The sequence below is a fragment of the Psychrobacter sp. TB20-MNA-CIBAN-0197 genome, from assembly GCF_040309765.1.
Taxonomy (GTDB): Bacteria; Pseudomonadota; Gammaproteobacteria; order Pseudomonadales; family Moraxellaceae; genus Psychrobacter; species Psychrobacter submarinus.
This window is the reverse complement of sequence record NZ_JBEOPC010000024.1, coordinates 1-52,335: the sequence shown is the minus strand read 5'-3', so window position 1 is coordinate 52,335 and position 52,335 is coordinate 1. Positions and strand designations below refer to the sequence as shown.

Sequence of the window (52,335 nt, the reverse complement as noted above, 5' to 3'; positions counted from 1 at the left end):
CTGCAATTTTCACTTAGACTAGAACTATTTTAGCTATCAGCAGTGCGCATTTGTGAATGTTCAACACGCCCTATTATCTACTCCTTCTTTAATCATTTATTAAGACAGTTAGCCGTTATGAAATTATATCGCCCGCATTTATTGAAGCACAGTCTGAACGTCGCCAACCGTATCCGTCAGACCGCAAGTGTCGCTGGATTATCGGCGCTGCGTGTGGCGAAAGGTGAAAAACCTGATGCGTATCTACTCAAAGAAACCTTCGAGCAATTGGGCACCACTTATATCAAAATTGGACAGTTTATCGCTAGTACGCCATCCTTGTTTCCGCGTGAATACGTCGAGGCTTTCCAAGGGTTTTTGGATCAGACCACGCCGTTGCCTTATAGTTATATTGCACAAGTATTACGCGAAGAGCTAGCGGTTGATGGCTTAACACTAGAGGAGCGTTTTGCCGATATTGAAGAGCAGCCATTAGCCTCCGCCTCCATTGCGCAAGTGCATGTCGCCCGCCTCCATAACGGTGATGAAGTGGTGCTCAAGGTACAAAAGCCTGGAGTTGAGACGATCATGCAGACCGATTTGGGCGTGCTACACGGCGTCACTAAGCTGCTTGAGCTGCTGATGCCCTCGATGAAGTTTGCTAGCATCGCGCCTATTATTGATGAGATCCGCTTGCGCATGCTCGCCGAAACGGACTTTATCGCGGAAGCCAAAAACATTCGTGATTTTCAGCAGTTTTTGAGCGTTTCAGGTAATACTCGGGTGGTTGCGCCAACCGTCTATGATGAGCTGACTACCAAGCGCGTATTAACGATGAGCCGATTACACGGCGTCTCTATGATTGATGAGCGCGCGATGCGCCAGTATTGTAATGACCCGGCGCAAGTGATGGCAGATACTTTGAATACTTGGTTTGCAAGCTTAATGCTCTGCAACAGCTTCCATGCTGATTTGCACGCGGGCAATCTGATGCTACTGACTGATGGTCGTATTGGCTTTTTAGACTTTGGTATCGTCGGTAAATTAAAAGCGCAGAGCTGGCGCGCTTGCATGGGTATGATGCAAGCGCTGCAGGATAATGACTATCGGGCGATGGCGCAGTATATGATCGATATGGAGATGACCAAAGGCGAGAATCATGTTGATGTCTCTTCGTTAGCAGCGGACTTACAGCGCATGATGCAGACGATTATGGCAGAAGATATTGCCTTTACCAGCGGTGTCCCTTTTAATACCAAAGAGCAAGCGGATGAGCTCAATAAGATGATGCTAGAGATCGTCGAAGTCGGTAAGCGCCACGGTATTCACTTTCCGCGTGATTTTGCATTGTTGACCAAGCAGCTATTATATTTTGATCGCTTTATGCGCACTTTAGCTCCAGATATGGATATGTTTAGCGATCATAGAGTTGCTATGTTAGGTCGACCTGATAGCATAAGCGAATAAAGGCAGATAGCGACGAGTTAAAGCGCCACAACATTTTTATATGGAATCTATTATATTTAGACCTCTGAAATGATATAAATATAGCAGGGTATGGACACCAAGGACGATGGGTTATGAGCAAAAACTGCAATAAACGAGCGCAGCGGTCATGGCAACGAGGATTGCTATGACGCGGGTTTGTTTCAAGTGTTTGGGTACAATGTTGGTCCGGCTATGTTAAAGGCCTCAACGCGCCGCCTGATTCCTTCGATTACCAACGAAACCGTTATCGCGTGGATAGGGCTTTATTGCCTAGCCGTGGTCATGGGTTATGGGCGTTTTTTATTTACCGCAACCTTGCCTGATATCATGAGCGAGCTTTCACTGAGCACAACGATCGCTGGATGGTTGGCATCGGTGAATTATATGGGCTATTTTATTGGTTCATTGATAGCGATGTTTGTGCCCCATCGCTTAACGTGGCGCGCCTTAATACTCGGTACTTTATTGAGTATCATCACCACTTTACTTTTGTTTTTGCCAAACTTGCCTTTAAGCCTTTGGTATGTCATCCGTTTATTCGCAGGAATTGCCAGCGGCATCGGCATGATACTAGGCTCCTCTTTTATTATCCAAAGCTTTAGTACTCATAAACGCTCCTTACTATCGACGGTGCATTATGCCGGTATCGGTGTTGGTATTAGCGCCTCAGCCATTCTGACTTGGTGGCTACTTAACCTTGATCTGCATTTTTATAGTATTTGGCTAGTGGCCGGACTGACAAGCTTACCTTTGCTGGTTTTGCTCTACGCTATTCGCCCGGATGGTGTTTCGCAAGGTAACGCGCTAAACAAAAAGCCCTCTATAAAACAGACGTATATCAATTTTAAGCGTTCGCTCTACGAGGCGATGGTGGGTCAAGCCAAAGCGGTTCTGCTATTGTCATTGAGCTATGTGTTGGCAGGGTTTGGTTATATCACCTCAGCGACTTTTCTGCCGGTAATGGCGGTAAAACAGCTACCGACGCAGACTCATGCCGGACTACTGATTTGGTTAGTGGTTGGGGTGTTTGCTATGCTCTCTAACCCGCTATGGGGCGCGCTAGCTAAGCGTATCGGCGAGACCAAAACCTTGATCGGTTTGACGCTCTTGCAGGCTTTAGGGATGTTCGTGCCGCTATGGTTTGCCGGTGCGTTTGGCTTATATATCAATGCGGCTATTTTGGGTGCGACCTTTGTCGGTATCGTCTCCATGACCTTAAATATTATAAAAAATATAAACCCCGCTTACTCTAATTTGTTAATAGGATTAGCAACTTTGGCGTATGCAGTAGGGCAGTTCTTAGGGCCGTTAGTGACTGTCGCTTTGGCTGGTGCAAAAGACAACTTCGATGCTGGATTACTAGTAGCGGGAGCCGGATTGCTGCTTGGACTGGTATTGATCTTAAGCTTTAGTCGGCAGATGAAGCAAGTACGCCAAGGCTCGTAAGCCAAAGCCGGAGCGTGCAAGTTATACAATACTGCGACAAAAGACCTCTCGCAGCTCAAAGCTAGTATGAACTTGCGCCACGCCTTCGATGCGATTCAGCCTATGTAATAAAAACTCTTCATAATGCGCCATGTCCCGTACGCGTACTTTAATCAAGTAGTCCTCAGTACGGCCGGTGACAATGCTGCAGCTCATCACCTCCTCAAAGCTTCGTATTTTACGCTCGAATTGCTCAAAGCGCTCAGCGGTATGGCGATCCATGCTAATCGCAATAAACACCGCCAGTGGATAGCCTAATTTGTATGCATCAGTTTGAGTATGGTAGCCGGTAATGATGCCGTTATCTTCTAGGCGTTTGACTCGGCGAGCACACGGGGTAGCCGAAAGGTTGACACGCTCAGCCAGTTCAGTGATGCTGATACGCGCGTCCGTCTGTAATAACTGCAATAGATGTCTATCAATCTCATCGAGAGGAAAGCTGAGTGGATGATTTTGCGTCATAGGATTATTATTCATATTAGACATTATTTACCTTAAAATTAGAGGTTTTAGCCAATTATAATTAAATGATTAAGGTTAATCACTAATATAGACAATTAATTTATCAAATTAAGCCGTATTTCACTTCGCAAACCTTGTTATTATAATGGCATCACTTTTGGTTTTGTTTTATGATAAAGCTAAGGTTAAAGCAACTAAACATTAAGGATAAGGGTAACTGCTCTTCATTGAGTCAACACTTTATCCAGATGATTTATCTATCGATCGAACTCTATTCATTTTAGGGACACCTTTTATACCGTTAAGGAACTGTTATGTCTGCAACCACCACTCGCACCGCTAAGATTACACCTAAGCATGCCGCTTTTGACTTTCGCAAGTATCGTCCCTTTGCCTTTGCGCCGCTATTATCGGATCGTACTTGGCCAAGTAAAACGATTGAAAAAGCGCCAATGTGGGCCAGTGTCGATCTGCGTGATGGTAACCAAGCCTTGATTGATCCGATGACGATTGAACAAAAAATGCGTTTTTTTAAGACCTTAGTCGAGGTTGGTTTTAAAGATATAGAGATCGGCTTTCCTTCTGCTGCGCAAGTTGAGTTTGATTTTGCTCGTCAGTTGATTGAAGAAAATCACGTACCAGAAGACGTCACGCTACAAGTATTGGTACAAGCGCGAGAGCACTTAATTGCACGTACCTTTGAGTCGTTAAAAGGTGCTAAGCGCGCTATCGTTCACGTTTATAACTCCACTAGCCGTATTCAGCGCGAAAAAGTCTATGGCAAATCGCGAGCTGAGATCAAAGAGATTGCCGTCGCAGGCGCGCAGTTACTAGTGGACTATGCTGCTAAGTATCCGGAGACAGAATGGGTGTTTCAGTACTCACCTGAGAGTTTCAGTCAAACCGAGACTGAGTTTGCAGTAGAAGTCTGTGACGCGGTTTGCGAAGTATGGCAGCCACAAAACGGGCAGGAGGTTATCTTTAACTTGCCGGCGACCGTTGAGGCGTCTATGCCTAATGTATTTGCCGATCAGGTAGAGTACTTCTGCCGCAATTTGGCCCAGCGCGAGCATGTGATTGTCAGCCTACATACGCATAATGATAGAGGCTGCGCGGTAGCCGCAGCTGAGCTTGGCGTACTAGCGGGCGCCGATCGTATCGAAGGCACATTACTTGGCAATGGTGAGCGCACCGGTAATATGGACGTCATGGTCATGGCGATGAATTTGTTTAGCCAAGGGATAGATCCTGAGCTTGATTTTAGTAACATGAGTGAGATTGTGCAGGTGGCGACCGAAAGTACGAACTTGCCAGTACATCCGCGGCATCCGTATGTGGGCGAGCTTGTCTTTACTGCCTTTAGTGGCTCGCATCAGGACGCGATTAAGAAGTCGCTCGATTATAACGAAAACCATGCTGATGAGACCGAAAACTTCTGGGATGTGGCTTATCTACCGATAGATCCTGCTCACATTGGCCGTAGCTATCAAGATGTGGTGCGTATCAATAGCCAGTCTGGTAAGGGCGGCGTGGCATACATTTTACAGCGCGATTATGGCTTTAACTTACCGCGCTGGATGCAAATTGATTTTAGTAAAGTCGTACAAAACCAAGCAGAACAGAAGGCTCGTGAATTGCAAAATGATGAGATCTTGCAGACCTTTGAGAGCACTTATCTGCAGCAAGGGGGTTTTGATCTACTCGACTATAATGTTAGCAACACAGGCGGTGAGGTCTTCTTCGATGGTCAAGTACAGATGAATGGCGAAACTGTAACTATCAAAGGCAATGGTAACGGGCCGCTGTCCTCTTTCATTGATGGCTTAGCTCATCATACCGGCAAGTCATTACACATTATCAACTATGCTGAGCATGCCATTAGTACCCAGCATGTTGATGATGGCAACGATAATAAAACCAATGCCAATGCGGCCGCTTATATCCAGCTCAATGTTGATGGTGAGGTCTATTCAGGAATTGGCACTTGTAGCAGCACCGTCTCTGCCATGCTAAAAGGCGCTTTGTCTGCTTTTGCTCAAGCGTCAGTAACGAGCGCAGCATAGGTTGTAAGCTAGAATAGACTGAGCTGCAAAGCGCTTAGCTCACAGCGTCACTACTTATTGCGTCACCCAGTAAGCGGTGGCGCTTTTTATGTTAAAGGACTTGATGCACTTGAGTGTTTAAATACTCGCTATTCGAGTACTAGTCGAGCACTAATCATCTGGTTACTGGGCATATCGATATCTATGCGTCATGAGATGTCGTTTGATGGGCTAGAAAAAGGTGAGACGCATAAAGTTACTTGTCTTTTTAACGCTAAAGATTTACGCTGAAGGTTAAAACACTCATTACCGTTTTAACCATAGGGCTAATCACCGTTTAACAACGGGGCTCATTACGACGTCAATTTAATTAAAACGCCAATGAAAATAAATAAGTAAAGGCTAATTATGGAACCCCTCTCATTTGCTTCATTTACTCTAGCAGGTATCTTGTCCACATTTCCGGCTCCTGGTCAGCAAGTTAGCCAGGCGGTGATTACCACTCATATTAGTCCAGCTATAGCAGGTCAATGGGAGATCGAGCTTGATAGCAGTAATGACGCGACTTTTGAGCGCACTATGTCCAATGCACAACAAAGCGAAAAGGCTAATATAACGTCTGATAGTAGGCTTGGCGGCATTGTAGCGCAAGATGAGCGGCGTATCGTAACGCCTAATCCTACAGTCGATAAACAAGGCGCTGATCTGGCTATGAATCTATCGGCGGCTAACGCCAAGCAGTGCCGTGAGATATATCATTTTGGGGAAGATAATGAGATGTGGGCGGTGAGTGGTGATGAATGGACGTACGGCCGTTATATCGTCACGCATATGGACACAGGACTTCCTATCATTGCGCTAAAGACGATTTATGATAATAATGAAGTAGACTGCTCAGGTAACCAAGTGGATCAAAGCAATGAAGCGTTTATCGCTTTTTTAAATCATGATGGCAATCAGATGCAGTGGTGCGCAGATCCTGAGGGTCAAGAGTGCTTTATGAACTTTAAAAAAATATTGCCCTAAGAGGTTAATGACAGTCGCTAATAAACCTTAGGGTTAGTCATTACCAAAAAAAGCCGCTATTGATAAAAATAGCGGCTTTTTTTCAATAGCTATAAGGTTGCAAAGAAGGTTAAGACTTCTCAGCTGACTGTAATAGCTCATTTTCTAGATAGTGAATGTTTTGTGCTTCTTCCACAAAGTTGTCATCTGCCAAAATAACGTCACGATGCAGTGGAATGTTAGTTTTGATCCCCTCGATGATCAGCTCATCTAGCGCGTGCAAGGTTTTTGCTATGGCTTGTTGACGGGTTTGACCATGGCAGATGAGTTTACCGATTAAGGAGTCATAATAGCTTGGAATCTCGTAACCGGGATATAGGTGCGAATCAAAGCGCACGCCAGCGCCGCTAGGGCTGTACAGCTGCGTTATGGTGCCAGGTGAGGGCGCAAAGGTTCTAGCATCTTCAGCATTGATGCGGCACTCAATCGCATTCCCTTGAATCTCAATCTCGCTTTGACGATAGGAGAGACCATAGCCTGCTGCAATCTTAAGCTGTTCGACCACCACGTCGATACCAGTAATCATCTCGGTCACCGGATGCTCAACTTGTACCCGCGTGTTCATCTCAATGAAGAAAAACTCATTATTCTCAAATAAAAACTCAAACGTACCGGCGCCGCGGTATTTTACAAGCTCACAAGCTTTTACGCAGGCTTGGAGGATAGGCGCACGGACATCATCTGGAATATCAGGAGCTGGCGCTTCTTCTAGTACTTTTTGATGACGGCGCTGTAGCGAGCAGTCGCGATCATAGAGATGAATAGCATTACCGTTACCATCGCCCAGTACTTGTACCTCTACGTGACGCGGGTTTTGTAAATAGCGCTCCATATAGACCGTGTCATCACCGAACCACAGCTCAGCCTCTTGCCTTGCAGCTTGGACTTGACCGACCAACTCGTCGAAGCGTTCAACGACGCGCATGCCGCGGCCACCGCCGCCAGCAGCCGCCTTAATCAATAACGGAAAGCCAATATTGCGCGCTTGCTCTTCGGCATTGTGCATCGTGACAGCGCCAACAGAGCCTGGCACGGTTGGCACACCGGCTTTTTTCATCGCATTAATCGCAGAGACTTTATTGCCCATTAAGCGAATATGATCGGCGTTAGGGCCCACAAAAGTAAGACCTGCTTCTTCTATTCGCTCAGCAAACTCAGCACTCTCGGCCAAAAATCCATAGCCTGGATGGATAGCATCAGCGCCTGAGATCTCTGCTGCTGTCAATATTGTATTGATATCAAGATAGCTCTGATTGGCGTTCGGTTTGCCGATACATATGGCCTCATCTACAAAGCGTAAATGCATTAAGTTAGCATCAGCGGTCGAGTAGACACCAACGGTCTCGATACCTAGAGCTTTACAGGCACGGACGATACGTAGGGCAATCTCGCCTCTATTGGCGATGAGCAGTTTTTTTATCATGAGGTCATCCTTGTCGAAGACGTTCTAGAGTAGGGTTAGTGCCGTTTTAAGCTTTGTAGCGGATAACGGGTTGACCGAACTGCACGACTTCAGAATTATCGACCAAAATCTCAGCGATAACGCCGCTTTGAGTGGCTTCTAAAGGGTTCATAATTTTCATAGCTTCGATAATACCTAAAGTATCACCGGCTTGAACCTGCTGACCCACTTTGACAAACGGTGGATCGTTGGGGCTAGGAGCAGCATAGAACACCCCAACCATAGGAGAGGTCTCAACGCTACCGGCTTTGGCTGCAGGTTTTTCACTAGCAGCTGCAGGGGCTACGCTAGCGGCTGGCGCAGCCATCATGGTTGGTGCTGGCGCATCATAGTGACGAGTTAAGCTGATATGTTCATCATCAGAACTGACCTCTAAGTTGACGAGCTCATTTTCTTCCATGAGGGCGATTAGCGTGCGTATTTTTTCAATATCCATTGTTATCAAGGCCTTATGCTTAAGTTCAAAGAATCGGGTTTGAAATTTTGTATTTATGGGGCTGACAGTCAACAAGTATAATGTTCAGTTGATCCAAACTTATCGAATGACAGTGTAACAAAGTATTTAATAAGAATGACTCATGATACCTATCTTCGCCGCAATGAGCAATCAATGTACAGTTGTTAACTGAAAATTTTTACATATTATTGACGTAATGAGTAGCGATAGCAATATAGCCTAAGTGTTATACCTCAATATCAGCCATAAAAGTCGCCACTCATCAAAAAACAGATAACTCATCACGCTTATGGCGACCAAGCTATAGTTAAGCGTCTTTGCTGATAGCGCAAACGAATCGTCAATAAGATAGAAGCCAAAAATAAACCCGTAATCAACGCCATCCAAAACCCTTGCGCGCCAGTATCAGTATAGCGCACTAAATAAATACCAAGCGGTAACGCTACTATCCAATAGCAAAACAGCGTCACCCACATCGGCACAGTCGTATCTTGCATACCGCGCAGGATACCCGCGACGTTGACCTGCCAGCCATCGAATAGCTGATAAGCTAAGGCAAATATTAATAAATGCATGGCTTGAGCGCGCACGGCTGGATTGTCAGTGAAGGCCGCGGCCAACTGAGGCCGGAATAGCCAAACGCCAAGCATAGACGTCAATGCAATCAGTACTGTCCAAATGAGACCCGTCACCTGTACATGGCGCAGGGCCAGCAAGTTCTTCTCGCCAAAGCGGTTAGAGATCATGATAGTCAGCGCCATAGCGACTGAAATAGGAATCATAAATAACTGAGAGGTAACGGCCAAAGCGACCTGATGCGAGGCGGTTGCCAACTCGCCAAGCGGACTAATAACTAGCGCCCCTAAGCTGAACAAACTGGCCTCAAAAAATATAGAAACCCCAATGGGTATACCCAGCTTCAAAAGTTTTGCGATCTGAGCACGGCTAGGCGCACTAAAGGCATAAAAAAAGCGAGTATTAGCGAATTGTGCTCGCTTAGTAAATGCGGTATACACTGCAAGCAACAACACATTGATCCAAAGGACCATAGCCGTCGCGACCCCGCAGCCTGCACCGCCCATCTGCGGCATACCATAGAGACCATGGATGAAGATGTAGTTAAGCGGAATATCAGCAAGCAGGCCGATGATACTAATAATAGTCACCGGTTCAGGCCGTCCTAAGGCTTCGCAATAGCTACGAAGTACGGCATAGACAGCGAGCGCCGGAAAGCCAAAAGAGACGCCAAATAGATATTGCGACGCTATCGGCTGAATATTCTCAGGAACGCCCATTATCGGCAGAATATTGGGCGCTAAATTAACGATAATAAACCCAATAATACCAATTGCTGCCGCTGTCCATAAAGACTGCTGCGTGATGTTTGGTACGTCGCTATGCTTATTTTGACCGACCGCTTCACCTATGAGTGGGGTTGTGGCAATCAAGATGCCAGTAGCGAGTAAGAACAGAGGCAGCCAAATGCCAGAGCCTACTGCTACGGCTGCCAAGTCAAGCGCAGACACTTGGCCTGCCATGATGGCATCGATTACTCCTAGCGACGCTTGGCAAAACTGAGTGATCAAAATAGGGAGTGCTAGTACGCCTAAACGTAGGCTATAGCTTTTGAAGTCTTTAAAGGATATTAGAGATGGCATAGTTCGCAACTGATTGGAATAAAATAACCCATCAATCCAAACGATGAATTGATGGGTCAAAAAAAAGGATAAACTGGCGCTGAAGTCAAAGTATCATCTCAACGCGAGCAAGTACTGATAATTACTGGACTTATATTAGGGCGTGTTGAACATTCGACCATGGCACTGACAGAGACTATTTTTTAGGCGATTTGCAGATAAAAAATGTAAGTATAGTCATTCTATACGTCAGTTTTTATCAATAAAGCGTCAAAAAAGAGTCCTGTCCCTGTTGTTGTCGTGAGGGCTGATGCTAAAATCGCCCTAGTCGTTGTGACTGTTTAAATAAAATCAGCTAACCAATGCAATAAGCATTACCTGCAATTTTAACGACGACTAGAACACAGCTTTGATTAACTAGTAGCGATCAGCAGTGCGCATTTGTGAATGTTCAACACGCCCTAATGTACCTACATTATAGCGCTAACAGACATAAATGATAAGCTTTCAGGCAAATCTAAAACTTAAAGCTTAATCGCCAAGTGACCTATTATTATCGTCAAAGGCTTTATCACAAAAGCATAGTTAGTCGAAGCGCTTAGTATAATAGGGGCAAACTGCCAATTGTTATAAGATATCTAAACTCTCAGCCGTATTCATAATCGCCTGCCAATGCTTAGGCTCAAGGGGTATGACCGTCAATTGCTCGCAGCCTTTTTTGAGTAATAAGGAGTCATCAAGTGCCGGAATGAACTTCAGCTCTGATAGCGGAAGTATCTCTGTAAACGCTTGCTCAAATCTTAGATCAACCATATACCAACGCGGCTGCTCTTCGGTCGCTAGCGGGTCGTAATGGCGATGCTCTGGATGAAACTGACTTGGATCTGGATAACCGGCTCTGACCACGCTCATAATACCCGCGGCACCAGAGGGCTTAGCGCTTGAATGATAAAAAATCACTTGATCGCCGACGCGCATGTCATCACGCATAAAGTTGCGGGCGCGGTAGTTGCGTACTCCGTCCCAGCATTCTGTGCCTAAACGCTGTAAGTCAGCAATACCGAAATATTTGGGGTTCGATTTCATAAGCCAATAAGCCATACATCATCCTAATTTTTATTGAGTTTTCAAGTTCGATATGAGTTTAATAAATATAGAGCTTAACTGTGCCTAACATACTGAGCTATTAGTAGGCATATTTATTGAGGGTTTTGTTATCAACCCCCTTTTCTTTAACCATTAGAGTGGTTATCCTAGCGACCTTTATACTTGTATTTATACTCTGCATTTATACTCTTAAGCCTAACCAGGCCAGCATTTAAAACGGATATCTTTTTGACTGATAAATTACAGAGATTACATACGGCCGATAACGCCCAAAAGACGAATAGCTCAAAAGAGGCTAGTAGTGCCAAAATGACGAATATCGCAGTCAAGGCTATTCCGCTTGCGCTCTACATTCATATCCCTTGGTGCGTCAAAAAATGCCCTTATTGCGATTTTAATTCGCATGAGCTGCCAACAGATAGTCCGCTATCAATGTCTGAGACCTACGAGGACTATGTCGATGCACTGCTCGCCGATGCACTATTGCAGCAGCCATTAGCGCAAGGGCGCAAGCTGAGCTCCATTTTTATCGGTGGTGGTACGCCATCACTATTGCCTATTCCTCAGTATCAGCGTCTTTTTGAAGGGTTACGTCATTACTTTGATTTTGCCGATGATATCGAAATCACCATGGAGGCCAACCCAGGAACACTTGAGCACGCGCCTTTTACTGAGTATCTACAAGTCGGTATTAACCGCCTCTCTATCGGCGTACAAAGCTTCAGTGCCGATAAGCTCACAACGCTTGGCCGTATTCATGATCCGCAGCAAGCCGTTACGGCTATTAAGGCGGCGCGCGAAGCGGGATTCAGACGAGTCAATGTCGATCTGATGCATGGACTGCCGCAGCAAAGCTTAGTTGAAGCGCTCCATGATATCCAGTTGGCTCATGACACGGGCGCTACTCATATCTCTTGGTATCAGCTCACCATTGAGCCTAATACAGTGTTTTATCGCAATCAGCCTGTTTTACCGGATGAGGATAATTTAGCTGATATTGAAGAGGCGGGAGGCGCGTTATTACATAGTCTAGGCTATAGCAACTATGAAGTGTCTGCTTGGGCCGGCAGGCTAGATACGCCTTGCCGTCATAATCTCAACTATTGGCAGTTTGGCGACTATCTTGCGATTGGGGCAGGGGCACATGGTAAGGTCAGTATTGATCTGCTTACAGCCGAGAATGATACCAAAAAGAAGATAAGTACTTTGGTATCGTCAATAGATAATACTTCACTAGAGCCGGAGAACGACATGGCTCCCATCTATCGCTACAGCAAATCACGCTTACCTAAGGATTATCTGAATTATAAAAACCAGCCAAATGACAATCATGCAAATAACGAAAATTCAAATAGACAGAACAACATTGCAACGATGCCGGCACCGAAGATGGTCGGTTGGAGCGCTATTGCTAGCGATGAATTGGTGAGCGAGTTTATGCTCAATGCGCTCAGACTACATGATGGGGTAACATGGCAGTTATTTGAGGCGCGTACAGGAATGAGTTATAAGGACATCGCTGATTCGGTAGAGAGGTTAGTAGCTAAAGGCTTGTTAACTGAGTCGACTGAAAAACTGCAAACGACTGCATTAGGTCGGCGCTATCTTAATCAAATATTGCGCGCGTTTTTATAGCGTCTGATAGCTATGATCAAAGCTGTAGACATAAAAAAAGACTTATCAACTAAATGATAAGCCTTTTTAATGCAAAATCTACTTATTGAGCTTAGATTTTGTTTTGAACGTCTTGTGCGCTGTCAGTTACAGCGTTGCCTGCGCTTTTAACGTCTTGGCCAAGACCTTTAAAAGTGTTGCAACCAGTTAGTACAAACATAGCTGTCAAAGATGCGATAACTAATTTTTTCATAGTAATTTCCTCAAGATAATTTGGTTTTTGGATAATATAAATGGTTTTAAACACTTAAATGCTATAAACACGGTGCTTTATAATCACCTATCAAGATTGGACAAAACAGTGAATAAACCTCATAAAAAAACAACTTCTTCTAAAAGCGGATCTCTTTAAGAAGTTCTATCTATCGCCTTGTCATCCGATAGAGCCATCATAATAAAAGTTGAAATGCATGCAAAGTATCAAAGTGTAAGTATTAGCCATAATCTGTAACTTGTAATTACGATGACGTTAAATAGGGTTACATCGCCACTAGTTATAAACAATTATCGTGTCTGACTTTGCATGGCTTTTCATGTATGACTTAAATTAGAGTCTAAAATATTTAATTACTTTCCTATGGAACGCTTATGACCATTCACATTGTGCTTGTCGCCCCAAAGATGCCGAGCAATACCGGTAATATCATTCGGTTATGTGCCAATAGCGGCGCACAGTTGCACCTAGTCAAACCTCTAGGGTTTGAGCTTGAAGATAAGAAACTTCGCCGCGCAGGACTTGATTATCATGAGTATGCTCATCTACAAGTACACGCAGATTGGGCAGCTACCAAAAAAGCGTTAACGACGGCAGAGTGCCATATTATCACTGCATTGACCACGAAGCTAAGTCATCCACTTTATGAGTATGATTTTGGTCAAGGAGATAATAGCGCAAAGACACCTAATGTTGCCCTGGTTTTTGGCTCTGAGACCTCAGGGCTAGCGGATGATATACGAGAAGATATAGGTGCAGATAATTGGCTGCGACTACCGATGCTGCCGGACTCGCGCAGCTTAAATCTAGCCAACAGTGTGGCGATATGTCTGTATGAGGTATGGCGACAGCAGGGGTTTTTTGGAGACACTGGCCGCAGTACAGGCTATGAGACTCTAAATGTTTATGACCCTAAAGAATAGCAGTCGTTAAACTCATTAAGCGCCCAGTATATTAAGACAGAATAAGTCAGCTGTTATAACCGCTATTACAGACAATTCGGCGGCTTGGGTAAACCTGCTAGCCGATTAACATGACGAGCGACTAGGCCGGTATTAAAAATCTGTTGCAACTTTTGATTACTAATATTATGTTCAGGCAAGGTCTTTTGTAGCCATTTGATTAAAGGGCGAGTGGCCGGCGCGTGATTAAATTTATTAAAAAACGCGCGTACTTGTTGCAAGATTTGCAAGTGCTCAGCGTTTAGGCTGACGTCTAAAGTATCGGCGAGCTGCTGGGCGACCTCTGGCGTCCAAAGGGTGTGATCGCAAAGATGACCGTCTTGGTCTAGCGACATAGTGGTGATTGAGGAGGTGCTGTCAGTCTGAGTCATAAGGCAATAGTCACCACGTTATCAAATGTGCTGTCTTGGGTAAGTTTGACCCACTCTGTATCGCTCAATACGGCGTCGACCTTATTGTTCAGCTTGAGCTTTGTAGTAGTAGCCTCATCAAGCTGCGAGAGGTCTGCGCTCAAGGCGTAAATATTAGCAATGCCTGTTATCTCATTTTCTTTTAGATAAGCGGTAAGCCAATCGATAAAGGCGGCAGTGCTACCTAATAACATCAGGCTGTCACCATGGCGCCAAGTGAGGGCGAGCTGATCGGTACTGCGTCTAAGGTTGTCCATCGTGCTATGTAATTGGTATAAAGTCGCCATAATAAAAGAGTCCAAAAATAGGGCGTTAGCAGTTAGCTTAATAGGTATGTCATCAATAAGGTCTTTAAGCTTGAAGTCTCTGATTTAAGCTTGAAGTGTCTAGAATTTACTCAAAAAGAGAAAATGTTTTGAATATTTTAAAAGCTTAAAACCTGCTGAAAGTCGTCAATATTAATCACCTCAGGCACTAAGGTTAACTGACCGGCTAAGTCATCAGGCAGTACACCTGTCAGCCAACCACTAAATACATCTTCTGGCAACCAAGCCGGCGGCATATCGTATAATTCAAGCGACTGGATCATGCCATGCAAGCGTGCTCTGGGCTGCATCAATAAGCCAAACACTGGCGCATCCAAATACAGCTGTACCTCATGGCCAAAAGTTGCCAAGGTTAATGCCAAAGCGCAGCCTTCATAGCTTGCCATCTCAGTCGCTGTACGCAGTTGAATTAATAACTTCATCATTAGTCCTTAAAACGCTATTAGGCGATTGTCATCTTGTAGCATCATAGCCAGCTCGCTAAGTCCAACTAGCGTAAAGCCGTCAGCTAAATTATCACCGTTTAGCTGATGACGGGCACTGTTTTCACTATCACTGACGCCGCGACTCAGCGCCGTACTAACACAAACCGGCAAAGCTAACCCATGCTTACGGGCGAGCGCTTGCCACTGTTGAGTCAAATCAAGCTGATCGGCAGATTGCCAGCGCAAACGATTGGCTAGATGAGCGCTATCTGCATAAAAAAACAACTGCAAGGCCGGCTTTTTATTTTCATCGGTCTCGTTAAGTAAAGCTTTGGCGTAACGCAGCGCTACATGAGCTAGCGGATGGCTAGGGTCTTTAGTAATCAGTAGGGTAGTCTTGGTAGTCATAAATGTAGTATCACAAAGTTTTGCAAAGTATAAGGTATGGTCGACTTTTAGTTCAATAGACGCTAGTATTTTATCTCTTTTTCAAGATAGGCTTAGTGATGAGAGTCTTTAAAGTCAGTTTGTTTATGCTAACATAAAGCTGAAAATTCACTACTACCTATGTTACTAGGAAACGAGTTATATGCTATCTGTGTCAACAGAGATGTCCTCCACTACACCGAGCGTGGCAAGTTATCAACCCACTGCTGAGCAGCTGCAAGTCTTGCAAACCGCGAGTGAGTTTGCTTATCAGGTGTGGGAGAGTAGGACGATATCCTGCCAAACCTTTCTACGTAGCTATCCTCTAGAGCAAACCTTAACGCGTCAACAAATCGATGATCTTATTCAAGATTATACCTTAGATGAGAACTATCAAACCGCTGATGAGCCCAAAGTCATGAGCGGTCTGCGCCATCTACGTATGCTGCTGATGATGCGCTGGATCTGGCAAGATGCGCTGAGTATTATCTCACTTGAACAGCTCACCGATGAGCTCTCTGAGTTTGCTGATGGCTGTATCTTATTTGCTAAAGACTACACCTATGAGCAATTGATTGTTAAATATGGCAAGCCTACCTTTATTAATGAGCAAGGCGAGCTAAAAACGGATGACATGGCTATTATGGCTATGGGGAAGTTAGGCGCTCATGAGCTTAATTTGTCTAGTGATATCGACCTTATCTTTGTGCATCAAGCCCGCGGCATGACTGATGGTGATAAGTCTAAGGGCACGCGCAGCATCGATAACAAGCGCTTTATGACGCGCTTAGGACAAGGGATTATCAAACTGCTGGATAATAATACTGCTGATGGTTTTGTCTTTCGGGTAGATATGCGCCTGCGCCCTTGGGGTGATGGTAGTGATCTGGCGATTCATTTGTCTGCACTGCAAAAATACTTTGCCAATCATGGCCGCGCTTGGGAGCGTTTTGCTTGGCTCAAAGCGCGGGTAATCGGAGAAGTATCACCAGAATTTTATAATCAGCTACAAGCGCTGATTAAGCCTTTTGTGTTTCGCTATTACGTAGATTATAGTGCCTTCTCAGCGCTGCGTGAAATGAAGTCCTTGATTCAAAATCAAGTGGCGCAGCGTGAGGATTTAGATAACATCAAACTCGGTGCTGGCGGTATTCGAGATATTGAGTTTATCGTACAGGCGTTTCAGTTGATTTACGGTGGTCGCCATCCGCAGTTACAAGTCAAGTCTTGTTTACAGGCAATGCAGGCTCTGTGCGAGCTTGAGTATTTAGAGCCGGACACCTATAAGCAGTTGCAAGCCGCCTACCGCTTTTTGCGGCGCCTTGAGCATGGTCTGCAGGCCATTAATGATCAGCAAACACAGCGCTTGCCTCATGATGAGCAGTGGCAACACAACCTAGCTATTACCCTAGGGTTTGCAGATTGGTCAGCGTTACTCACGACGCTAAACGCCCATCGAGAAACGGTCAATCTCCCTTTTGAGCGGATGGTGACCGAACGGCAAATGCCTACGCAAGATGACAGCCTGCCGCCGCCAACCGATCTTGACGAACAACTCACCCAGTTAGATACGATACTCAGCGAAGAAAACCGCGCACAGTTGCAAGCGTTTTGGGATTCTAAAATGATAGCGAATCTAAGCGATGAGGCGCGTGAGAGGTTAGACGACGCTTATCCGGTGATTATTCACGCTTTGCTTGCCCATCATGAACAGCAGCAGTTGGCGAATAGCGCCTTACCGCGACTGATTACCTTGCTAGAGGCGATTTGTCGGCGCTCTATTTACTTGGTTATGATTGCAGAGAACCCCAATGCGACTGTTGAGCTGATACCAATGCTATCAGCTAGTCCTTGGATAGCCGGTGAGTTGGCGCGCTATCCGGTGCTACTAGATACTTTTTTGCAGCAGCGCTATCGTCACCTGCCAGACAAGCTTGAGCTACGAGATATCTTGCGTCAGCGTTTGCTTCGCGTTGAGCCAAGTGATGAAGAGGAGTTACTTAGTGTCCTGCGCTTATTTAAAAAGAATCAAGTATTAGCAGTAGCGGCAAGCGACGTGTTGGCCGAAAGACCGATTATGAAAGTCTCAGACTCGCTGACTTATATTGCAGAGGTGGTATTAGAAGCGGCACTTGAGCGCGCTTTTGCTGAGCTGGTTAAGCGCTATGGTTATCCAATCGCTCAAAATGGCGATCCGGTAACGGAGGCCGATTGCGGTTTTGCTATTATTGGCTATGGTAAGCTTGGCGGGCTTGAATTGTCTTATTCTTCTGATTTGGACTTGGTGTTCTTGCATAAGATAAAAGAGCAAGGCATGACGACCGGCGAGAAGTCAGTCAGCGGCATGAAATTTGCCGCAAGGCTTGCGCAAAAGCTTATGACCTATCTCAATACCCAAACCCGTGATGGGCGTGCTTATGAGATTGATATGCGCTTGCGTCCTTCGGGCAATGCGGGCATGATGATCGTTTCTTGCCATGCGTTTGAAACCTATCAGCGCGACAAAGCTTGGGCATGGGAGCATCAAGCGCTAGTGCGTGCGCGTGCTATCTGCGGGGATAAGCGCGTGACCGCGCGGTTTGTTGAGATACGCCGCGAAGTGTTATCGCTGCCGCGTACCCTTGATGAAGTGCGCTTGGAGGTGACGCGAATGCGCCTAAAAATGCAGCGTCATCTTGGGACGAGTCGTCAAAAAAAGAAAGCCGGTAAATTTGATCTAAAGCAGGACGCAGGCGGCATTGTTGATATTGAGTTTTTAGCTCAGTTTGCTGTGCTGGCCTATGCGCATGACTACCCAAGCTTGACTAAATGGAGCGACAATGTGCGTATCTTTGAGGAGATGGCGAAGCTTGGCATTTGGGAGCACTCCGTCTGTCAGGACTTGACAGACGCCTATTTACGCATCCGCGCCTCCACTCATCAATTAGCGCTTGCTGAACAGTCTTTGCTAGTGGATGAATCGTTATGGCTTGAAACAAGAGCGCTCGTACAAGACCAGTGGCAGCGCTTGATGGGAGTCACTGAAAACGAAGATAACTCATAACCATAAGTACAGACTACAAGCAGTAGCGTTACAAAGGCTGTATGGGGCTATAATGTCACATAAACAAAAGCTATCGGCTGCTAAAATAAAAAGTTTTATTCGCCAAGGCTGCCGGTGATATAATCAGCTCAATTTGTACTTAAAACACTTACTTCTACAAAAAAAGTTAGACGTTAGCGCTAGCATAAGGACTATAAAATGAATATGGCAACACAAGACGGTAAGCTTTGGATGAATGGCACAATAATTGAACAACCAGATGCCAACGTTCATGTGCTTACCCATAGCTTGCACTATGGCATGGCAGTGTTTGAAGGCGTACGCGCTTATCAAACCGCTGACAACCGCACCGCTATTTTTCGCCTAAAGGAACACACCGAACGTCTATTAGGCTCTGCCAAAATCTTCCAAATGGATGTGCCTTTTGATGCGACCACGCTAGAGCAAGCACATAAAGATGTGGTCAAGCAAAATAACTTAGCAGAAGCTTATATTCGTCCGCTTATTTGGGTCGGCGCAGAAAAGCTTGGCCTGTCTTCACGTAACAATAGCATTAATGCCATGGTTGCAGCTTGGCACTGGGGAGCCTACCTCGGAGAAGACGGTATCAAAAACGGTATCCGTGTCAAAACCTCTTCATTCACGCATCATCTACCAAATGTCACTATGTGTAAGGCCAAAGCCTCAAGCAATTATCCTGTCTCTATCATGGCCAACCAAGAAGTTACCCGTAACGGTTATGACGAAGCCATCCTAATGGACCCACAAGGGTATGTCTGTCAAGGCGCTGGCGAGAACTTGTTTTTAGTTAAAGACGGGGTGCTACATACACCAGATCTGGGCGGCGGAGCACTAGATGGTATTACTCGTCGTACTATTTTCCAGTTCGCAGCTGATCTAGACATCAAAGTCGTCGAGCGCCGCATCACTCGTGATGAGTTCTACTTAGCAGACGAGATCTTTATGACAGGCACCGCTGCTGAAGTGACACCTATCCGCGAATACGATGATCGTACCATCGGCAATGGCGGCCGCGGACCATTGACTGAGAAACTCCAAACCCTATACTTTGATGTGGTTCATGGTCGTAACGAGCACTATATGGATTGGTTAAGCTTTATTGACTAATAAAGTCGTTAGTTTAAAGACCAAAAAGGCTGAACATAATTGTTCAGTCTTTTTTTTATGCTAATATAGCCATCATATTTATTCTTAAGATTAAAGTGAGCAGTCCATGCCAATAGATTCTAGTACAGCAGATAACAATAATATCAAACAAATTATTTGTATTAAATGGGGTACAAAGTACGGGGCTGATTACGCCAATAAACTGTATGGCATGGTATCTCGCAATATTACGCCACCGTTTCGTTTCGTCTGTTTTACCGATGATACCACCGATGTACGTCCAGAAATCGAATGTCAAGAATTGCCACCATTAGATGTCACCATGCCAACCAACACACTTGGCAAGTGGCCAAAATCACGTTTGTGGGGTGAGACATTAGGTGATTTGACAGGGACAGTATTATTTGTAGATTTGGATGTGATTATAGTAGATAGCCTTGATCCTTTCTTTGAGTATGGCGAGCCGGACGATGTTATTTTGTCTTATAACCCAAGTAACCCGCTAGAGCGCCTCGGCCAGACTTCTTGCTTCCGCTTTCAGGTAGGGTCGCTTGTCTCACTACAAGAAAAATTCAAAGCCGATCCGCAAGGCATCGCGGACAAATATCGTTTTGAGCAGCGTTTTGTGACTCGTAATGCGCCAGGCGGTGTCAAGCTGTTTCCAAAGGCATGGGTTGCGCACTTTAGACGCAAATGTCGTCAACCGTTCCCACTTAACTACATCAAAGAGCCAAAGATTCCTAAAGGTGCTCGAATTGTTATTTTCCCTGGCGACTTATATCCTACACATGCGATTGAAGGTAGATACAATAAAAATGCTGCTAACAATGCCAAAGATCACTTAAAAAGATTAACTGAGCCCAAAAATCTAAAAAGACCGCTACGTCACTTGCGTCATTTCATTTTGCCAGTCGACTGGATTGAAAAATACTGGAGGGAGTAGATAGAAGTAAAACATGACTGACTTGCTGATAAAAATAGATGTTAAGCGGGAAGGATGTCAGCAATAGATCTGGACTTGCGTATATCGCAAGAAGTATGAAGTTTAACTCATCTATAGTTATGCTCATAATCGTGCTACGGGTGAGATAGTTGCTTAGTTTTGGTTTAAACGTGACTTGCATACAGCTAAAAAGCTACATTCCCACTTAAAATAGCTGAAATTAGCTATTGCTCTATTAGTATGAACAACTGGAATAATTTTATAACTGTCTTTAAAGTAGATAGGAAAAAATTGACAAACAGCATGCTGTCAGTATAGAAGGTAATAACTGTAGTTTGAGACATCGATTAGAAGGAGCTATTAGACAGACCTACTATTTCTATAAGAAGCTCTATAGCAATTTAAAGTGTTTAAGCCTTGCAAACATATTTTCTACTAAATGACGGAGTTTGTACAAATAGCTATCAAACTCTGGATTAGGCTGTTTGGCATTCTTCCTTTTAGGAGTGACAAGTATCATATTATGGCTTCGAGCTTTATCTCTGATAGACTCTGAGTCATAGCCTTTATCAGCGATAAAGTAATCAGCCTGTCCAATCATGTCAATTAATTCACCTGCAACTTGACTGTCGTGGACGTCACCCCCAGTGATTTTAAAATGGAGCGGATATCCATCGGCATCACAGGATAGGTGTATCTTTGTAGTTGCGCCGCCACGGCTTTGTCCAATTGCTCGATCTTCACCACGCCGAGATCCACTTGCATGCTGGTGACAGCGAATATAGCTTCCGTCTGTGAATACCCATTCCGTGTCGATTTCTTTGCGTAAGCTAAAAAAAACTTTCCCATAAGCCAGTCTTTGACCAGCGGTTGAAACGACTATAGGCTGTTTTCCACGAACACAATTCTTTAGGTATGTCACGCCAAGGCGCGCCTGTGCGTAGTTTCCACAGTATGGCTTCCATGACCTCTCGACTGTTTTGAGTTTGATAGCAGCCATGCTGTGTCATCGTTGATTGCAATTGATCCCAAAGCGTATCTGTTAATGCTTTTCTTGCCATAACTTGTATTTCTCGCATCGACTCAATAGCTGCGGTATTGTAACTATTATTTATGGCTTATCCAATTGAAGACATGACCTAGATTATTGTTTTCATACAGCTTTAACCATTGTAATTTATTATTAAAAAGTATAGGGTTGTTTAAATCTAATACTTTACCCGTTTTCTTATAATGTAATATTTTTGTTGCAGTTATAGGGGATATAAAGTCTACCATATTTGTAAGGCGATTGGTTGAAAACCTATATAAAACGTTTGTATAAATTTTTCTTATAGGAATAGGGTGATTCTTTTCAAAACGATTTCTATTTATAAAACACCATTTATATTTAAGTGTTAATTTAGAAGTGGTTTTTTTTTAGTAAAAGTATAAAGAGATATGTTCACACTGCTAATATTAAAGTCTATAAAACCTGCAGCGCCAGTTACCAAAATTCTCATCAGTCGCTCCCAAATAGATCTCGAGTAAAAACCTTGTCGGCCACATCATTTATATGAGTAGATAGTCTGTTGGCAATTATGACGTCACTTATGGACTTAAACTCTTCTAAATCTTTTATGATACGTGAGTTAAAGAACTCTTCTTCTTCTAGCACGGGTTCATATACAACGACTTCTATGCCTTTGGCCTTGATACGTTTCATAATCCCTTGGACGGCTGAGGCGCGAAAATTATCAGAACCACTCTTCATAACCAATCGATAGACGCCAACGATTTTGGGTTTTCTCTCGATTATCTTATCAGCGATAAAGTCTTTGCGTGTTCGATTAGAATCTACAATCGCTCTTATTAAATTACTTGGCACCTCATCATAATTGGCCAATAGCTGCTTGGTATCTTTTGGTAGACAGTAGCCGCCATAACCAAATGATGGGTTGTTATAATGCGTGCCGATACGTGGATCTAAGCCCACCCCTTCGATGATTTGCCTAGTAGATAATCCAAAAGTCTGTGCATAAGTGTCAAGCTCATTAAAGTAGGCCACGCGCATGGCTAGATAGGTGTTAGAAAACAGCTTGATCGCCTCAGCCTCAGTCGGCTTAGTAAATAGTAAGGGAACATCCTTTTTTTGCGCGCCTTCGATGAGTAATTGTGCAAACTGCTCTGCACGTTTAGACTGCTCTCCGACTATAATTCTAGAAGGATATAGATTATCATGCAGCGCTTGACCCTCGCGCAAAAATTCGGGCGAGAATATAATATTATCGGTGTTATAGCGCGCTCTTACGCTCAAAGTATAACCAACGGGTACTGTTGATTTAATCACGATGAGTGCCTCTTTATTGACTGCTAGTACAGCTTCAATGACCGTCTCTACTGTTGAGGTATTAAAATAGTTGGTCTGAGGATCATAGTCAGTGGGGGTGGCGATAATAATAAAATTAGCATCTTTGTAAGCGTGGTTTGCATCAAGAGTTGCAGTAAAGTTAAGCGACTTATTTGCTAAAAAATTTTCAATATCTTGATCTTCAATTGGAGACTTATTAGCATTAAGTAAGTTAACTCTTTCGGAATCAATATCAGTAGAAATTATTTCATTATGTTGAGCTAGTAATATAGCATTTGATAGTCCTACATAACCTGTGCCTACTACTACTATTTTCATAAGTGATCCAAAGTATCGTCTGTTACGGGGCGAAAATGAATGTCAGTCATTGATTATCGATAGCGGCAAAAAGGGCTTAAACTTTTCAATCATAGCATGAGTTATCCTGTGGTAAGCGACTATACTAAATTGATCTAAGCTTTGAATACAGCCGAATTTTATATCGCGATTGTCTAGATCGTCTATAAAAGTATCAATGTTATTTTCATATTGAATATAGTTAATTGCTACGTCAGACTCTAGATGAGCTTCATTTTTTCTAATCTTTAAGTGGTTCATAAGTGTGATTGGATTAACTTGTTCCACATCTCTAAATTTATACTTAATTTGAGCCTCTAAAAACTGCGGATGATGATTTAAATAGTTTTTTAAAATTTTTTTGTCTACAATGTGTGGGTAGTGCTGAACATTAAAAAAGCGCTTCATACCAAGCATATTAGCACTAAGCATTTGTGCCATAACATAGCGTGGTTGAATTGGTGTGCCAAATAACTTTCGACGAAGTTTACGTAATTTTATATTCCTATAAACAGGCGAATTTGGATTCCAGTGACCATGAATAACAATATTATCATCATTCAAAAAATCAGAGATAGTCACTGGTTGGTTAAAAAAGAAATCATCATTCATATAGATAAAATGATCGTTCAACTCAGGAATGTTACATATCATCGTTTCGATAGAAAGAGAATTAAAGGTAGGTAAAAACTGCTCATAACCTACAAAAATGTCCTTATGATCGATAATCTTGATTTTGTCAGCTGCACAAATACCCTGTTTGACAAACTCATCTATAAATTTAGGTATTTGCTCATTAGTAACAATATAGATATAACGACAAAAAGGAACGTGCTTGATAATAGAGGCAATATTGTAATAAATTTCATTATCACTAGCGAAGCGAGTAGAATCTACTGCGTCTGAGGCTAGAATTTTACTAGTCTTAAAGCCATCTCTTTTTTCTTTTAGTAAGGGGTCATCGCCATCTACCCAAGTGATAACAATATCTACTTGCTTTTCATTAAGGTTTTTTGAAAGACTCACTACTTTCTCACATTATTTTTGCCAAAAACTAGATTTAACGCAATGTTACCATCAACTATCTATGCTAGCAATCGCTTTAATCACATAGATTTTAGACGTATAAAAGAATAATTCTACAATCTTAATGGTTATTAGAGTTTAAAAGGGTTCATTAGCTTTTCTTGAACAGTTTAGTTGTATTGGAAGTAAATAAACTGAATAATAAGCACTAGAATTTCAGCGCATTTCAAGTCAAACTATTAGGTAAGAAATTCTTAAACTTCTTAGTAAATGCGTCCACTACTTTATCTTTATTGATGACTTGAAAATTATCTAAGCTCTGCACACAACCAAATTTCATATTAGGATTATTTAAGTTTGCTAAAAACAAATCAATGCCACGCTCATCTTTTAAATAGTTTAAGGACAGCTCGTTAGTTAATATAGCTTCGTTATTTGCGATTTTAATATGGTTGACCAAAGAGACAGGATCATATTGTCTAATGTTTCGAAATCTATAACTAAGCTGAGCGTTTAATTCGTCAGGGTGGTCATCTACAAAGTTTGTAAAGCTATTTTTGTCTAATATATGTGGATAATGGTGGACTTCAAAAAAACGATTTTGACGAGACTGTTGTCCCAACTCAGCACCTAGCATTTGTGCAACAGTGTATTTTGGCTGAACCAATGTTTTAGCCAATGATTCCATAAAAAGGCGATAATTAAGCTTGGTTTTTAAAAGATTTTTACGTCGCCAGTTCCCTCTAATTACTGATTTAACGACGTCTTCTTCTACTAAAAAATTTTCCACACTTACTGTTTGATTAAAAAAGAAATCATCATTTAAACTAATAAAATAATCGGTTAGATCAGGTATGTTCCAAAGCATCGCTTCAATACTCAGGCTATTGAAAGTAGGAAGATAGTGCTCATAACCTTTAAATAGTGTCTTGTGATCTATGATACGAATTGTGTCAGGCTTACAGAGTTTTTGATCGGCAAATTCATGAATTAGGCTAGGCGTTTGGTCATCGGTGACGATATAGATATAACGATAAAAAGGCACGTATTTCAAAATTGAAGCGATGTTATAGTAGATTTCATTACTACTAGCAAAACGAGTCGTTTTGACAGCATCCGATATGTTTAAAGTGTTTTTTTGATACTTTAAACGCTTTGATTGTAAAGTAAGATCTGTACCATCAACCCACAAGATTACCAAGTCCATTCGTTTTTGATTATCTATCATAACTCATAACCGATTAGATTGTATTTTACAACGAACTTTGCATCGTTCGATGTTTAAAGGTTTACTTCAAAGCAAGGTATTAAAGTACTAATTAATACTTATTCGAATAAAAGATTATCAGTAAGTAGGCTGTATTACTGCAATATAGATATTTTGTGGTGTTCTAAAAAGTATGCTGGCGCTAAAAGTCAATAAGAAGTCTATGCTAAGTTCTCTGATTCTATATGGCTTTCAAAGCTTCAAAAATTGTTCAAATTTTGATCAGCATACTTTTTGATACATCACCAAATATTATATGTCTTAAATAATTGAGTGTTTGAAGTATAGATTATTAACTTTAGCTACTATAAATTAGTAAATAGGAGATTTAGAATATTCATTTCCAATACTCTTTTAACCAAGGACTCGGCAAGACACGCCGATACCATTTGCCGCCGCCGCCTTTAATGGCATCTGGCGGATTGATTTCGCCATGGAAGATAACGATTTTAGCGCCATTAGGCAGAGTAGGTGCTTTGATAAAGTTAAAGGGCGGCTTTGCCATACATTGATATTTAAAGCTGACGCACCAGTCTTTAGGCCAATACTCTAAATGATGATGCTCGCGCAAATAGTTGGATAGATAAGCCTGCTCATGGCGTACTTGCGTGCGAATGGTGGCAAAATTACGCTCAAAATTACTAAGCAAGTCAGAATAAGTACCCATACCGATATTGAAGCGATAGACGGAGCTGTTACCAATCATGCGCCATGGTTTTTTCCAGTCACGGATGATAACCACACTGTCATCAAACTCCGCCTTATAAGTAAAAAAGCTGTCGATATTATCGACAATAACGATGTCGATATCTAAAAATAGCGCCACGCCTTTTAGATCGTACAGCTCAGGCTTAAAGGTGGTGAGTTTTTTCCAGCCGCGTTCAGGTCCCGCTGGCAAATCCATCTCGGGTATCGGGTAGCACTGTACCGCCTCATTAATACCTGTACTATCATCCGTCAAGCAAACCATCTGAAAGTCCAGTGTCAGATGGCGACTGACCATATTATAGAGACGATTGACATACTCAGGACCGTACTTATCGCCCCATTTCATACAGATGATATAGTGTGACTCTGCTAGGTGGGCAGAGTCTTGGTCTTTTAGAGTATGGTTAACGAAGTCAGATGTCATAATTGACTCTTTTTAATAAGATGAAAACATGAAGCTTAGAAGATGCTATATTTGATACCGCTATATTGAGTCTACTATAAAAGATAGCGCAATTAAGTCTTATATCTTTTATCCTTAGCCGATTTTAGAAAGGCTTGTAGCTTGCTACGATCAGCGCGATAAGGATTGCCAAGATTAGGGATGCGTTTAAAGCGGCGATAGCCCCACATATAATGGCTACATTGATCTTCAATCATCTCTTGCATGGCAATATTCAGGGCATGAGTCGCAACTTCTGTGTTGCGATCATAAAGCGCTGGATCATCGAGCTTATAGCAGTAAATATCAAACCCGCGATTATCATCACGGCGAATACAAGACAGACCGACTAGGGCGCACTTGGTTTTGCTAGCAAGTTTAGGGGCGAGGGTACTAGTCAAAGTCTTAACGCCAAAAAAAGGCACAACCACGCCGCCTGAAGGCTCAGGAACATGGTCGGGTAAGATAATACTAAAACCGCCTCGTTTAAGCGTTTTAAACACTGCTTTGACACCGCTACTATCAGTAGGCACTAAGGTAGCGTTAAGGCGAGCACGACCCTTTAGGATAAAATCACCAGTAAGCTTGTCTTTGACCGGCTTGTACATAATCGTCGGCGAGCCGAATTGATTGAGCCAAGCGTTCATCATCTCCCAAGTACCAAGATGAGGAACGATAGCAAGCATGCCGTTGGGATTGGCTAAGCCTTCTATTAAGATCTCTTGGTTATGCACCTCTCGTATCTGCTCAATGCTCCATTCAGGCGGCATCGCCCAACTCTTGATAGACTCGACGCTACTTAGACACTGATGACGGACGATATCTTTGATAACGGTCTTTTTTTGCTTAGCCGTTAGGGCAGGTTCGATGAGTGCCATATTGATCTTGATCGTACGAACGATACTCAAGTTTGGCAGGCGCATCATTATCCTAGCAGTAATACGTGCCAGCATCTGCAATACAGATAAAGGCACGTATTTGAAGATCTGATACGGATTCATAATGAATCGCAGTAATAAGAGATACTCATTACCAGATCAGCTACTGAGCAGGCTTAGTGGTATCTGCTTGAGCTTTTTCACGCAGACGGATACCAAGATCACGCAATTGCTTACCCTCAACAGGAGCTGGAGCTTGAGTCAATGGATCTTCAGCAGTCTTGGTTTTTGGGAAGGCGATGACATCACGGATAGAGCTTGCACCGACCATTAACATGATCAACCGATCCAAACCAAAGGCAAGACCACCATGCGGCGGCGCACCGAATTTTAGTGCGTCAAGTAGGAAGCTGAATTTCTCTTCAGCCTCAATCGCGTCGATACCTAGCGCTTCAAAGACCGCTTGCTGCATCTCAAGGGTGTTGATACGTAGGCTACCACCGCCAATCTCAGTACCGTTTAGTACCATGTCATAAGCGATAGAGAGCGCAGACTCCGGGTTGTTTTTGAGCTCTTCTACTGAACCTTTTGGTTTCGTAAACGGATGGTGCATAGAGGTCCATTGCCCGTCATCCGTCTCTTCAAACATGGGGAAGTCAGTGACCCAAAGCGGTGCCCACTCGCAAGTGGTCATATCCATATCAAGGCCAATTTTCTGGCGTAGCGCGCCCATAGCATCGTTGACGATACTGGCTTTATCGGCACCGAAGAAGATGATATCGCCATCTTCGGCCTCAGTGCGCTCAACAAGGCGAGCTAGCACATCGTCAGTCATGTTTTTGATGATAGGTGATTGTAGACCTGACTCTTTATCCACACCGTTGTTAATGTTGCTTACGTCATTGACCTTAATATAAGCCAAACCGCGCGCACCATAGATGCCAACAAACTTAGTGTATTCATCGATTTGCTTACGGCTTAAGGAGGCGCCATTAGGAATACGCAGCGCGGCAACGCGACCTTTTGGATCGTTGGCGGGACCAGCAAAGACCTTGAAGTCAACGTCTTTCATTAAGTCAGCGACATCGATGAGCTTTAGCGGAATACGCAGATCAGGCTTATCAGAAGCGTAGTCACGCATAGCCTCTGCATAAGTCATACGCGGGAAGTCAGCAAGCTCAACATCCATCATCGTTTTGAATAGGTTTTTGATCAAACCTTCATTGATGTTCATGATCTCTTCTTCATTTAAAAAAGAAGTCTCAATATCGACTTGGGTAAATTCAGGCTGACGATCAGCGCGCAGATCTTCGTCACGAAAGCACTTAGCGATTTGATAATAACGATCAAAACCTGACACCATCAATAGCTGCTTAAAGAGCTGCGGCGACTGCGGCAGGGCAAAAAAGTTACCCGGACGAGTACGCGAAGGCACTAGATAGTCGCGTGCGCCCTCTGGCGTTGCGCGAGTCAAGATAGGCGTCTCAACGTCTAAGAAGCCATGATCATCAAGGTAACGGCGAATCGCTGAGGTGGCTTTGGCACGGAACACCATACGCTCTTGCATCTCAGGGCGACGCATATCGAGGTAGCGGTACTTGAGGCGTAAGTCTTCAGAGACGGTCATGTTCTCGTCATTAAGCGGGAAAGGCGGAGTTTCTGACTTGGCTAAGACTTCAATCTCTTTGCCTAATAACTCGACTTGACCGCTAGTCATATTTTTATTTTCAGTGCCTTCGTAACGACGACGGACGCGGCCGGTAATTTTTAGCACATACTCAGGGCGCGCAGCATCAGCGGTAGCGAAAGCTTCAGGCGTATCTGGATCGACTACCACCTGCAAGATGCCAGCACGATCACGCATATCTAAGAAGATCACCCCACCATGATCGCGGCGGCGATGTATCCAGCCGACGATAGTGATCGTCTGCTCTAATAAGTCTTCGGTCACAGCACCGCAGTATTCGTCGCGATAGCCACTGTGTACGGCGAGGTCTTTTTGCGTAATAGTACTAGGTTTCATAGTGCTGTCAGTCATAGTCAAGGTTATCCAGTTATGTGCCCGATTCAAAGAATAGCCGTTTAAAAATACCAGTGAGGCTCTTAAACGATATTTATTATTAAGATAGTCAATTGCAAAAAACAGCCAGTCAGCGCTATAAAGACGGATAGTCTGCGCGTCGGCTGTATAAAATTTATTTTAAACGCATATTATGCCTAAAGTACGGGTGTTATACAACTATGCTTATTAACTGCGCTCGCTCATAAAGGCATGACAAGCTTACGAGTGTAATAATTGGTTTATCTATTATGATTTATAACCATGACGCTTGAAAATAGCGCGCAGCGAGCGCATATTAGCTGCATCTTAAAATAATTTCAGCTATCGCAACTATAATTATTACCCTAAACCTCTGAATGTAACCCTAAGGAAGACTTGATATGCTATTTCACCCGCCAAAAAACCCTGTCGAGCTTAAAGTCATGCATTTAAATAAGACTCAGCAGCAGCGCCGCGAAGACTTGATGGAAGCGACTCAAGGCAAAGCTGCGCTTAAGCAGCTCAAAAAGAGCATGGCGAAAAAAGCCAAGCAAGCGCTAAAAGTGAAATCTAAAAGCAAGAAGAAAGATAAAAACAAAGAGACCAGTCAGCAAGTATTTGTCCTAGATTTTGACGGTGACATTAAAGCCTCGGCCGTTAAGCATCTGCGGGAAGAGATTAGCACCCTGATCAGTACTGCTAATAAGGGTGATGAAGTTATCATCCGTTTAGAGTCAGGTGGTGGTATGGTGCATAGTTATGGCCTTGCAGCGGCTCAGTTAGTGCGTCTCAAAGACGCGGGCCTTAAACTCACCGTTTGTGTCGATAAAATCGCAGCCAGTGGCGGCTATATGATGGCTTGTGTCGCTGATAAAATTATCGCCGCGCCTTTTGCGGTGATCGGCTCTATCGGTGTCGTCTCACAATTACCGAACTTCAATAAACTACTGAAAAAAAACGACGTTGATTATGAGATGTTTACCGCTGGTGACTACAAGCGCACGGTGACAGTATTCGGTGAAAACGATGATGAAGATCGCGCTAAATACCAGCAAGAGCTTGAGCAAACGCATGATCTGTTTAAGCATTTCGTCAGTACTTATCGCTCTGAGCTTGATCTGAATAAAGTCGCTAATGGTGAGCATTGGTATGGCGAAGATGCAGTAAAGCTCAACCTCGTCGATAAGCTGCAAACCTCAGATAGCTATATCTTACAGCTTATGGAAGATAATGAGGTTTATGCGCTACATTCGCGTCAAAAGCCAACTCTAGCAGAGAAGTTAGGCTTATCACAAGCCGCTGAGGCGACGATCACTATGGCAGTGGATAAACTACCAGACGCTCTTGCCCGTTTTGATCTCAATAGCCGCTTGAATATTCTAAAGTAAGTGTATTCTTTTAATATAAATGAGTAAAAGCTGAATGAGTTGAGATAAGCTAATTGATAGTGGAACAATATTTTTTAGTGTTATTCATTAGTTGGTATAGAAAGAACTTTAGAAATCCCTAATAAATTTAGGTATATACTATTTCACTGTTGATGTTTTGTAAAAGGCGTGCCTAAACAGTCGCGCCTTTTTTGCTGTTTAAAATTTGGAGCTATGTTATAAATAGGGGAAGCGAAAAACAGTACACGTACGTACACCGTAAGAGATTAGCCATGAGAGGTTAATCATTAATAATGAGAAGGAAGTCAGTTATGTCCAATGATACATTGATGTTTACCGCTACTGAGCACGGTCAAGACATGCATGCCAAAGTCAAAGATTTTATTGCCACTAAGATTGAGCCGATTGAGGATGAGTTTTGGCAAGAGTGCCATAAGATGAACCCAGATGGTAATTGGAAGAACTGGCAGTGGCCAGCCTCGTACGATGACTTACGTAAGCAAGCTCGTGAGGCCGGTCTTTGGAACTTATTTTTACCCGATGATGAACTTGGCGCAGGCTTGTCAGTGACCGATTATGCTCCAATTGCAGAGCTTACGGGCCGTAGTTTATTAGCGCCGCATGTCTTTAACTGTAATGCTCCTGATAGCGGTAATATGGAGCTGCTATGGCGCTATGGTAGTACTGATCAGCAGGATAAGTGGCTGACCCCTTTACTAGAAGGTAAGACGCGTTCCGTGTTTTGTATGACTGAGCCTGATGTTGCTTCTAGTGATGCAACCAACATGGAGGCGACCGCTGTCGTCGATGGTGATGAGATCGTCATTAATGGTAGCAAATGGTGGTCATCCGGTCTTGGCGATCCAGCCGTCGATTTACTGATTGTCATGGCATACACGCCTGATGAAAATAAAGATCGCCACCAGCAGCATTCTATGGTGCTAGTTCCTGTAGACACTAAAGGGGTTAACATCAAGCGAATGCTTAAAGTATTCGGTGATTATGACGCGCCGCATGGTCATGGTGAAATCAGCTTCGATAATGTACGGGTGCCAGTTGCTAATTTTATCGGTGGACCTGGTATGGGTTTTGAGATTGCGCAAGGCCGCTTAGGACCTGGGCGTATTCATCACTGTATGCGCTGTATTGGTGCCGCCGAGAAGTCGTTAGAGCTTGCGATTCACCGCGGTATGAGCCGTGTTGGTTTTGGTAAGCCAATCTTACAGCTAGGGGGTAACTTAGAGCGTGTCGCCGAGGCGCGTATCAAGATCGATCAGGCGCGTTTATTGACGTTATATGCCGCGCAAAAAATGGACAGCCAAGGTACCAAAGCGGCGTTAACTGAAATCTCAGCGATTAAAGTGGTCGCGCCTACTGTATTACAAGAAGTGGCTGATATGGCGATTCAGATCCATGGTGGTATGGGCGTTTGCCAAGATACTATGTTGCCAGGGTTCTATGCGCAGGGCCGCGTATTACGCTTAGCAGATGGCCCAGACGAGGTACATAAAACAATGATTGCAAAATTAGAGCTAAAGCGTCAAGGCTTTCGCCGTCCTGCAAAATCGTCTAAATAAGAAGCTCGCGAAATGATAGTCTGCTAAACAAGAGGCGAGCTACAAATAGGGTCTAAGTGCTAATGGGTCATTTAGGCCATAGCATTGACCCTAATGCCCCTTACTTTAGCGAATATTATCCCTTAAGATTCACTATCAAGCTTTTGGTAGTGAATTTTTCACTAAGGTCTGTTGAATATTCAAAAATGGCAACACACAAACAAGCAGTACACAAACAATAAGGAACATTGTATGGCAACTGATAAACCAAATACCGAAGATAGTGCTAAGAGCGACCAGCAGCCAGAACTAAACGCGGTACTAGACAAAGGCGGCGAAGTGCGAGAAGGCGAGGAGCTGGATGCGCAAGCGATTAGCAGCTGGTTACGAGACCAAGGCGTCGACATTCAAGGCGAACCTACCGTTACTCAATTTTCAGGGGGCGCGTCGAACTGGACTTATCGTTTAGAGTATGACAATCAAGATCTGATTCTGCGCCGCCCGCCTAAAGGCACCAAAGCCAAGTCCGCTCATGATATGGTACGCGAATACACGGTACAAAAAGCGCTAAAAGACGCTTATCCTTATGTCCCAAAAATGGTTGCGTTATGTACTGACGACAACATTATCGGGGCAGACTTCTATGTGATGGAGCGCATGGAAGGCATTATTCCGCGTGCCAATTTGCCAAAAGAGATAGATTTTGATCCCGCGCAAACGCGTGAGCTGTGTACTAACGTAATAGATGCGTTAATCGAGCTGCATCAGGTCGACTATACCGAGCATGCTGATCTAGTTAATTTAGGCCGCGGTGAGGGCTACTGTGAACGCCAAGTGACCGGCTGGGATAAGCGCTATGTGAAAGCAAAAACGCCAAACGTACCGAGCTTTGGTATCGTGCGTCAATGGCTCAATAAGCACACACCAAAAGATAGCAAGACCTGCATTATTCATAATGATTGGCGTTTTGATAATGTAATTTTGGCGGCTGACAATCCCACCGAAGTCATTGGAGTGCTTGATTGGGAGATGGCGACCCTTGGTGACCCCTTAATGGACTTAGGCAGCGCTTTGGCGTACTGGATTGAAGCCGACGACAACATCATTATGCAGCAGTCACGTCGGCAGCCAACTCATCTAAAAGGGATGATGACTCGCAATGAAGTCGTTGATTACTACCTAGAAAAAACCGGCCTTGAGATTGCTAACTGGACGTTTTATGAGGTATTTGGACTATTTCGCTTAGCCGGTATCGTACAGCAAATCTACTATCGCTACTATAATAAACAAACCAAAAACCCCGCCTTTAAGAACTTTTGGCTCATCGTACATGTGTTAAATGCAAAGTGCCTGAAGCTTATCGCGCAGTATGAAGGCGAGACACTATTTATGACTCATGTGCAGCCGCGCTTAGAGGAAAAAGGCGTGGATAAAGCCGCGATAGAGCAATTACCAGAGCCGGTACAAAAGCTAGTCAAAAGCATCTTACCTAAAGGTTATTTTGAATCGACGTCAAAGTCAGTTGATGAGTGATGGCGCTAAAATTTCTTTCGTTAATACACTCTTAAAATAATATAACTATTAGGTAGTAGGTTTATGATTACCATACTTTTGGCTCGGCACGGTCAGGCCTCTTTTGGCAAAAAAAACTACGATGAGTTGTCAGAGTTAGGGATTACGCAGGCGCGTATGCTTGGCGCTCATTATGCTCATACGCAGCGCCGTATCGATGCAGTCTTCAGTGGTCACTTGATGCGTCAGCAGGACTCTGCCCGCCATTTTTTAGCGAGCTATCAAGAGACTGTAGCTGAACAAAAACAGAGTCATTCACCTGCCAATGCTCCGGCTGACTTATCTGATGATCGTTTGATTGCTGAATTCAACGAGTTTAATCATCAAGACGTATTGACCAAGTCTAACCCAGCCTTTGCAAACCAAGCGGCTATAGCCATGGAGATCGCAAAAGCTGACGTGCCTAAGCTGCGTTTGGCTGAGCTATTTGATCAAGCGATGCAGCGCTGGCATGGCGGCGAGTATGATGATGACTATATTGAGAGCTGGACACAGTTCAATGAGCGTACACAGCGCGCGCTCGCGCAAATACGCGATAAAGCCAACTCATTAAATACAGCTGCTAAAGATAATAGAGCCGCTGAGGATACGACAGTGTTGGTATTTACCTCGGGCGGGGTAATCGCTGCGATTACCGCGCAGTTACTTGAGCAGGACAGTCAAACGGCCTATCAGCTCAATAAGCGGTTAATCAATACGGGGGTGACCGCTCTTACCTTACGAGGAGAGACGGCACGGTTATTGTCCTTGAATGAATACAGCCATTTATTTGCCGAAGGCGAGCGCTTTGTTACTTGGCGCTAATGGTGAATGTTTAGGGTATAAGGTATAGTGATTATCCGCACTTAAGAAAAGATTACATCTAGTATCTAAAGCATGGCCACTATACTATGATATCTTTATATCTGGTTATTTAAAGCCATAAAGCGGTGCAAACGTACGGTATTGATGAGAAGAGAATGCTATGCAAAATAAACTAATGAGCTTAGTAACAAAAACTGTCAAACAAGGCAGGGCGCAAGCGACCAGTGCGATACAACCTGCGCGCTATCTAAATGGTCTGACCAAATCACAAGTCGGACAAGGCAAAACTGTGCTGGTCACTGGCGCAAGCTCAGGTCTTGGTGAGGTCATGGCACGATTATTTGCCAAACTTGGCTATAATCTAGCGATTTGCGCGCGCCGCGGTGAGCGTCTAGAGCAGCTTAAAGTCGATTTGTTGCAGAGCTATCCCAATATCCGAGTGGAATATAAAATCTTAGACGTCAGCGACTATGAGTCAATATTCAAAGTATTTGATGAGTTTGCCGCAGACTTTGGACATTTAGATCGTATCGTTGTCAATGCTGGTGTCGGAGATAGCCGCCGTATCGGTAAAGGCCGGTTTAAAATCAACCGCCGTACCGCTGAGATCAACTTCATCTCAGCACTCGCGCAGTGTGAAGCTGCCATGAAAATATTTCGCAAGCAAAACGCGGGTCATTTAGTGGTAATCTCGAGCATGTCAGCGATGCGCGGTCTGCCAGGTCATATGACAACCTATGGCGCAGCAAAAGCTGGTATTGCGCATCTTGCCGAAGGGATTCGCGCCGATATGTTGCTCACTAAGCTACCGATTAAGGTCACTACGATTTATCCAGGTTATATTCGTACTGAGATTAACAAGGATGCTAAGCCATTACCGTTTGAAGTGGACGCTAATACAGGAACCAAAGCCATCGTCGCGGCTATAGAGTCTGGTGTCGAGGAAGCTTGCGTACCAAGCTTGCCTTGGTCGATTGTTGGTCAAGCAATGAAGCATCTGCCTTTGCAGATTGTGAGTAAGATTAGCTAAAGCTACTTTTTCTATCTAAGTGCTTAATACCGGTGATTTTATAATAAGAAAGCCCTCGGTTTAGCGAGGGGAGGAAGTCAATGGCTATCAACAATGCTGATTAACGCTTACGCATGATCGGCTAGGTGTTTTTCGCGCAGCTTCTGGCGCAGGACTTTGCCAACATTACTTTTAGGTAGATCATCAACGAACTCAATATGACTTGGGCATTTGTAGCGAGTTAGGTTTTTATAAGCAAAGTCTTTAATCATAGCTTCGCTGACGCTATCATTGTCAGGTATGACGTATATCTTTACCGACTCACCTTGGCTATCATCAGCAACGCCAATAACAGCGCAGTCTGAGATACCTTCACAATCGAGCATAACCGATTCGATCTCATTAGGGAAGACGTTAAACCCTGAGACGAGTATCATATCTTTTTTGCGATCGAGTATAGTGAAGTAGCCTTGCTCATCCATTTTGCCGATGTCACCGGTGCGAAAGTAACCGTCTTCGGTGAACTCCTTACTATTATCTCTATTTAGGTAGCCGGGCGTCACATTAGGGCCTTTCATACAAATCTCACCCGCTTCATTGACCGCAGCCCGCGTACCATCCTCATTGATAACGATCATATCGATGCTAGGTAAAGGAACGCCAATAGAGCCCGTAAATTCAGTATTGGTGAGTACGTTGCAGCTACCTACCGCCACGCATTCAGTCATTCCCCAACCTTCGATCATCGGGCAATCTGTTACTTGCAGCCAACGTGAAGCGGTTTGCTCAGTGGCAGCCATGCCGCCAGCTTGCGACATGTGTAGCGAGCTAAAATCAAGCTTACTAAAGTCAGGATGATCAAGCAGACCTTTAAACAAGGTATTGACCGCTGGTAGTACATGAAAAGGCTGCTTTGAGAGCGTTTTGATAAAGCTTGGAATATCGCGCGGATTAGGAATCAAAATAAAGGCATTGCCAGAGCGTACGCCTACTAAGCTGAGCATAAAGGCAAAAATGTGATAGAGCGGTAAGGCTAAGACCATATTGATTTGTTCGTCGCCAATTTTCGAGACGATAGGTTCCGACCAAGCTTCAGATTGCAAGGCGGCAGCGACAATATTGCGCTGCGTTAAGATAGCGCCTTTAGAGAGTCCAGTGGTGCCGCCAGTGTATTGAAGGAATGCTGTTTGCTCTAAATTAGACTCGACCTTTTTTAAGGGGCGTTTTTTGCCTTGTTTGAGGACATTAGGAAAGGCAGTTACTTTATGTTTAGCGCTATCAAGGTTGTAATCAGGGATTAGTTTTTTGACATGCTGTAGTAGCGTATTTACTACAATACCTTTAAGGCCCATCATATCGCCTACTTTTGAAACCACAATGGCTTCAACCTTGGTATCATCAACGACTTCTTCAAGCGCTTTTGCAAAGTTATCAACCAAAAATATCGCCTTGGCACCAGAGTCATTGAGCTGATGGCGCAGCTCACGGCCGGTGTATAGTGGGTTGACTGGCGTACAGACATAACCTGCTCGCAAGATGCCAAGCATCGTCGGCAAATATTGCGGTACGTTTGGCATCATCAATGCCACCACGCTACCGGGCGCTAGGCTTTGTGATTGTAGCCATGCAGCGATGGCTTTTGAAGCTTGATTGATATCATCATAGCTGTGTTTAACACCCATACAGATGCTAAAGGGCTGATTAGCGAAGCTATCGAAACTCTCTTCATACAGCTCTATTAAGCTTGAGTATTGATCGGGGTCAATAGTGGCAGGGACGCTGGCTGGATACTGTGCAAGCCAAGGTTTATTCATCATTATTACTATCCTTAGTGAGTGATAAATGGAGTAGAAGGTGTGGATTGATAACAAAGGTATCGCTATCGCTTATCCATCTTTTCAACAGATAAATCCTTATATCTGATGAGAGGTGAGCATAATGATAAAATTCTATACTATTTTTGACATTTTACAAAGCAAGAAGCCCTTTATTCATATAAAGGGCTTCTGTAGAGTACCAATCACTAGCAGGTTAGTTATAAAGACGGATTGTCTAATAAATGCTGTTCGCGCAGCTTTTGACGCAGCACTTTACCAACGTTGGACTTAGGAAGCTCATCGACAAACTCAATATAACGAGGGCACTTATAACCAGTCAAATGATCCAAAGCAAACTCTTTGATGTCGCTCTTACTGACGTTCTGATTGGCAGGGACGACGTAGAGTTTGACCGCTTCGCCTTGGCGCTCATCAGGAATGCCAATGACAGCGCAATCAATAACGCCTTCACAGTCAAGCATCACCGACTCAATCTCGTTCGGGAATACATTAAAGCCTGAGACTAAAATCATATCTTTTTTGCGATCGAGTAGGGTGAAGTAACCCTTTTCATCCATACTAACGATATCACCAGTACGGAAGTAGCCATCCTCAGTGAAATCGCCACTGCTATCGGTGCTAAGATAGCCTGAAGTGACATTTGGGCCCTTAAAGCACATCTCGCCTGCTTGATGGACGCCCAGACGCTCACCATTTTCGTCTATAACGATGACGTCAACGCTTGGCACGGGAACACCAATAGTACCGTTGAACTCGCGATTGGTGATGACGTTTGCGGTACCCGCGGCCACGCCTTCGGTCATACCCCAACCTTCGACCATCGGGCAGCCTGTGACCTCTAACCAGCGCGCTGCGGTCTGTTCTGTCGCTGCCATACCGCCGGCTTGGGTGATACGTAGTGAGCTAAAGTCCAAGTCTTTGAAGTTTGGCTGATCTAATAAGCCCTTAAACAAAGTGTTGACCGCTGGGAAGATATGGAACGGCTGCTTCGATAAGGTCTTAATAAATCCGGGCATATCGCGAGGGTTGGGCACTAGGATAAAGGTGTAGCCTGAACGCATGCCCAATAAGCTGAGCATAAAAGCAAAGATATGATACAGCGGTAGCGCCATGACCATATTGATATAGACTTCATTAATCTCCGAGGTCACCGGCAAATACCAAGCTTCTGACTGAAGCGCGGCGGCGACGACATTACGCTGTGATAATACAGCGCCTTTGGATAAACCAGTAGTACCACCGGTGTACTGCAAGATCGCTTTTTGATCTAAGTTCATGTTGGTTTTATTAAAAGGCAGCTCTTTGCCTCTTTTGATAACGTCAGGGAACTTAGTCACTTCATGCTTAGGATCATTGAGCTTATATTTGGGTACTAAGCGTTTAACTTGTCGGATGATGGTATTGACCAGCATTCCTTTTAGACCCATCATGTCGCCCATTTTGGAGAGCACGATACGTTTGATAGCGGTCTCATCGACCACTTGCTCAAGCGCCTGAGCGAAGTTGTCAACGACAAAGATGATTTGAGCGCCAGAGTCATTTAATTGATGACGTAGCTCACGACCGGTATAGAGTGGATTGATAGGTGTACAGATATAGCCGGCACGCAAGATACCTATCATCGTCGGCAGGTACTGCGGTACGTTTGGCATCATAAGCGCTACAATACTGCCTTTAGGTAGGCCCTGCGCTTGTAGCCAAGCGGCGATAGCTAATGAGGTTTTATCGATATCATCATAAGTATGCGTGACACCCATGCAGACACTCATCGGATGCATACGAAAACGATCAAAACACTCTTCATAGAGGTCGACTATACTGCCGTATTTATCAGGGTTGATTGTCTTAGGTACGTTAGTCGGGTATTGGTCGAGCCAAGGTTTGTTCACTGTCATATCTAGCATCCTTAAATTTGAGATAAGTTAAGGTTCTATAGGCAAGTAGTCACATCCCTGTCAACATCAACAGCTATGGTGGTCATCCTGTCCATGGCTATATGATGTCGAGTGCTATCCTATCTATTAACTGACTGCTAACATATGGTGGCCTTTACACAAGTCTTTCATTGAGGCTCTATAAATACGAACCTAAATGAGAAGCTTTTCAGCACTGTCGATACAGCACTGTTGCTGCTTAAAGTATTATCGCTATACAAATATACTGATTTAACTGCCATTAAAACTACTGTTGACTAAAATCTTAGAGCACAATAATCTTAATATTTTGCTAAACAGTAACATAGTGAAATAATTTGGAAACACACTACCATAACCTGAGCTTTTTATGATAACGACATACAAAGACTTTAGAGTAATAATATAAAGTTGATAAGTCTCTCATAATGTGGTGTGGTAAGCGGATAAGTGGATAATAATAATAGACGAGCGGTTATATTGACCCAATATTATATTGCAGCGTTTATATAGTAGTGCTATCAAGCGAACCTATAAAAAAGGCCCTTTATCCAAGTAAAGAGCCCTTATAAATAATGGTGAGCTAACTATTGCTGTAAAGCGTGTTTTAAAGAGTAGGGTTGTCTTCTAAGTGCTTTTCACGCAGTTTTTGTCTGAGTACTTTTCCGACGTTGGATTTTGGCAGTTCATCAACGAACTCGATATAACGCGGACATTTATAACCAGTCAAATTATCAAGGGCAAAGTCTTTAACCATCTCTTTAGTGACATTACTATCCTTACGGATGACGTACATCTTGATAGATTCCCCTTGGTGCTCATCAGGCACACCAATGACTGCACAATCGATGATACCTTCATAGTCGAGCATAACCGACTCAAGCTCATTAGGGAATACATTAAAGCCCGAGACCAAAATCATATCTTTTTTGCGATCAAGCAACCTGACATAGCCTTGTTCATCCATACTAACGATATCGCCAGTACGGAAATAGCCATCGTCGGTGAAGTCATCTGTATTATCTCGATTGAGGTAGCCTAAGGTGACATTAGGGCCTTTAATGCACATCTCACCAGCTTGATTGTAGCCGACGCGGTTGCCGTCTTCATCAATAATACTGACATCGACGCCCGGAACTGGCACGCCTATAGTACCGTTAAACTTACGATCAGTGATGACATTGGCAGTACCAACAGCAACGCCCTCAGTCATACCCCAACCTTCAATCATAGGGCAGCCTGTCACTTCAAGCCAGCGCGTCGCTGTCTGCTGAGTCGCAGCCATGCCACCGGCTTGAGATATCTTTAATGAGCTAAAATCTAATTTTTCAAAATTAGGATTATCCAGCAGTCCTTTAAATAAGGTATTCACTGCAGGGAAAATATGAAAAGGCTGTTTGGATAAGGTCTTCACAAACCCAGGAATATCGCGCGGGTTAGGAACGAGAATAAAAGTATATCCTGATCGTACCGCTAACAGACTCAGCATAAAGGCAAAAATATGATACAGCGGCAATGCCATCACCATATTGATATAAACATCATTGATCTGGCCGGTGATAGGGCGTGTCCAAGCCTCAGACTGTAGAGCGGCCGCTACGACATTACGCTGCGATAAGATGGCGCCTTTTGATAGGCCTGTGGTACCGCCGGTGTACTGCAAAAACGCTTTTTGATCCAAAGACATTTTTGGCTTTTGAAAAGGCATATTTTTGCCTCTTTTGAGCACATCTGGGAATTTAGTGACGGCATGTTTTGGATCATTGAGCTTATATTTGGGTACTAAACGTTTGACTTGCCGGATGATGGTGTTGACTAAGATACCCTTAAGACCCATCATATCGCCCATTTTCGAGAGTACGATATGCTTAATAGCGGTCTCATCGACGACTTGCTCTAGCGCTTGTGCGAAGTTATCGACCAAGAAGATAGCTTTTGCGCCAGAATCGTTGAGCTGATGGCGCAGCTCGCGGCCAGTGTATAAAGGGTTGACAGGAGTACAAATATAACCGGCACGCAAGATGCCTATCATCGTTGGCAGGTACTGCGGTACGTTTGGCATCATTAAGGCCACAACGCTCCCTCTAGGCAAGCCTTGCCCTTGTAACCAAGCGGCGATAGCTAATGAGGCGTCATCGACGTCACCGTAAGTATGAGTGACACCCATACAGATACTTATAGGATGCTGGCGATAACGGCTAAAGCTCTCTTCATAAAGCTCTATGATATTGGCATAATTATCTGGGTAAATGGTCTTAGGTACACCAGCGGGATAACGAGCATGCCAAGGTTTATTCATTGTCATTTTCTGCGTCCTTGAAGTTTAAAGGTCTTGATTGGATCATTCCATGAAAGATGAGACAGTTAATAAGCATAGCAATGGATAACGATAATAGAGCAATATTTAGATGACTTAACCGTTCGTGTTTGTGATTAGCCGCTTTAAATACACTTTATGTCACAAATGTTACCGCTCATCCATTTTCTAGTAACTTTAAATAATAGGCAAAAAAACCTCAAAAGTATAGTAACAATTACTCTAAAAAGTGCTCAGGCCTAAAAGTACGGCGAATAAACGAAGATTCGAAGTTTTTCGAGGGCCTCATATCACGTTAAGCGGCTACTCATGATTTCTCCTAAATCATCTTTGCCGAGTAGCCTGCGAACCGTTTTTATCACCGGTTATTGTATTCGTGGATCGCTTGCTCGATAGTGTCGCGTAGGCTTTTAGGAACACGAACGGGCTTAATAGTAGTGGTTTGATTATTTTGTGTAGCCGATTGACCAGATAATGAGCCGTCTGCTAGGGTAGCCGCTGGCTCTGAGTTTTCAGAGGCAGTAGGGTTTAGCTGATTTTGCACGCAAGCGATAACTATTTTTGCACTGCTTAATAAAGTATCTGAGCTGGCTTGTTTTGGATGCTGAGTTGGTATTGACGGCCGGCGATGAATGCTTTGATAAAAAATAATGCTAGCTGGTTTTAGCTCGACTTTGTCGATACGTACTTCTATGGTTTCGTCTAATAAGATGGCCTTATGATATTGCAACTGCGCTTGGCTCACGACAAAATGCTGTATATGGCCTTCTTGGGTCTGCAAAAAGTAGCCGCTAATATTAAGTTTGGTGAACCAATCACGGCGACAGTTCTCAAAAAATACCAAATGATTGGCGTGATAAACAATGCCGCCGGCATCTGTATGGTTGATATATATAGAGTAGTTAGTAGAAAATAACGGATCTGCTGTTATCGCTGGGACGCTGTCAGATTTTGTAGTCATAAATTTACTCAGTCATAAATAGTAAGGCGCAAGTAGTAAGGTGCAAAGTAATAGCGGAGCCTAGTACTAAAGGTTTAGGAAGGTTTAATACTCTATCCTCTTGCTCATAGTAATCACCGGCTCGTCTTAGTAGACATATTTTTTAATAAAGCTACTTTTTGATAAAGCCACTTTAGCGTAAGGATTGGCAGCAAGCAACAGATAGCGCACTAACTCTGTTATGATTACGGCTCGATTAGACGCTAATCACCAAACTAGCGGTTATAATTAATAAAAGCTCAGTTATTTAAAAGCTCAGTTATTTAAAAGCTTGGATAGTTAATAGCTAAATAGCTTAATATGATAACTAGCATAAACATAATAAAATGAATAAAGAGGGTAACGTATGGTCCGTTTTGTCAGTTTCAATATTAATGGTATTCGCGCGCGTCAACATCAGCTTGAGGCGGTACGCGACATCATTGATCCCGATGTAATGGGGTTGCAAGAGACCAAAGTTCATGATGAACAGTTCCCACTAAAAAACGTCGAATCTTTAGGATATCATGTCGAGTATTTTGGCCAAAAAGCGCATTACGGCGTGGCACTATTGTCAAAAGTTGCCCCTATATTTGTTCAAAAAGGCTTCCCGGGTGAGGATGAGGAAGCACAAAAACGCTTCATCCACGCGCGCTATGTTTTCGAAGGTCGCGAGATTGATGTACTAAATGGTTATTTTCCGCAAGGAGAGAGCCAAGATCATCCGATTAAGTACCCGATGAAAAGAGCTTACTACGCAGATTTGACGGCTTATATTGATGTGTTAATCGCCGAAGGCCGGACGCTGATTATCATGGGTGATATGAATATTGCGCCAGAGGACATCGATGTGGGTATTGGCGAGGCAAACGCTAAGCGCTGGCTAAAAAATAGAAAAACCTCCTTTTTACCAGAGGAGCGTGAGTGGTACACGGCGCTGATGTCTCGCGATTTAATCGATACCTATCGTTTGCATTACCCTGATAGTGAGGACTTTTATAGCTGGTTTGACTATCGTAGTCGCGGCTTCAATGATGATCCCAAACGCGGTCTGCGTATCGACCATATTTTATGTACCCCTGATTTAGTCGACCAGTGCGCAGATGCTGGTATCAGCTATGATCTTAGAGCGATGGAGAAACCCTCAGATCATGCCCCAATTTGGTCAGCTTTTGATTTAAGCAAATAGAGGCTGATTTTTACTAGCTTTAGTAAGCGCGTTTACCCTAATTCATACTTATCCCTAATTCATACTTATAAAGGAAGCATTATGGCTGTTGGAGATACGGCAGTACCTGACACAATATACCCTATCGATGGCATCACTCTTAGCGCTACCGCAGCTGGTGTGCGCTACAAAGACCGTGATGATTTAGTCCTCATTGAGATTGCCAAAGGCGCAAGCGTTGCGGTAGTCACTACTAAAAACGCCTTTTGCGCCGCTCCCGTCAGAGTACTTCGCGAGCACTTTGCACAGGCCAGTCCGCGTTATCTAGTGACGAATACTGGCAATGCCAACGCCGGAACAGGCAACGATGGCAAGCGCCGCGCGAGCGATATCTGTGCCGCTGTTGCTACTAAGGCAGGGGTCGACACTGAGAGCGTGTTGCCGTTCTCTACAGGCGTCATCGGTGAGCCGTTAAATAGCGATGCCGTCATCAAAGGTTTAGATGAAGCCTTAGCTCAGCTAGCGCCTGATAGCTGGCTCGCTGCTGCCAACGGTATTCGCACGACTGATACTTTGCCGAAGCTTGCCAGTCGTAAAGTGGAAATAGCTGAGGGTGATAAAAAAAGTACTTATCACATCACTGGTATCTCTAAAGGCTCGGGCATGATACGACCAAACATGGCGACGATGCTTGGCTATGTCGCCACTGACGCTAATATCAGTGCTGATCTATTACAAGAGATGCTAAGCGCAATTAATGAGCAATCTTTTAATCGTATCACTGTAGATGGCGACACTTCTACTAATGATTGCTGCGTGCTCATAGCGACAGGCAAGGCGAGTCTCGATGTGATTGATAGCCCAGAGCATCCTCATTATCAGCCGCTATTTACTGCGCTGACTGAGGTGTTTGTACGCTTAGCACAATTGATCGTCCGTGACGGAGAAGGGGCGACTAAGTTTATGACGGTTAAAGTAACCGGCGGTAATACTACTCAGGAGTGCTGCGATGTCGCTTATGCAGTGGCGCACTCACCACTGGTAAAAACCGCGTTTTTTGCCAGTGATGCCAACTGGGGACGTATATTAGCGGCTGTCGGCTACGCTGGCGTCCCAGACTTAGATACTGAACAGGTGGATGTGTATCTAGATGAAGTGATGATTTGTCAAAACGGCGGCGTTGCACCGGATTATAAGGAGGCTGATGGAGATAAAGTCATGAGTCGTCCGGAGATTACTATCGGTATCGATTTGGCGCGCGGAACAGCAAGTGATACGGTCTACACTTGCGACTTATCGTACGATTACGTCAAAATCAACGCTGATTACCGCAGTTAACTTAATTTAGAACCTTTTAACAGGTTTAATGGTTCGTTGACAAAAGTTGCAAACTTTGACGTTAAGTTACAAAGGAGTCATAGTGCTAGAATGGGTGCTCGCTCTATAATTATTTTGATTTGAAAAACTATAATCAATATAAGTTACTAAATTAACAAAGCTGTGAACGAAGCTTAAATTATATTAAGCGCTATTTATAGACTATTGGTTTTTATCATCGATAGGTGTTATCAACAGCTGTTAACTTATTAACTATTCATAATTTATATCAATTGAGGATTTATTCATGAAAAAATTAGCAATAGCAGCATTCGCAACTACTTTCGCCTTAGCCGGTTGTTCTACTATGGACCTTAATGACGAACGTACTATGGTTGTCGAAGGTGAAGCGCAGAATGTTAAAGTAGTTAATATTCCTAACTTAAAGATTGAGATTGCCCCTACTAAAGCGGTTTGTGATGTCACTGCAAACACAGGTGAAGTGATTAAGTCTGAGTGCTTGCAATTCCGTCAAGCGCATCAAAGAAACTTCACTTCATTTAACGGTAACATCCAAGGTTTCACTTATGAGCCAGGATACCGCTATATGTTAGACGTCCGCCAAGAAGCGGTCGCTGACGAAGCTGCTGGTGTGGTTAAGCCAGTATGGTATCTAAACGAAGTTATCTCAAAAAACGCTGAGTAAGCTTTGATAGGTGACTAAAACTCATATCTAAACTTATCGTGATTAAATGTAAAAAGCCTCTAATTATTTAGAGGCTTTTTTGTGGTCATTATTTTGTCAGCGTAGCGATGGCTTTATCATTAGCTGTCATTAGCATTAATCAGACTTAGCATTAAGCATACTTAGCATTAACTATAATTAGCACTGACTGTATTTAACACTGACCCCGTGGCTGGCTGTGGGAATTCGATTATTTGCAATCACAGCAAGCCCTGCACGCGAAGTCTCTTTATAGCTCTCAAGCATGTCAGCGCCAGTTTGTTTCATGGTCTCAACCACTTTGTCAAAAGAGACGAAGTGCTGACCATCGCCGCGGCAGGCAAGGCGCGCCGCATTCACCGCCTTTACCGCGCCCATAGCATTGCGCTCGATACAAGGCACTTGCACAAGGCCGCCAATAGGGTCGCAAGTCAGACCTAGGTTATGCTCAATACCGATCTCAGCAGCATTGAGGCATTTGGCAGGATCGCCACCTAATACCTCGGCCAAAGCTGATGCCGCCATCGCGCAAGCAGAGCCCACTTCGCCTTGGCAGCCGACTTCAGCGCCTGAGATAGAAGCGTTTTGTTTAATAAGGCTTCCAATAGCTGTGGCATTGAGTAAAAACTTGCGCGCGCCATCCAAGCTATAGCTAGATAGAAAATCGCGGTAGTAATGCATAACAGCTGGGATAATACCTGCTGCGCCGTTAGTCGGAGCGGTCACGACATTACCGCCATTAGCGTTCTCTTCGTTGACGGCTAAAGCGTATAAATCGATCCAATCCATCGCCGCGAGTTTATCTGTTTTGGCAATAGGGCGGTCTTTTTCAGCGCACAGCTGTAAATATAGGGCTTGGGCACGGCGTTTGACATCGAGACCTCCAGGCAAAATACCACTACTTTGACAGCCTCTGGCTACGCAGTCTTGCATTGAGTCCCATATAGAATCTAAGTATGCAAGAACCTCCTCTTTATCACGATAATGGCACTCGTTCGCTAGTACCAACTCACTGATACTCAAGCCGTTCTTTTGGCAGCGCTCAAGTAACTCTGAGGCGCTATTGAACGGATAGGGGAGCTCTTCTATCGTCGGCGTCGCATGATCGTCATCAGGGTTGGTGGCGTCTTCTTCATTGATTACAAAACCGCCCCCGACTGAATAGTAGGTTTGTTGGTAGCGGCTATCGTCAGCTAAGCGCGCACTAATTGTCATCGCGTTGGGATGATAAGGCAGCACCGTATCACTATACCAGTGAATATGATGATCTACATCAAAAGCAATCTCATGCTCGCCTGCGATATTAAGGGTCTTATCTGAAAATATAGGTAGCAGATATTGGCTGGTAAGCCGGGTGTCTATGGTGCTAGGAGCATGACCGAGCAACCCAAGCAAGATAGCGGTATCAGTCGCGTGTCCTTTGCCGGTAGCGGCTAAAGAGCCAAAAAGCTCGATTTCAATACTTTTTATTGTGTCAAGCTTAGTCTGTTTACGCAGTGCGGATAAAAATAAATTAGCGGCTACCATAGGGCCCACAGTATGTGAGCTTGAAGGGCCGACACCAATTTTAAATAAATCAAAAACACTAATCATAAGTAAATACTCTAAAGGTTAAATATAAAGCCGATAGCTTGTCAGTAGACAGCGTCTATTTGACAGGCACATATTAGGTTGCTTAAGGATTAAGAATTAAGAATTATGCTGCTTTGAACATAGATACTTGAGCATAGATACTTGAATATAGACAAGGATACAACTTGAGGGTTGTTATCTCAGAATATCCATTTCATAAGGGAGTGCTCGAAAATCAGACAGTATATCAAAGGGTCTAATAAGCGCTTTTTTTTGCTATAAAATTCCGTTATTATGCTGAGCACTAACACAGCTGTAACATCCTGTAATAAAATAAACGGCTTAGAGTCTAAACTCTAAGCCAAAAGCGTCCAATTATCAACTCAGTAGAACATATATCAATCGACGTGACTAACGAAAAAAAGCAAGACTTTCGCTATCGATGATTAACTAATTATTATTAATGTCATTTATCATTAATATGACTAGTCAACAGGGCTTAACACCTTTCAATAATGAAGCCATATCTTTCTTTTTAAGTAAATCAACGCAGTTGGGTCAAATAGGAAACGCGCATGACACCCCCTTCAGAACAACCGACGCAAACCTCATCGGAACATAATGCACTAGAGGCTGCAGGTATTGAGACTAATGCTATGACGATACCGCATCATCCAGACTTCGATAATGGCAAATGGTTTCCCACTTGGCGTCCGTTCCAAGGCGACTTAGATCGTAACCCAGTAGGAATCAATGAATATTTGCCACCATCAAAGAGCATTTTGCTAGGTATTCAGCATACTTTTGCGATGTTTGGCGCGACAGTATTGGCACCTTTATTAATGGGGTTTGACGCCAATCTAGCTATCTTGATGTCAGGTATCTGTACCATCATGTTCTTTGTGATTACCGGTGGCCGGATGCCGAGCTATTTGGGCTCAAGCTTCGCTTTTATTGGTCCTGTCATAGCAGTAACCGCTTACGCAGGCACCGGTTTCAATAGCGGTTTGGATGTGGCCTTGGGCGGTATCATGGCATGCGGTATCATTTATGCGCTCGTAGGCTTACTGGTGATGAAGACCGGTACGGGCTGGATAGAGAGCTTGATGCCGCCTATCGTCACCGGCGCTATCGTGATGATTATCGGTCTAAATTTAGCGCCAGTCACTGTTCAAGGCGTCTCGGCCAATCAGTTTGACGCTTGGATGGCAGCATTGACAGTACTGCTCATTAGTGGCGTGGCGGTATTTACGCGCGGTATGCTGCGCCGCCTACTATTACTAGTTGGCCTGATTTTATCTTATGTCATCTATTACATCGTTACTAACGTAATGGGCTACGGCACACCGATTGATTTTACGACTGTCGCTGCAGCCTCATGGTTTGGTCTGCCTAGCATTCATACGCCGCGCTTTGAGATGAGCGCTATTGTCTTGATTGCACCGGTGGCTTTTATTTTAGTCGCCGAAAACTTGGGTCATTTTAAAGCGGTGGAGGGCATGACCAAAGCGCGAGTGACGCCTTATATGGGCCGGGCATTTCTTGCTGATGGCTTAGCAACCACATTCTCGGCCGGCTTTGGCGGTACTGGAGTGACCACGTATGCTGAGAATATTGGCGTTATGGCAGTCACTAAAGTCTATAGCACCACGATATTTGTCATTGCTGGGGTAGTCGCAGTGATGCTGGGCATGTCGCCTAAGTTTGGGGCGATTATTCAGACCATTCCAGCCGCATTATTAGGCGGTGCCTCTATCGTCGTATTTGGTTTGATTACTATTGCAGGCTTGAAGATTTGGATAGATAACAATATTGACTTCACTAAAAACAGCAATCTTGTTATTGCTGCTGTGACCGTCATTATGGGTACAGGTAATTTCAGTCTCATGCTCGGTAGTTTCGATTTGGGCGGTATAGGTACCGCCACTTTAGCAGCCATCGTACTCAACGCTTTATTTAATCGTCAAAAAAACTGATCTTATATCTTCAAGAGCTTTTAGCATTGAGAATAAAAAGGCGAGTCTGTTATCAGGCTCGCTCTTTTTTTTAGGCTAATACTTCTTATTATAAAACCGCGCAAAAAACCGATAGCGGCGTAGCGCTCGAGGTTTGGGCTTTAGTGAGCCTAAATAAATAGCCAACATCGTTAGTAGTGCGCCGGTCCATTGCAAAGCATTAATGGGCTTATCTAGCCAAGTATAGTCAATAAGCAAAGCGGCAACCGGCTCAGACAACAGTAATAATCCGGTCAAAGCCAGCGACAGCTTAGGAATAGAGTAGGCAATCAAGCCCCAAGCTAAGCACTGCATTACAGCGCCATAGACCAGTATCCAGCCCACCTCTGACAAAGTGCTGGGCATAATATTACCTTTATCTAGTATAAGCATCGGGACTATCATCGCCAGTACTCCGCCAATACTGACCAGCTGCATTAGTATCAGTATAGGAGTCGGCTCGGTATCGTGGGTCTTACGAATAAATGTCATCGAAGCGGCTAGCATACCGCCTGAGACGATACCAGTGATAAAACCCCAAGTCGCCGCAGAATTTTGTGCAAACTCTGGACTACCTATCATAGCGACGCCTAGCATCGCTAAACATAAACTAATCAATTGCAAAATAGACTGGCGCTCATTGAAGTACAAAAACCCAATCGCCGCCAAAAAGAAAATCTGCAAACTATTAAGCAGCGTTGAGATACCAGGGCCGACTGCATAGATACTCTCATGCCAAAGCGCTAAGTCCAAGCCCAAAAACGCGCCTGACAATAACCCATAAAAAATAGCGCGTCTCGAGCGTGGCAAGCGTTGTCCGGCTATCTTGGCTAATACTGCAAAAACGATCCCTGAGATAGCCAGACGCCAAAATGACATCGCCCAGCCTCCGACATCGACATGGGCGACAATAAGGCTACCTAAACCAAAAATAATACAACCTATGACCAAGCCAATGGTAGCAGTACGCGTGTTGGTATTGGACATAAAGCTCCCCTCTGACTTATTGACCTGCTTGTGGGTCTGATTGATTTACAAACGACTATGATATTGCACTGACTTTGCGCTTACAAAAATATAAGCCTAAAAAAGAGCACAAGTGTATACCTTTTGATTGAAAATCTAAATGGCATAACGATAATTTTGTATAGCCAACTCCTTATTCGCTATTTGTGGGTTTAGCAGTTTATAATAAACAAGCCTTTGATGAGTTTTCGGCCTTATGAGCAATCCAAAACGCTATTCAAATTTTTGTTAATAACTTACTGGTATATACATTATCTATGTCACTACTTAGATCTACGCTCAATACGCTATCTGCACTGACCGGTCGGTACCTCGCTACAGGAATGCTGATGTCGGCTGGCCTAATGCTTGTTATGCCAAGCGCACAAGCGGCGAGCTGTAAGCTACCCAAAAGCTATTACAAAAACGTCTCTTGTACTGCCAACAGTCGTTATTTTTTAGCGATTAAAGATTTTGGTGCGCCAGTTGCTTTAATCAACAAACAAGGTAAGCGGGTCGTTGATTTGTCGCGCTATCAGCAGGTAGACGCTGACAAGCTAGCGGGCGGATTGATACCTGTTGAGCGCAGTAATAAGGTTGGTTATTTGAATATGAAAGGACGCGAAGTGGTGCCACTGATCTATGATAAGTTGGGTGAATCATCCGGCTGGGCGCGCGCGGCGACAGATGGACGCATCGTGGTCAAAAAAGGCGGTAAATATGGCGTTATAGATACGGCGAACAACATCATAGTGCCGTTTTCTGCTTCTATCAGCGATATCGATAATTATAAGGGCGGTAAAGCGCGGGTGCGTAAAGGTCAAGCCATCAGCTGGCTCGATAAAAATGGTAATACTATTTCAGACCCCAGTCCTGTCAGTGCTAAAAATAATACTAACGACACAAATAATGATACTGCGGCTGTTAACCGCGCATCTTTTACCACTTTGCAAGCCGATCAGCGCGATGGTAAATGGGGCTTTGTCGATGATCGTAATATTACTATGATTACCTATTCGTTTGATGCCGTGCGTCCTTTTTCTGAAGGACTAGCAGGCGTGCGTATCGACGGTAAATGGGGTTTTGTCAATTTAGGCGGGGAGCTGGTGATTCCTTTTCGTTTTGAGGAGGAGGGCGTAGCGAGCAGTGGCAGCTATCGAGAAGCGCCTTCTTTTGTCTTTAAGCAAGGAAAAGCTTGGATTGGCAGTCTGCAAAATGGCGATAAGATGTGTATTGATAAAGCAGGCACCAATGTTGGCTGTGATTGATGAATAGTCCCCAAAGTAGAAATGAGCAAGATTAAATGAATAAAGCGGCGCATTATTAGGGCGTGTTGAACATTCACAAATGCGCACTGCTGATCGCTAAAATAGTTCTAGTCTAAGTGAAAATTGCA

At 43.9% G+C, this 52,335-nt stretch carries 41 protein-coding genes and 1 pseudogene; 19 read left to right on the top strand and 23 right to left on the bottom strand.

Annotated features, from left to right (window positions below; translation table 11 throughout):
• Positions 1 to 117 precede the first annotated feature (117 nt).
• The gene (locus AAEY83_RS09015) at positions 118 to 1,446 is read left to right on the top strand and encodes an ABC1 kinase family protein (RefSeq protein ID WP_025646878.1); all 1,329 of its coding nucleotides are present in this window, start codon (positions 118 to 120) and stop codon (positions 1,444 to 1,446) included.
• A 213-nt stretch (positions 1,447 to 1,659) separates the two neighbouring features.
• Entirely contained in the window at positions 1,660 to 2,913 is a 1,254-nt protein-coding gene (locus tag AAEY83_RS09010) for a YbfB/YjiJ family MFS transporter (RefSeq protein ID WP_025646879.1), read from the top strand.
• A gap of 21 nt (positions 2,914 to 2,934) precedes the next feature.
• On the opposite strand, the gene AAEY83_RS09005 is transcribed toward AAEY83_RS09010, so the two are convergent.
• On the bottom strand, positions 2,935 to 3,429 hold the full coding sequence (locus AAEY83_RS09005; protein ID WP_413771579.1) for an Lrp/AsnC family transcriptional regulator: 495 nt from the start codon (positions 3,427 to 3,429) through the stop codon (positions 2,935 to 2,937).
• A gap of 299 nt (positions 3,430 to 3,728) precedes the next feature.
• Between AAEY83_RS09005 and leuA the strand changes: the two genes are divergently transcribed.
• Together leuA and AAEY83_RS08995 are read left to right on the top strand one after the other, a co-directional pair.
• Entirely contained in the window at positions 3,729 to 5,477 is a 1,749-nt protein-coding gene (leuA, locus tag AAEY83_RS09000; protein ID WP_025646881.1) for a 2-isopropylmalate synthase, read from the top strand.
• Positions 5,478 to 5,864: 387 nt separating this feature from the next.
• A complete protein-coding gene (locus AAEY83_RS08995; RefSeq protein WP_025646883.1) occupies positions 5,865 to 6,482 on the top strand; it encodes a hypothetical protein in 618 nt (205 codons plus the stop codon).
• 109 nt (positions 6,483 to 6,591) lie between these two features.
• Here the strand turns inward: AAEY83_RS08995 and accC are convergent, their stop codons facing one another.
• From accC to AAEY83_RS08975, 4 genes are all read right to left on the bottom strand, one after another.
• Entirely contained in the window at positions 6,592 to 7,944 is a 1,353-nt protein-coding gene (gene accC, locus AAEY83_RS08990) for an acetyl-CoA carboxylase biotin carboxylase subunit (RefSeq protein ID WP_025646884.1), read from the bottom strand.
• 46 nt (positions 7,945 to 7,990) lie between these two features.
• The gene (accB, locus tag AAEY83_RS08985) at positions 7,991 to 8,419 is read right to left on the bottom strand and encodes an acetyl-CoA carboxylase biotin carboxyl carrier protein (protein WP_025646885.1); all 429 of its coding nucleotides are present in this window, start codon (positions 8,417 to 8,419) and stop codon (positions 7,991 to 7,993) included.
• Positions 8,420 to 8,727: 308 nt separating this feature from the next.
• Positions 8,728 to 10,098, bottom strand: a complete 1,371-nt coding sequence (locus AAEY83_RS08980) for an MATE family efflux transporter (RefSeq protein WP_025646886.1) — start codon at positions 10,096 to 10,098, stop codon at positions 8,728 to 8,730.
• A 606-nt stretch (positions 10,099 to 10,704) separates the two neighbouring features.
• Entirely contained in the window at positions 10,705 to 11,178 is a 474-nt protein-coding gene (locus AAEY83_RS08975; protein WP_025646887.1) for an EVE domain-containing protein, read from the bottom strand.
• A 315-nt stretch (positions 11,179 to 11,493) separates the two neighbouring features.
• On the opposite strand from AAEY83_RS08975, the gene hemW reads away from it, so the two are divergent.
• Positions 11,494 to 12,819, top strand: coding sequence for a radical SAM family heme chaperone HemW (hemW, locus tag AAEY83_RS08970; protein WP_025646888.1), 1,326 nt, complete (start codon positions 11,494 to 11,496; stop codon positions 12,817 to 12,819).
• Positions 12,820 to 12,910: 91 nt separating this feature from the next.
• On the opposite strand, the gene AAEY83_RS08965 is transcribed toward hemW, so the two are convergent.
• On the bottom strand, positions 12,911 to 13,051 hold the full coding sequence (locus tag AAEY83_RS08965) for an entericidin A/B family lipoprotein (protein WP_025646889.1): 141 nt from the start codon (positions 13,049 to 13,051) through the stop codon (positions 12,911 to 12,913).
• A gap of 395 nt (positions 13,052 to 13,446) precedes the next feature.
• Here AAEY83_RS08965 and AAEY83_RS08960 point away from each other — a divergent pair, with 395 nt between their 5' ends.
• Positions 13,447 to 13,995, top strand: a complete 549-nt coding sequence (locus AAEY83_RS08960) for a tRNA (cytidine(34)-2'-O)-methyltransferase (RefSeq protein ID WP_025646890.1) — start codon at positions 13,447 to 13,449, stop codon at positions 13,993 to 13,995.
• Between the two features lie 65 nt (positions 13,996 to 14,060).
• Here AAEY83_RS08960 and AAEY83_RS08955 read toward each other — a convergent pair whose 3' ends face one another.
• The 4 genes from AAEY83_RS08955 to tusD all read right to left on the bottom strand — a co-directional run bounded on the left by AAEY83_RS08955 (position 14,061) and on the right by tusD (position 15,603).
• Positions 14,061 to 14,405: a TusE/DsrC/DsvC family sulfur relay protein gene (locus AAEY83_RS08955; RefSeq protein ID WP_084212659.1), complete on the bottom strand. Its 345-nt coding sequence runs from the start codon at positions 14,403 to 14,405 to the stop codon at positions 14,061 to 14,063.
• Entirely contained in the window at positions 14,402 to 14,731 is a 330-nt protein-coding gene (locus AAEY83_RS08950; protein WP_025646892.1) for a hypothetical protein, read from the bottom strand. Before AAEY83_RS08950 ends, AAEY83_RS08955 begins: the two co-directional genes overlap by 4 nt.
• A gap of 137 nt (positions 14,732 to 14,868) precedes the next feature.
• Positions 14,869 to 15,192, bottom strand: a complete 324-nt coding sequence (locus AAEY83_RS08945) for a hypothetical protein (RefSeq protein ID WP_025646893.1) — start codon at positions 15,190 to 15,192, stop codon at positions 14,869 to 14,871.
• A gap of 9 nt (positions 15,193 to 15,201) precedes the next feature.
• Positions 15,202 to 15,603, bottom strand: a complete 402-nt coding sequence (gene tusD / locus AAEY83_RS08940; protein ID WP_025646894.1) for a sulfurtransferase complex subunit TusD — start codon at positions 15,601 to 15,603, stop codon at positions 15,202 to 15,204.
• A 202-nt stretch (positions 15,604 to 15,805) separates the two neighbouring features.
• Between tusD and glnE the strand changes: the two genes are divergently transcribed.
• From glnE to AAEY83_RS08925, 3 genes are all read left to right on the top strand, one after another.
• Positions 15,806 to 18,664 carry a bifunctional [glutamate--ammonia ligase]-adenylyl-L-tyrosine phosphorylase/[glutamate--ammonia-ligase] adenylyltransferase gene (gene glnE / locus AAEY83_RS08935; RefSeq protein ID WP_025646895.1) on the top strand — a complete coding sequence of 953 codons (2,859 nt, stop codon included), beginning with the start codon at positions 15,806 to 15,808 and terminating at the stop codon, positions 18,662 to 18,664.
• A gap of 198 nt (positions 18,665 to 18,862) precedes the next feature.
• On the top strand, positions 18,863 to 19,792 hold the full coding sequence (locus AAEY83_RS08930; protein WP_025646896.1) for a branched-chain amino acid transaminase: 930 nt from the start codon (positions 18,863 to 18,865) through the stop codon (positions 19,790 to 19,792).
• A 106-nt stretch (positions 19,793 to 19,898) separates the two neighbouring features.
• A complete protein-coding gene (locus AAEY83_RS08925; RefSeq protein ID WP_025646897.1) occupies positions 19,899 to 20,735 on the top strand; it encodes a hypothetical protein in 837 nt (278 codons plus the stop codon).
• 400 nt (positions 20,736 to 21,135) lie between these two features.
• Here the strand turns inward: AAEY83_RS08925 and AAEY83_RS08920 are convergent.
• From AAEY83_RS08920 to aspS, 7 genes and pseudogenes are all read right to left on the bottom strand, one after another.
• Positions 21,136 to 21,796: pseudogene (locus AAEY83_RS08920) on the bottom strand (IS5 family transposase); the annotation flags it as partial.
• Between the two features lie 440 nt (positions 21,797 to 22,236).
• A complete protein-coding gene (locus tag AAEY83_RS08915) occupies positions 22,237 to 23,403 on the bottom strand; it encodes a nucleotide sugar dehydrogenase (RefSeq protein ID WP_025646898.1) in 1,167 nt (388 codons plus the stop codon).
• 42 nt (positions 23,404 to 23,445) lie between these two features.
• A complete protein-coding gene (locus AAEY83_RS08910) occupies positions 23,446 to 24,447 on the bottom strand; it encodes a stealth family protein (RefSeq protein WP_025646899.1) in 1,002 nt (333 codons plus the stop codon).
• A 226-nt stretch (positions 24,448 to 24,673) separates the two neighbouring features.
• Positions 24,674 to 25,675, bottom strand: a complete 1,002-nt coding sequence (locus AAEY83_RS08905; protein ID WP_025646900.1) for a stealth family protein — start codon at positions 25,673 to 25,675, stop codon at positions 24,674 to 24,676.
• 376 nt (positions 25,676 to 26,051) lie between these two features.
• Entirely contained in the window at positions 26,052 to 26,768 is a 717-nt protein-coding gene (locus AAEY83_RS08900) for a glycosyltransferase (protein WP_413771580.1), read from the bottom strand.
• Between the two features lie 170 nt (positions 26,769 to 26,938).
• Positions 26,939 to 27,865, bottom strand: coding sequence for a lysophospholipid acyltransferase family protein (locus AAEY83_RS08895; RefSeq protein ID WP_025646902.1), 927 nt, complete (start codon positions 27,863 to 27,865; stop codon positions 26,939 to 26,941).
• A gap of 40 nt (positions 27,866 to 27,905) precedes the next feature.
• On the bottom strand, positions 27,906 to 29,765 hold the full coding sequence (aspS, locus tag AAEY83_RS08890) for an aspartate--tRNA ligase (protein ID WP_025646903.1): 1,860 nt from the start codon (positions 29,763 to 29,765) through the stop codon (positions 27,906 to 27,908).
• Positions 29,766 to 30,184: 419 nt separating this feature from the next.
• On the opposite strand from aspS, the gene sohB reads away from it, so the two are divergent.
• From sohB to AAEY83_RS08865, 5 genes are all read left to right on the top strand, one after another.
• A complete protein-coding gene (sohB, locus tag AAEY83_RS08885) occupies positions 30,185 to 31,171 on the top strand; it encodes a protease SohB (RefSeq protein ID WP_025646904.1) in 987 nt (328 codons plus the stop codon).
• Positions 31,172 to 31,500: 329 nt separating this feature from the next.
• On the top strand, positions 31,501 to 32,748 hold the full coding sequence (locus AAEY83_RS08880) for an acyl-CoA dehydrogenase family protein (RefSeq protein WP_025646905.1): 1,248 nt from the start codon (positions 31,501 to 31,503) through the stop codon (positions 32,746 to 32,748).
• 231 nt (positions 32,749 to 32,979) lie between these two features.
• On the top strand, positions 32,980 to 34,260 hold the full coding sequence (locus AAEY83_RS08875; protein ID WP_025646906.1) for a phosphotransferase family protein: 1,281 nt from the start codon (positions 32,980 to 32,982) through the stop codon (positions 34,258 to 34,260).
• A gap of 63 nt (positions 34,261 to 34,323) precedes the next feature.
• Positions 34,324 to 35,103, top strand: a complete 780-nt coding sequence (locus tag AAEY83_RS08870) for a histidine phosphatase family protein (protein WP_025646907.1) — start codon at positions 34,324 to 34,326, stop codon at positions 35,101 to 35,103.
• Between the two features lie 160 nt (positions 35,104 to 35,263).
• Complete coding sequence (locus AAEY83_RS08865; RefSeq protein ID WP_025646908.1) at positions 35,264 to 36,133, top strand: SDR family oxidoreductase; 870 nt, start codon at positions 35,264 to 35,266, stop codon at positions 36,131 to 36,133.
• A 107-nt stretch (positions 36,134 to 36,240) separates the two neighbouring features.
• On the opposite strand, the gene AAEY83_RS08860 is transcribed toward AAEY83_RS08865, so the two are convergent.
• The 4 genes from AAEY83_RS08860 to AAEY83_RS08845 all read right to left on the bottom strand — a co-directional run bounded on the left by AAEY83_RS08860 (position 36,241) and on the right by AAEY83_RS08845 (position 43,141).
• Complete coding sequence (locus tag AAEY83_RS08860) at positions 36,241 to 37,932, bottom strand: AMP-binding protein (RefSeq protein WP_025646909.1); 1,692 nt, start codon at positions 37,930 to 37,932, stop codon at positions 36,241 to 36,243.
• A 215-nt stretch (positions 37,933 to 38,147) separates the two neighbouring features.
• The gene (locus AAEY83_RS08855) at positions 38,148 to 39,845 is read right to left on the bottom strand and encodes an AMP-binding protein (protein ID WP_025646910.1); all 1,698 of its coding nucleotides are present in this window, start codon (positions 39,843 to 39,845) and stop codon (positions 38,148 to 38,150) included.
• Between the two features lie 625 nt (positions 39,846 to 40,470).
• A complete protein-coding gene (locus AAEY83_RS08850; protein ID WP_025646911.1) occupies positions 40,471 to 42,168 on the bottom strand; it encodes an AMP-binding protein in 1,698 nt (565 codons plus the stop codon).
• Positions 42,169 to 42,538: 370 nt separating this feature from the next.
• Positions 42,539 to 43,141 carry a hotdog domain-containing protein gene (locus AAEY83_RS08845; RefSeq protein WP_025646912.1) on the bottom strand — a complete coding sequence of 201 codons (603 nt, stop codon included), beginning with the start codon at positions 43,139 to 43,141 and terminating at the stop codon, positions 42,539 to 42,541.
• A 385-nt stretch (positions 43,142 to 43,526) separates the two neighbouring features.
• On the opposite strand from AAEY83_RS08845, the gene xthA reads away from it, so the two are divergent.
• The 3 genes from xthA to AAEY83_RS08830 all read left to right on the top strand — a co-directional run bounded on the left by xthA (position 43,527) and on the right by AAEY83_RS08830 (position 46,350).
• Positions 43,527 to 44,348: an exodeoxyribonuclease III gene (xthA, locus tag AAEY83_RS08840; RefSeq protein ID WP_025646913.1), complete on the top strand. Its 822-nt coding sequence runs from the start codon at positions 43,527 to 43,529 to the stop codon at positions 44,346 to 44,348.
• A gap of 81 nt (positions 44,349 to 44,429) precedes the next feature.
• The gene (gene argJ, locus AAEY83_RS08835; protein WP_025646914.1) at positions 44,430 to 45,665 is read left to right on the top strand and encodes a bifunctional glutamate N-acetyltransferase/amino-acid acetyltransferase ArgJ; all 1,236 of its coding nucleotides are present in this window, start codon (positions 44,430 to 44,432) and stop codon (positions 45,663 to 45,665) included.
• Between the two features lie 286 nt (positions 45,666 to 45,951).
• Positions 45,952 to 46,350, top strand: coding sequence for a DUF4377 domain-containing protein (locus AAEY83_RS08830; RefSeq protein WP_025646915.1), 399 nt, complete (start codon positions 45,952 to 45,954; stop codon positions 46,348 to 46,350).
• Positions 46,351 to 46,527: 177 nt separating this feature from the next.
• Here AAEY83_RS08830 and AAEY83_RS08825 read toward each other — a convergent pair whose 3' ends face one another.
• On the bottom strand, positions 46,528 to 47,961 hold the full coding sequence (locus tag AAEY83_RS08825) for an L-serine ammonia-lyase (protein WP_025646916.1): 1,434 nt from the start codon (positions 47,959 to 47,961) through the stop codon (positions 46,528 to 46,530).
• A gap of 635 nt (positions 47,962 to 48,596) precedes the next feature.
• On the opposite strand from AAEY83_RS08825, the gene AAEY83_RS08820 reads away from it, so the two are divergent.
• On the top strand, positions 48,597 to 49,916 hold the full coding sequence (locus AAEY83_RS08820; RefSeq protein ID WP_264673197.1) for a solute carrier family 23 protein: 1,320 nt from the start codon (positions 48,597 to 48,599) through the stop codon (positions 49,914 to 49,916).
• Between the two features lie 75 nt (positions 49,917 to 49,991).
• Here AAEY83_RS08820 and AAEY83_RS08815 read toward each other — a convergent pair whose 3' ends face one another.
• On the bottom strand, positions 49,992 to 50,921 hold the full coding sequence (locus tag AAEY83_RS08815; protein WP_025646918.1) for a DMT family transporter: 930 nt from the start codon (positions 50,919 to 50,921) through the stop codon (positions 49,992 to 49,994).
• 368 nt (positions 50,922 to 51,289) lie between these two features.
• Here AAEY83_RS08815 and AAEY83_RS08810 point away from each other — a divergent pair, with 368 nt between their 5' ends.
• Positions 51,290 to 52,207, top strand: coding sequence for a WG repeat-containing protein (locus tag AAEY83_RS08810; RefSeq protein ID WP_025646919.1), 918 nt, complete (start codon positions 51,290 to 51,292; stop codon positions 52,205 to 52,207).
• Positions 52,208 to 52,335: the final 128 nt, after the last annotated feature.

Coding starts and splice junctions, on each gene's coding strand:
- AAEY83_RS09015 (WP_025646878.1), top strand. CDS start 118: ATGAAATTATATCGCCCGCATTTATTGAAGCACAGTCTGAACGTCGCC.
- AAEY83_RS09010 (WP_025646879.1), top strand. CDS start 1,660: ATGTTAAAGGCCTCAACGCGCCGCCTGATTCCTTCGATTACCAACGAA.
- AAEY83_RS09005 (WP_413771579.1), bottom strand. CDS start 3,429: ATGAATAATAATCCTATGACGCAAAATCATCCACTCAGCTTTCCTCTC.
- leuA (WP_025646881.1), top strand. CDS start 3,729: ATGTCTGCAACCACCACTCGCACCGCTAAGATTACACCTAAGCATGCC.
- AAEY83_RS08995 (WP_025646883.1), top strand. CDS start 5,865: ATGGAACCCCTCTCATTTGCTTCATTTACTCTAGCAGGTATCTTGTCC.
- accC (WP_025646884.1), bottom strand. CDS start 7,944: ATGATAAAAAAACTGCTCATCGCCAATAGAGGCGAGATTGCCCTACGT.
- accB (WP_025646885.1), bottom strand. CDS start 8,419: ATGGATATTGAAAAAATACGCACGCTAATCGCCCTCATGGAAGAAAAT.
- AAEY83_RS08980 (WP_025646886.1), bottom strand. CDS start 10,098: ATGCCATCTCTAATATCCTTTAAAGACTTCAAAAGCTATAGCCTACGT.
- AAEY83_RS08975 (WP_025646887.1), bottom strand. CDS start 11,178: ATGGCTTATTGGCTTATGAAATCGAACCCCAAATATTTCGGTATTGCT.
- hemW (WP_025646888.1), top strand. CDS start 11,494: ATGACGAATATCGCAGTCAAGGCTATTCCGCTTGCGCTCTACATTCAT.
- AAEY83_RS08965 (WP_025646889.1), bottom strand. CDS start 13,051: ATGAAAAAATTAGTTATCGCATCTTTGACAGCTATGTTTGTACTAACT.
- AAEY83_RS08960 (WP_025646890.1), top strand. CDS start 13,447: ATGACCATTCACATTGTGCTTGTCGCCCCAAAGATGCCGAGCAATACC.
- AAEY83_RS08955 (WP_084212659.1), bottom strand. CDS start 14,405: ATGACTCAGACTGACAGCACCTCCTCAATCACCACTATGTCGCTAGAC.
- AAEY83_RS08950 (WP_025646892.1), bottom strand. CDS start 14,731: ATGGCGACTTTATACCAATTACATAGCACGATGGACAACCTTAGACGC.
- AAEY83_RS08945 (WP_025646893.1), bottom strand. CDS start 15,192: ATGAAGTTATTAATTCAACTGCGTACAGCGACTGAGATGGCAAGCTAT.
- tusD (WP_025646894.1), bottom strand. CDS start 15,603: ATGACTACCAAGACTACCCTACTGATTACTAAAGACCCTAGCCATCCG.
- glnE (WP_025646895.1), top strand. CDS start 15,806: ATGTCCTCCACTACACCGAGCGTGGCAAGTTATCAACCCACTGCTGAG.
- AAEY83_RS08930 (WP_025646896.1), top strand. CDS start 18,863: ATGAATATGGCAACACAAGACGGTAAGCTTTGGATGAATGGCACAATA.
- AAEY83_RS08925 (WP_025646897.1), top strand. CDS start 19,899: ATGCCAATAGATTCTAGTACAGCAGATAACAATAATATCAAACAAATT.
- AAEY83_RS08915 (WP_025646898.1), bottom strand. CDS start 23,403: ATGAAAATAGTAGTAGTAGGCACAGGTTATGTAGGACTATCAAATGCT.
- AAEY83_RS08905 (WP_025646900.1), bottom strand. CDS start 25,675: ATGATAGATAATCAAAAACGAATGGACTTGGTAATCTTGTGGGTTGAT.
- AAEY83_RS08900 (WP_413771580.1), bottom strand. CDS start 26,768: ATGAAATGGGGCGATAAGTACGGTCCTGAGTATGTCAATCGTCTCTAT.
- AAEY83_RS08895 (WP_025646902.1), bottom strand. CDS start 27,865: ATGAATCCGTATCAGATCTTCAAATACGTGCCTTTATCTGTATTGCAG.
- aspS (WP_025646903.1), bottom strand. CDS start 29,765: ATGAAACCTAGTACTATTACGCAAAAAGACCTCGCCGTACACAGTGGC.
- sohB (WP_025646904.1), top strand. CDS start 30,185: ATGCTATTTCACCCGCCAAAAAACCCTGTCGAGCTTAAAGTCATGCAT.
- AAEY83_RS08880 (WP_025646905.1), top strand. CDS start 31,501: ATGTTTACCGCTACTGAGCACGGTCAAGACATGCATGCCAAAGTCAAA.
- AAEY83_RS08875 (WP_025646906.1), top strand. CDS start 32,980: ATGGCAACTGATAAACCAAATACCGAAGATAGTGCTAAGAGCGACCAG.
- AAEY83_RS08870 (WP_025646907.1), top strand. CDS start 34,324: ATGATTACCATACTTTTGGCTCGGCACGGTCAGGCCTCTTTTGGCAAA.
- AAEY83_RS08865 (WP_025646908.1), top strand. CDS start 35,264: ATGCAAAATAAACTAATGAGCTTAGTAACAAAAACTGTCAAACAAGGC.
- AAEY83_RS08855 (WP_025646910.1), bottom strand. CDS start 39,845: ATGACAGTGAACAAACCTTGGCTCGACCAATACCCGACTAACGTACCT.
- AAEY83_RS08850 (WP_025646911.1), bottom strand. CDS start 42,168: ATGACAATGAATAAACCTTGGCATGCTCGTTATCCCGCTGGTGTACCT.
- AAEY83_RS08845 (WP_025646912.1), bottom strand. CDS start 43,141: ATGACTACAAAATCTGACAGCGTCCCAGCGATAACAGCAGATCCGTTA.
- xthA (WP_025646913.1), top strand. CDS start 43,527: ATGGTCCGTTTTGTCAGTTTCAATATTAATGGTATTCGCGCGCGTCAA.
- argJ (WP_025646914.1), top strand. CDS start 44,430: ATGGCTGTTGGAGATACGGCAGTACCTGACACAATATACCCTATCGAT.
- AAEY83_RS08830 (WP_025646915.1), top strand. CDS start 45,952: ATGAAAAAATTAGCAATAGCAGCATTCGCAACTACTTTCGCCTTAGCC.
- AAEY83_RS08825 (WP_025646916.1), bottom strand. CDS start 47,961: ATGATTAGTGTTTTTGATTTATTTAAAATTGGTGTCGGCCCTTCAAGC.
- AAEY83_RS08820 (WP_264673197.1), top strand. CDS start 48,597: ATGACGATACCGCATCATCCAGACTTCGATAATGGCAAATGGTTTCCC.
- AAEY83_RS08815 (WP_025646918.1), bottom strand. CDS start 50,921: ATGTCCAATACCAACACGCGTACTGCTACCATTGGCTTGGTCATAGGT.
- AAEY83_RS08810 (WP_025646919.1), top strand. CDS start 51,290: ATGTCGGCTGGCCTAATGCTTGTTATGCCAAGCGCACAAGCGGCGAGC.